At 64.7% G+C, this 57,671-nt stretch carries 44 protein-coding genes and 1 pseudogene (2 of these 45 cut by a window edge); 18 read left to right on the forward strand and 27 right to left on the reverse strand.

Going from position 1 to position 57,671, the window contains the following annotated elements:
* The 4 genes from AC07OJ_RS26810 to AC07OJ_RS26825 all read left to right on the forward strand — a co-directional run.
* A protein-coding gene (locus AC07OJ_RS26810) for a glutathione S-transferase family protein (protein ID WP_495095524.1) crosses the window boundary here: on the forward strand, positions 1 to 190 show its end. It extends 443 nt beyond the left edge of the window; only the last 190 of its 633 coding nucleotides appear in the window; the start codon falls outside the window, past its left edge; it ends in the stop codon at positions 188 to 190.
* Positions 191 to 208: 18 nt separating this feature from the next.
* Positions 209 to 1,129, forward strand: coding sequence for a LysR family transcriptional regulator (locus AC07OJ_RS26815; RefSeq protein ID WP_106803283.1), 921 nt, complete (start codon positions 209 to 211; stop codon positions 1,127 to 1,129).
* On the forward strand, positions 1,129 to 2,013 hold the full coding sequence (locus AC07OJ_RS26820; RefSeq protein WP_495095556.1) for a LysR family transcriptional regulator: 885 nt from the start codon (positions 1,129 to 1,131) through the stop codon (positions 2,011 to 2,013). The genes AC07OJ_RS26815 and AC07OJ_RS26820 overlap by 1 nt, the downstream gene beginning before the upstream one ends.
* A gap of 79 nt (positions 2,014 to 2,092) precedes the next feature.
* Entirely contained in the window at positions 2,093 to 3,025 is a 933-nt protein-coding gene (locus tag AC07OJ_RS26825) for a flavin-nucleotide-binding protein (protein WP_495095525.1), read from the forward strand.
* Positions 3,026 to 3,050: 25 nt separating this feature from the next.
* Here AC07OJ_RS26825 and AC07OJ_RS26830 read toward each other — a convergent pair.
* A pseudogene (locus AC07OJ_RS26830) lies at positions 3,051 to 3,476 on the reverse strand (Sbal_3080 family lipoprotein); the annotation flags it as partial.
* Positions 3,477 to 3,701: 225 nt separating this feature from the next.
* Here AC07OJ_RS26830 and AC07OJ_RS26835 point away from each other — a divergent pair.
* Entirely contained in the window at positions 3,702 to 5,042 is a 1,341-nt protein-coding gene (locus tag AC07OJ_RS26835) for a PQQ-dependent sugar dehydrogenase (protein WP_495095526.1), read from the forward strand.
* Positions 5,043 to 5,243: 201 nt separating this feature from the next.
* Here AC07OJ_RS26835 and AC07OJ_RS26840 read toward each other — a convergent pair whose 3' ends face one another.
* Together AC07OJ_RS26840 and AC07OJ_RS26845 are read right to left on the reverse strand one after the other, a co-directional pair.
* Positions 5,244 to 6,818, reverse strand: coding sequence for an efflux transporter outer membrane subunit (locus AC07OJ_RS26840; protein ID WP_495095527.1), 1,575 nt, complete (start codon positions 6,816 to 6,818; stop codon positions 5,244 to 5,246).
* Positions 6,818 to 7,612, reverse strand: coding sequence for a helix-turn-helix transcriptional regulator (locus tag AC07OJ_RS26845; RefSeq protein WP_495095528.1), 795 nt, complete (start codon positions 7,610 to 7,612; stop codon positions 6,818 to 6,820). Before AC07OJ_RS26845 ends, AC07OJ_RS26840 begins: the two co-directional genes overlap by 1 nt.
* A gap of 479 nt (positions 7,613 to 8,091) precedes the next feature.
* Here AC07OJ_RS26845 and AC07OJ_RS26850 point away from each other — a divergent pair, with 479 nt between their 5' ends.
* Entirely contained in the window at positions 8,092 to 14,349 is a 6,258-nt protein-coding gene (locus tag AC07OJ_RS26850; protein ID WP_495095529.1) for an amino acid adenylation domain-containing protein, read from the forward strand.
* 288 nt (positions 14,350 to 14,637) lie between these two features.
* A complete protein-coding gene (locus AC07OJ_RS26855) occupies positions 14,638 to 15,102 on the forward strand; it encodes a hypothetical protein (protein ID WP_495095530.1) in 465 nt (154 codons plus the stop codon).
* A gap of 7 nt (positions 15,103 to 15,109) precedes the next feature.
* Here AC07OJ_RS26855 and AC07OJ_RS26860 read toward each other — a convergent pair whose 3' ends face one another.
* From AC07OJ_RS26860 to AC07OJ_RS26890, 7 genes are read right to left on the reverse strand one after another with little or no spacing between them, the layout of a single operon-like run.
* On the reverse strand, positions 15,110 to 16,237 hold the full coding sequence (locus tag AC07OJ_RS26860) for an LLM class flavin-dependent oxidoreductase (protein ID WP_495095531.1): 1,128 nt from the start codon (positions 16,235 to 16,237) through the stop codon (positions 15,110 to 15,112).
* Entirely contained in the window at positions 16,234 to 17,187 is a 954-nt protein-coding gene (locus tag AC07OJ_RS26865) for an LLM class flavin-dependent oxidoreductase (protein ID WP_495095532.1), read from the reverse strand. Before AC07OJ_RS26865 ends, AC07OJ_RS26860 begins: the two co-directional genes overlap by 4 nt.
* A gap of 16 nt (positions 17,188 to 17,203) precedes the next feature.
* Positions 17,204 to 18,181 (reverse strand): LLM class flavin-dependent oxidoreductase, encoded by a 978-nt coding sequence (locus tag AC07OJ_RS26870; protein WP_065904114.1) that lies wholly within the window; start codon positions 18,179 to 18,181, stop codon positions 17,204 to 17,206.
* Entirely contained in the window at positions 18,178 to 19,158 is a 981-nt protein-coding gene (locus AC07OJ_RS26875) for an LLM class flavin-dependent oxidoreductase (RefSeq protein WP_201145345.1), read from the reverse strand. Before AC07OJ_RS26875 ends, AC07OJ_RS26870 begins: the two co-directional genes overlap by 4 nt.
* Complete coding sequence (locus AC07OJ_RS26880) at positions 19,155 to 20,069, reverse strand: 5'/3'-nucleotidase SurE (RefSeq protein ID WP_495095533.1); 915 nt, start codon at positions 20,067 to 20,069, stop codon at positions 19,155 to 19,157. The genes AC07OJ_RS26875 and AC07OJ_RS26880 overlap by 4 nt, the downstream gene beginning before the upstream one ends.
* Positions 20,066 to 21,403, reverse strand: a complete 1,338-nt coding sequence (locus AC07OJ_RS26885) for an LLM class flavin-dependent oxidoreductase (RefSeq protein WP_065904105.1) — start codon at positions 21,401 to 21,403, stop codon at positions 20,066 to 20,068. The genes AC07OJ_RS26880 and AC07OJ_RS26885 overlap by 4 nt, the downstream gene beginning before the upstream one ends.
* Positions 21,404 to 21,460: 57 nt before the next feature.
* Positions 21,461 to 23,896 (reverse strand): TonB-dependent receptor plug domain-containing protein, encoded by a 2,436-nt coding sequence (locus tag AC07OJ_RS26890; protein ID WP_065904104.1) that lies wholly within the window; start codon positions 23,894 to 23,896, stop codon positions 21,461 to 21,463.
* A 287-nt stretch (positions 23,897 to 24,183) separates the two neighbouring features.
* Here AC07OJ_RS26890 and AC07OJ_RS26895 point away from each other — a divergent pair, with 287 nt between their 5' ends.
* Entirely contained in the window at positions 24,184 to 25,179 is a 996-nt protein-coding gene (locus AC07OJ_RS26895) for a P1 family peptidase (protein ID WP_495095534.1), read from the forward strand.
* Between the two features lie 116 nt (positions 25,180 to 25,295).
* On the opposite strand, the gene AC07OJ_RS26900 is transcribed toward AC07OJ_RS26895, so the two are convergent.
* On the reverse strand, positions 25,296 to 26,642 hold the full coding sequence (locus AC07OJ_RS26900) for a tetratricopeptide repeat protein (RefSeq protein WP_495095535.1): 1,347 nt from the start codon (positions 26,640 to 26,642) through the stop codon (positions 25,296 to 25,298).
* Between the two features lie 305 nt (positions 26,643 to 26,947).
* Between AC07OJ_RS26900 and AC07OJ_RS26905 the strand changes: the two genes are divergently transcribed.
* From AC07OJ_RS26905 to AC07OJ_RS26930, 6 genes are all read left to right on the forward strand, one after another.
* Positions 26,948 to 28,531 carry an ABC transporter substrate-binding protein gene (locus AC07OJ_RS26905; protein WP_065904090.1) on the forward strand — a complete coding sequence of 528 codons (1,584 nt, stop codon included), beginning with the start codon at positions 26,948 to 26,950 and terminating at the stop codon, positions 28,529 to 28,531.
* On the forward strand, positions 28,528 to 29,505 hold the full coding sequence (locus tag AC07OJ_RS26910) for an ABC transporter permease (RefSeq protein WP_495095536.1): 978 nt from the start codon (positions 28,528 to 28,530) through the stop codon (positions 29,503 to 29,505). The genes AC07OJ_RS26905 and AC07OJ_RS26910 overlap by 4 nt, the downstream gene beginning before the upstream one ends.
* Complete coding sequence (locus AC07OJ_RS26915) at positions 29,505 to 30,332, forward strand: ABC transporter permease (RefSeq protein ID WP_282396963.1); 828 nt, start codon at positions 29,505 to 29,507, stop codon at positions 30,330 to 30,332. Before AC07OJ_RS26910 ends, AC07OJ_RS26915 begins: the two co-directional genes overlap by 1 nt.
* The gene (locus AC07OJ_RS26920; RefSeq protein WP_106803298.1) at positions 30,329 to 31,993 is read left to right on the forward strand and encodes an ABC transporter ATP-binding protein; all 1,665 of its coding nucleotides are present in this window, start codon (positions 30,329 to 30,331) and stop codon (positions 31,991 to 31,993) included. Before AC07OJ_RS26915 ends, AC07OJ_RS26920 begins: the two co-directional genes overlap by 4 nt.
* Complete coding sequence (locus AC07OJ_RS26925; protein ID WP_495095537.1) at positions 31,990 to 32,826, forward strand: alpha/beta fold hydrolase; 837 nt, start codon at positions 31,990 to 31,992, stop codon at positions 32,824 to 32,826. The genes AC07OJ_RS26920 and AC07OJ_RS26925 overlap by 4 nt, the downstream gene beginning before the upstream one ends.
* 145 nt (positions 32,827 to 32,971) lie before the next feature.
* Positions 32,972 to 33,892, forward strand: a complete 921-nt coding sequence (locus AC07OJ_RS26930; RefSeq protein ID WP_065904067.1) for an ATP-binding cassette domain-containing protein — start codon at positions 32,972 to 32,974, stop codon at positions 33,890 to 33,892.
* A 2-nt stretch (positions 33,893 to 33,894) separates the two neighbouring features.
* Here the strand turns inward: AC07OJ_RS26930 and arnT are convergent, their stop codons facing one another.
* Complete coding sequence (arnT, locus tag AC07OJ_RS26935) at positions 33,895 to 35,553, reverse strand: lipid IV(A) 4-amino-4-deoxy-L-arabinosyltransferase (RefSeq protein ID WP_495095538.1); 1,659 nt, start codon at positions 35,551 to 35,553, stop codon at positions 33,895 to 33,897.
* A gap of 185 nt (positions 35,554 to 35,738) precedes the next feature.
* Positions 35,739 to 36,419: a lipopolysaccharide core heptose(II)-phosphate phosphatase PmrG gene (gene pmrG, locus AC07OJ_RS26940; protein WP_262134143.1), complete on the reverse strand. Its 681-nt coding sequence runs from the start codon at positions 36,417 to 36,419 to the stop codon at positions 35,739 to 35,741.
* 271 nt (positions 36,420 to 36,690) lie between these two features.
* Here pmrG and AC07OJ_RS26945 point away from each other — a divergent pair, with 271 nt between their 5' ends.
* The 4 genes from AC07OJ_RS26945 (at position 36,691) to AC07OJ_RS26960 (ending at position 42,574) form a co-directional block, all read left to right on the forward strand.
* Positions 36,691 to 37,350, forward strand: coding sequence for an ABC transporter ATP-binding protein (locus AC07OJ_RS26945; RefSeq protein ID WP_495095539.1), 660 nt, complete (start codon positions 36,691 to 36,693; stop codon positions 37,348 to 37,350).
* Positions 37,347 to 39,809: an ABC transporter permease gene (locus tag AC07OJ_RS26950; RefSeq protein ID WP_495095540.1), complete on the forward strand. Its 2,463-nt coding sequence runs from the start codon at positions 37,347 to 37,349 to the stop codon at positions 39,807 to 39,809. Before AC07OJ_RS26945 ends, AC07OJ_RS26950 begins: the two co-directional genes overlap by 4 nt.
* On the forward strand, positions 39,799 to 40,863 hold the full coding sequence (locus AC07OJ_RS26955) for a lipocalin-like domain-containing protein (RefSeq protein WP_495095541.1): 1,065 nt from the start codon (positions 39,799 to 39,801) through the stop codon (positions 40,861 to 40,863). Before AC07OJ_RS26950 ends, AC07OJ_RS26955 begins: the two co-directional genes overlap by 11 nt.
* A 196-nt stretch (positions 40,864 to 41,059) precedes the next feature.
* On the forward strand, positions 41,060 to 42,574 hold the full coding sequence (locus AC07OJ_RS26960) for a hypothetical protein (RefSeq protein WP_106803305.1): 1,515 nt from the start codon (positions 41,060 to 41,062) through the stop codon (positions 42,572 to 42,574).
* 59 nt (positions 42,575 to 42,633) lie between these two features.
* Here AC07OJ_RS26960 and AC07OJ_RS26965 read toward each other — a convergent pair whose 3' ends face one another.
* The 14 genes from AC07OJ_RS26965 to AC07OJ_RS27030 all read right to left on the reverse strand — a co-directional run.
* A complete protein-coding gene (locus AC07OJ_RS26965; RefSeq protein ID WP_495095542.1) occupies positions 42,634 to 43,731 on the reverse strand; it encodes an SMP-30/gluconolactonase/LRE family protein in 1,098 nt (365 codons plus the stop codon).
* Complete coding sequence (locus tag AC07OJ_RS26970; protein WP_495095543.1) at positions 43,728 to 44,405, reverse strand: sterol desaturase family protein; 678 nt, start codon at positions 44,403 to 44,405, stop codon at positions 43,728 to 43,730. The genes AC07OJ_RS26965 and AC07OJ_RS26970 overlap by 4 nt, the downstream gene beginning before the upstream one ends.
* A gap of 82 nt (positions 44,406 to 44,487) precedes the next feature.
* Positions 44,488 to 45,351 carry a LysR family transcriptional regulator gene (locus AC07OJ_RS26975; RefSeq protein WP_495095544.1) on the reverse strand — a complete coding sequence of 288 codons (864 nt, stop codon included), beginning with the start codon at positions 45,349 to 45,351 and terminating at the stop codon, positions 44,488 to 44,490.
* A gap of 610 nt (positions 45,352 to 45,961) precedes the next feature.
* Complete coding sequence (locus tag AC07OJ_RS26980) at positions 45,962 to 47,359, reverse strand: amidase (RefSeq protein WP_495095545.1); 1,398 nt, start codon at positions 47,357 to 47,359, stop codon at positions 45,962 to 45,964.
* A complete protein-coding gene (locus AC07OJ_RS26985) occupies positions 47,356 to 48,624 on the reverse strand; it encodes a Zn-dependent hydrolase (RefSeq protein WP_262134150.1) in 1,269 nt (422 codons plus the stop codon). Before AC07OJ_RS26985 ends, AC07OJ_RS26980 begins: the two co-directional genes overlap by 4 nt.
* Positions 48,625 to 48,637: 13 nt before the next feature.
* Positions 48,638 to 49,333, reverse strand: a complete 696-nt coding sequence (locus AC07OJ_RS26990) for an ABC transporter ATP-binding protein (RefSeq protein WP_106803310.1) — start codon at positions 49,331 to 49,333, stop codon at positions 48,638 to 48,640.
* Complete coding sequence (locus tag AC07OJ_RS26995; RefSeq protein WP_015884778.1) at positions 49,333 to 50,082, reverse strand: ABC transporter ATP-binding protein; 750 nt, start codon at positions 50,080 to 50,082, stop codon at positions 49,333 to 49,335. The genes AC07OJ_RS26990 and AC07OJ_RS26995 overlap by 1 nt, the downstream gene beginning before the upstream one ends.
* Positions 50,079 to 51,089, reverse strand: a complete 1,011-nt coding sequence (locus tag AC07OJ_RS27000; RefSeq protein ID WP_065904023.1) for a branched-chain amino acid ABC transporter permease — start codon at positions 51,087 to 51,089, stop codon at positions 50,079 to 50,081. The genes AC07OJ_RS26995 and AC07OJ_RS27000 overlap by 4 nt, the downstream gene beginning before the upstream one ends.
* Before the next feature lies 1 nt (position 51,090).
* Positions 51,091 to 51,951, reverse strand: coding sequence for a branched-chain amino acid ABC transporter permease (locus AC07OJ_RS27005; protein WP_015884776.1), 861 nt, complete (start codon positions 51,949 to 51,951; stop codon positions 51,091 to 51,093).
* Between the two features lie 61 nt (positions 51,952 to 52,012).
* Entirely contained in the window at positions 52,013 to 53,215 is a 1,203-nt protein-coding gene (locus AC07OJ_RS27010; protein WP_065904020.1) for an ABC transporter substrate-binding protein, read from the reverse strand.
* Positions 53,216 to 53,425: 210 nt separating this feature from the next.
* Positions 53,426 to 54,193: a FadR/GntR family transcriptional regulator gene (locus tag AC07OJ_RS27015; protein ID WP_065904017.1), complete on the reverse strand. Its 768-nt coding sequence runs from the start codon at positions 54,191 to 54,193 to the stop codon at positions 53,426 to 53,428.
* Positions 54,194 to 54,300: 107 nt separating this feature from the next.
* Complete coding sequence (locus tag AC07OJ_RS27020) at positions 54,301 to 55,050, reverse strand: alpha/beta fold hydrolase (RefSeq protein ID WP_213551140.1); 750 nt, start codon at positions 55,048 to 55,050, stop codon at positions 54,301 to 54,303.
* Positions 55,051 to 55,153: 103 nt separating this feature from the next.
* Complete coding sequence (locus tag AC07OJ_RS27025) at positions 55,154 to 56,518, reverse strand: efflux transporter outer membrane subunit (RefSeq protein WP_495095557.1); 1,365 nt, start codon at positions 56,516 to 56,518, stop codon at positions 55,154 to 55,156.
* Between the two features lie 43 nt (positions 56,519 to 56,561).
* Positions 56,562 to 57,671: the 3' portion of a MacB family efflux pump subunit gene (locus AC07OJ_RS27030; RefSeq protein ID WP_065904006.1), read on the reverse strand. The gene runs 864 nt beyond the window's last position; the window shows 1,110 of its 1,974 coding nt (coding positions 865–1,974); the start codon falls outside the window, past its right edge; it ends in the stop codon at positions 56,562 to 56,564.

A 57,671-nucleotide genomic window follows, 5' to 3' on the forward strand; every position in this document is an offset into this window, starting at 1 on the left:
CAGCCGCTTCCTGGCCAGCGAACAGCCGAGCATTGCCGACGTGGCCTTCTACACCTACGTGGCCCACGCGCCGGAAGGCAATGTGTCGCTGGACGACTACCCTCATGTACGCGCCTGGCTCGCCAGCATTGAAGCGTTACCGGGGTTTGTCGGCATGCCGCGCACGGCGGTGGGGCTGCAATCACACTGATTTTCACGAGGCCTGTCGATGGATCGATTCCATGAAATGCAGGTGTTCCTGGCGGTGGCCGAGGAGGAGGGCTTTGCCGCCGCCGCGCGCCGCCTCAACACCTCGCCACCCAGCGTGACCCGCGCCATTGCCGCCATGGAAGCGCGGATCGGCACGCAGTTGCTCGCGCGCACTACCCGCAGCCTGCACCTGACGGAAGCCGGCCAGCGTTACCTGGAAGACTGTCGGCGCATCCTGGCTGAACTCGACGAGGCCGAGGAAGCGGCGGCGGGCAGTTATACGATTCCCTGCGGCCACCTGACGGTGACCGCGCCGGTGTTGTTCGGCGAGCTGTATGTCGCACCGGCGCTGGGGGAATATCTCGACCGTTTTGCGCAGGTGAGTATCAATGCGCTGCTGGTCGATCGCGTGGTCAACATGCTCGACGAAGGTGTCGACGTGGCCGTGCGCATCGGCCATCTGCAGGAGCCGGGGCAGCAGGCGATCAAGGTCGGTGAGGTGCGCCGCGTGGTGTGTGCGGCGCCGGCTTACCTGGAGCAGTACGGCCGGCCCCGGCACCCCTCGCAGTTGCGCGATGCGAAGATTGCGACCTCGTCCTCCAGTCAACTTGTCAGCGAATGGCGGTTTGTCGAGGATGGCCAGCCACTGACCGTGCCGATTGAGCCGCGTCTGGTGGTGACGGCGAACAATGCGGCGATCAACCTGGCGAGGCAGGGCTGGGGCATGACGCGGGTGCTGTCCTATCAAGTCGCCGCAGCGGTGGCGGCCGGTGAGCTGGAGATTGTCCTCGAGGCTTTCGAACCCGCGGCGCTGCCGATCCAGGTGGTGTTCCAGAAAAGCCCGCGAGTGCCGGCCAAGATCAACACTTTCGTGGATTTCCTCACCCACCGCCTGGGTCAGGACGCAGCCCTGAATCCGGCGATGAAGCGGCGCGGATGATGGAGCGATACCGCGATATGCAGCTGTTCGCCGCGCTGGCCGGGCACCCGAGCCTGGCCTCGGCGGCGCGCAGTGTCGCGGTGTCCGGCGCGACCCTGATGCGCGCGGTCGCCCGCCTGGAAGCCCGCCTGCGCGTGGTGTTGCTGGTGCGCAGTACACGCGGCGTCAGCCTGACCGAGGCAGGCCAGGCCTACCTGGCCGACTGCGTGCGCCTGCTTGCCGCCGTGGACGCTGCACAGGCTTCGGCCAAGGGCATGCACGATCAGGCCCAGGGTAATTTGCGCGTGTTCCTGCCGCTGCTCTTCAGCCGTTATGTGATGGCGCCCGTGTTGGCCGGTTATATGGATCGCTACCCCGACGTGCGCCTGGTGGCGCACTACCACGACTACTACCCCAACCTGCACGAAGAGGGGCTGGACGTGGCGATTTTGGTGGGCGAGCTGCCCAGTTCATCCCTGGTTGCGCGACCGGTCGGGCACGTGCGGCCGATCCTGTGTGCCAGCCCTGGCTATCTCGCTGCCCATGGCGAGCCGCGGCACCCGGACGCGCTGAAGCAGCATCGACTGGTCGCCAGCACCGACCCGGTCGATTGGGCCTTCAAAGGCGGCCCGCTCAAGGCGCGTGCGCGCTTGAGGTGCACCACGGTGCAAGGTGCGATCAATGCGGCCGTGCAGGGCGCGGGGCTGATTCGCTGCCTGAGCTATCCCGTGCATGAGCACCTCCTCAGCGGCGAGCTGTGTCGTGTGCTGCCGGACTATGAGCCGCCGCCGTTGCCGGTGCACGTGGTGTACCGCGACGGCCGCCATGCGCCGATGCGCGTGCGCAGTTTTGTCGACCATTGCGTGGCGGCGCTGCGGGATCATCCGGCATTTCAGTTGGTGTAACAGTCGATTGCCCGGCGTGGGCATTCTCGTGTGGGGTGCCAGCGCGCACCATTGGCCTATCCACTCGGAGGTGAGCAGCATGAATCCCATCGAACATTCCCCCTGGCATGCCGGCGAACGGTATCTCCAGCACAACTCCGGCGCCGCCGAGCGCATGGCCGTGGTCGGGCCCAAGGTGATCCGCGATCACTTGCCGGAGCAGCATCGGGACTTCTATCCCCTGTTGCCGTACCTGGTGCTCGGTGTGGTGGATGAACAAGGGCTGCCCTGGGCGACGATGATCGAAGCCGCGCCAGGGTTCGCGCATTCACCCGACCCGCAGACCTTGCAGATCGACAGCGTGCCGTCCGTGAGCGACCCCGCCCGTGCTGCGTTGCATCGCGGCGCCAGCGTGGGCGTGCTTGGCATCGACCTGAACACACGCCGACGCAACCGCCTGAATGGCCGGATCGGCAGCCTGGGGCACGAGGGTTTTTCGATCGAGGTGGTGCACACCTACGGCAACTGCCCCAAATACATCCAGCTACGGCCGGTGGTTGGCGTCGCACGTAGACCCGACACGCGGGTCGAGCGCCTCGACGGCCTGGATGCCGCGGCCCACGCAATGATCCGCAACGCCGATACGTTCTTCGTCGCCAGCTATGTCGATGTCGCCGGCGAACGCTCGGTGGACGTGTCCCATCGCGGCGGCTACCGCGGCTTTGTGCACGTGGAAGGTAATCTGCTGACCATCCCCGACTTCGCCGGCAACCTGTTCTTCAACACCCTGGGCAACCTGCACGTGAACCCGGTGGCGGGGTTGTTGTTCATCGATTTCGAATCGGGGGACGTCCTGCAGGTCACCGGGCGCACCTCGCTGATCCTCGACGGACCGCAAGTCGCCCGCTTCGAAGGCGCGCAACGCTTGTGGACCGTCACCGTGGAGCATCTGGTGCGGCGTCCGGCAGCCCTCGCGTTGAGGTGGCGCTTCGTGGAGTTCTCGCCGCACAGCCTGGCTATGGGAAATGGGTAGCCTGGGGATTGGCATAGGAGGCTGCAGGGAACAACTGGTTGGTCATCTCGATGATCTTGTTCTGTGCGCTGATGAACTTGTCCGGGCGCCCGCCACCCCAGGTCGCGTCATACAGCGCCTGGCCGACGCGGTGACCGTTTTCAAACACCTGGATGTCGGCAAAGGTCATGTACAGCGCAAAGTCCCAGCTCCAGGTGCCGATGTAGGTGGTCGACAGTGCACAGCTCGCGGGCGGACTGCCCGGCGGCAACTCGCGGGTCTGGAAACCCTTGCTGCGCAGCTGCGCGGTGTAGGTGCTGTTGAACCCGCTGCGCAGGCCTGCGGCGGGAATCATGCAGATTTCAGCGGACTGGGCGGGTGACAAGGCCACCGGGGTAACGGTCTGCGTAATGCTGCACCCCGAGAGGAGAAGGGCGGTCAGCACAACAGCGGAAGCAGATAGCGGGCGCATAGGGACTGTCCATGTCTTGAGTGGTGGCTTAATGATAGCTGATCCCTTGCAGGAGCCCGGCTTGCCGGTGAATGCATCAGGGTCGCTATCGCCAGCAAGCGCGATGGCCCTTCGTGGGCTCAAGGCATTCGTGCCCTGCGGTTAAAACTCAATTGCGCCATCGCCGGTGTTTACCCCCGGGTCATCAGGCAATACTGCGTCGGGATTTTTCCCGAGGTTTCAAGCATGAACAACCCGAGCCGACTGGCACTCCTGATCACTGCTGCGGCGGTTCTCACTGCCTGTGGCGAATCGTCCAAGCTGCCCTTCCAGGCCGGTGTCGGCCCCACGCCCCAACTGCCGGAGCCCAGCACTTCGTTGATGCCCACGCTCAAGGTGTCCAAGGCCGTGGGCTGGCCCGAGCAGGTGCAGCCGCGTGCCCCCGAAGGCTTCACCGTCACCGCCCTGGCCGACCATCTCGACCACCCGCGTTGGGTCTACACCTTGCCCAACGGTGATGTGCTGGTCGCTGAAAGCAATCACCCACCGATGCCAGAAGGCGCGACCGATGGAGGCACCGGCTTGATCGCCTGGGCCCGCCGCACCGCAATGGGCATCGTCATGGGCCGCGTCGGCGCGGATACGCCGAGCGCCAACCGCATCACCCTGCTGCGCGATGCCGATCACGATGGGCATGCCGAGGTGCGCAGCGAGTTCCTCACCGGCCTCGCGTCGCCCTTCGGCATGGCACTGGTGGGCGATGAGTTGTACATCGCCAATGCCGACGCGGTGGTCAAGGTGCCCTATACCCCCGGCCAGACGCACATCGACGCCACCCCGGTTCACGTCACTGACCTGCCGGCCGGCATCAACCACCACTGGACCAAAAACCTGCTGGCCAACCCGGAAGGCACGCGGCTGTACGTGACCGTGGGGTCCAACAGCAATGTCGGCGAAAACGGCCTCGACGCCGAGGCAGGCCGCGCGGCCATCTGGGAACTGGACATCGCCAGCGGCGCGAAACGCCTGTTTGCCAGCGGCCTGCGCAACCCCAACGGCCTGGCGTGGAAACCCGGCTCCACACAGCTGTGGACGGTGGTCAACGAACGCGACGAAATCGGCAGCGACCTCGTGCCCGACTACCTCACCTCGGTGCAGGACGGCGCCTTCTACGGCTGGCCGTGGAGCTACTACGGCGCCCACGTCGACATCCGCGTGCAGCCGCCACGCCCGGACAAAGTCGCCCAGGCCATCGCCCCCGACTACGCCCTCGGCACCCACGTCGCGCCGCTGGGCCTGACCTTTTCCGACGCCCGCAGCATGCCGGCGGCGTTTGCCGAAGGCGTGTTCGTCGGCGAGCACGGCTCGTGGAACCGCAACCCGCAGGCGGGCTACAAAGTGGTGTTTATCGCCTTCAAGGACGGCCAGCCGACGGGCACACCGGTGGACTTCCTCACTGGCTTCCTCAATGCCGAGGGCGAAGCCCAGGGCCGTCCGGTGGGCGTGACCCTGGACGCGCAAGGCGCATTGCTGGTGGCGGATGATGTGGGCAATACGGTGTGGCGGGTGGTGCGGGACAAGCCTTGAGGCTGGGGTAACTGGTGCTCTGAAATCCCCATGTTTGATGGCAAGTAGGCTTCCCGGGGCAAGGAGGGCCTTTTCTTGTGGCAAGTGGGCTTCCTGAGGCAAAGAGGGCCTTTTCTTGTGGCGAGCGGGCTTGCCCCGCGTTGGGCTGCGAAGCGGCCCCAAATCAGACGCCGCGGTTCCCCAGGAAACACCGCGTCGATCTTACTGGGGCTGCTGCGCAGCCCAACGCGGGGCAAGCCCGCTCGCCACAAAAAAGCCCGCGAAAACTGATCGAGGCTCACTACCTGGAGCATTGGCCGCTGGAGCGGGTGATGCAGAAGGCCAAGCGCCGGTTTTTCCTTCGCTATACGCAGCAGACGCCGGGGGAGTATCGGCTGCGGCAGTCGGAATTGCGCTGACGTCCCAAGCGCCGCCCAGTGCCGTGTACAGGTTCACTTCGGCCACCAACTGCGCGAGCCGATCGATGATCAGCGCCTGCTGCGAACTGAACAGCGAACGCTGGGCATCGAGGAACGTCAGGTTGCTGTCCACGCCACTGCGGTAACGGTGCTGGGCCAGGTCGTAATAGGCCTGGTTGGCCGCGACGAAGTCGCGTTGGGCCGCGAGCTGGTCGGTGAACGTCTGGCGGGCGGCGAGGCCATCGGCGACTTCCTGGAAGGCGCTCTGGATGGATTTTTCGTACTGCGCCACGCTGATGTCTTTTTGCAGCTTGGCGTAGTCGAGGCTGGCGCGCAGGCTGCCGGCGTTGAAGATCGGCAGGTTGACCTGCGGCTGGAACGTCCAGGTGCCCGAGCCGCCCTTGAACAGCCCCGACAGTTCGGTGCTGGTGCTGCCGGCGTTGGCCGTGAGGGTGACCGACGGAAAGAACGCCGCGCGGGCTGCGCCGATATTGGCGTTGGCCGCCTGCAGCTGGTATTCGGCCTGGAGGATATCCGGACGGCGTTGCAGCAGGTCGGACGGCAAGCCAGCGGGCAGGCGCGCCACCAGTTCGTCGGCGAGTGGGCGTGACGGCAGGTGTTCATCCACCGGGCTGCCCACCAGCAGCGTCAGGTTATTCAGGTCCTGGGCGACCTGGCGCGCGTAGCGGGCCACGCTGGCGCGGGTGCTGTCGACGCTGGTACGCGCCTGCACCACGTCCAGCGCCGAGGCCTTGCCGGCGATTTTGCTGCGCCGGGTCAACTGCCAACTGTGCTCGTCGGCGGCCAGGGTTTGCTGGGCCAGGGCCAACAGTTCCTGGTCGGCGCGCCAGGTCAGGTAGGCATTCGCGACATTGGCCACCAGGCTCAGCTGCGTGCTGCGCCGCGCCTCTTCGGTGCCCAGGTAAGTCAGCATCGCCTGTTCGCTGAGGCTGCGCACACGGCCGAACAGGTCCAGCTCGTAGGCGCTGAGGCCCAGGGTGGCGGAGTAGTTCGAGGTGATCGCGGACTTGCCCGTACCGGTCACATCCCCCGGCAGTTTCTGACGCTTGCCGGCACCGGTGGCGGACACGGCGGGGAACAGGTCGGCACGCTGGATGCGGTACTGCGCCTGGAAGGCTTCGACGTTCAGCGCGGCCACTCGCAGGTCGCGGTTATTGAGCAGCGCCGCGCCGATCAGTTGCTGCAGCGCCGGGTCGTGGAACATGCCGTGCCAGTCCGAGGTGGGCATGGCGCGGCAGACCCCACCCTGGGGGTACTGCGCCGGCACGGGAGACTCGGGCCGCTGGTACTCGGGGATCAGCGAGCAACCGCCCAGCATCCAGGCCAGCGCAAAGGGGATGAGCGCGGGTCGGTTCATCAGGCGCCGACCATCCATTTGGCCAGGCCGTGTCGGCCGCTCACACCAAGCTTGGCGGCGGCGCGCTTGAGGTAAGTTTCGATGGAGCTGTTTTTCACGCTGAGTTTTTCCGCCATCTGCGGCACGGTGCCGCCCGTCAACAGGCCGAGGCACACCTCTTGCTCGCGCGCCGACAGGGTGATGTCGCCCAGGGACAGGCGTTTGTAGAACGCGTGCTGCAACTGCGACTGCTCCAGCAGGGTGTGCGCCGGCTCCAGCGTGGGAGACGGCGCCTGGCGCAGGCTCTGGGCGTGGCACTCGATCAACGGCAGCAACGTGTCCGACAGGCACTTGAGAAACGACAGCTGCGCCAGGGAAAACCCGCGCTGGGTCGGCGGGCGGTAGAACGAAATCACGCAGCGCCGATTGCCCTGGCGTGACACCAGGTTGCACTGGTGGGAGGTGCCCCGTGGGTGCGCGCTGTCGGCCTTGGCCTTGAGCTGGATCAGTAGCGGGTCCTGCATGCCGAGCATGTCGCGCAGCAGCGGGTGGTCGTTGATCGAGTGCAGGGTCAGGGGCGGCGGCAGGTCCTGGTTCTGGCCGGCACTGCCGAGCAATTTGATATCGAGCACGCGGTCGCGCAACTCGTCCAGGGTCCATTCACTGAGGTCCACCAGGTGGATCGGTACCCATTTGTCCACCAGGTGCAGCATGTGGGCAGCAAAATCCGCGTGCCCACAGTTGGCAATCAACTCGCCCATTTCGGCATAAAAATGCGTGCTTTGCGTGTTGGCAAAACTGCTCGTCAAACTCATAGCCATCTCATCCTTGATGTCGAAAACCGTCACAAACTCCCTGGGCCTCTACGGGGCGATCCGTTCTTCATGAAGCAGAGTCGGCACTCGAGCGTGTAGTTAGCCTGGGGATTCGTCCTACGTATGTAGCAGAAACGAGGGACACAACGTGCCATAAAAACATCGTCATTAATTCGACGTTTCTGACGGTCCATTCCGGCCGAGATAAATCGAAAATGGTTTTTAGAGTGAATTAACTATTTGATAAATAAGATAAAAATAATCCTTGAAAATCATTCCTGAAAAAATGACATCGGCCGGATATAGCCAATTTCCTACAGCCCTTTAATCGTTTCAGCAGTGAGCCATCAGTCAAGCCCGTTTCGCGCCTTCCGGCTGTCCGGGTTTCGGGTGTCAGAGGGCCTGCGGACCCCATGCTCAAATCCGGCCATTTCGCCGTCCCCGAGTGGCCAGCGCCTGATACCCATGAGAAGGATCTTATGAAGCATTCTCCCAGCTTCCCCCTCACCGCCGCCCAGCAGGACATCTGGCTCGACCAACTGCGCGCGGGCGATTCGCCGCTGTACAACATCGGCGGCTATGTCGACTTCGCGGGTGCGGTGGACCCCGCGCTGATGCAGCGCGCCATCGAGCAATTGGTAGCGCTGCACGATGCCTTGCGCACCCAACTGCACAGCGACGCCGACGGCTTGCCGCGCCAGACCTTCGCCGCCACCTTGACGGTGCACGTGCCCTTGCACGACCTGTGCGCTCATGCCGATCCGCAGGCGGCGGCCCAGGCCTTGATGCAGGCGCACATGGCCCGGCCCTATGCCTTGGACGACGGGTCGCTGTGGCATTTTTTCCTGGTCAAGCTCGATGACCATCACTATCGCCTCGGTACCCAGGCCCACCACCTGATCCTCGACGGCTGGGGGTTCGGCCAGATGCTGCAATCGCTGGCGCAGCTGTACAGCGCGCTGGAGCAAGGCCGGCAGCCTGAGAGGCTGGCACCGTCCTATGGCGACTTTATCGAGGCCGACCAGCGCTACCACGCGTCCGCGCGCTACCTCCGCGACCGCGCCTATTGGCTCGACCGCTACCCGACCTTGCCCGAGCCATTGCTGGTGCCACGCCACGCCACGCCGATAGCCAGTCACACACTGGTCGAGCCGTTCCCGGTGGCGTTGCTGGGCCGCATGGAGGCGATGGCCAGCCGTTACCAGGCCTCGGCGTTCCATGTGCTGCTGGCGACGCTGTATGTGTATTTCACCCGCGCCTACCAGCGCGATGAGTGGGTGGTGGGACTGCCGATTCTCAACCGTTCCAACGCGGCTTTTCGCGCCACGGTCGGCTTGTTCACCCAGGTCAGCGCGGTGCGTTTCAGCTTCAGCGAACAGCTGACGTTCGGCGCGCTGGTGCGCGGTGTGCGGGATCAGCTCCAGCAGGATTTTCGCCACCAGCGTTTTCCCCTGAGCGAGATGAACCGCGAACTCGGCCTGCGCCGCAGCGATCGCGGCCAGCTGTTTGATCTGTCGGTATCGTTCGAACAGGACGACCACGATCTGCGCTTCGGCCAGGTCCAGGCGCGTGCCGTCAAAGTCTCCAACCACCATGAAGCGCTGCCCCTCGCCATCCACTTGCGCAGCAACCGCTGCCAGGCCACCGCGAGCCTGCATTGCGTGTACCACCAGGCGTATTTCCAGCACGACGAAGTGCAGGCGCTGGCACGACGGTTTAGCTGGCTGCTGGAACAAGGCCTGGCGGACACCGCGCAGCCGATCGGCGAGTTTTCCCTGGTCACGCCTGCCGAGCACGCCCAGTTGCAACGCTTCAATGCCACCGCGCAGCCCAGTGCCGAACCGTACACCCTGCACACCCGTATCGAAGCGCAGGCCGCGCGCGCACCGGACGCCGTCGCCGTGGTGCAGCAGGGCCGGCAACTGACCTACGCCCAGCTCGATCAACAGGCCAACGCCCTGGCCCATCAGTTGCTCGAACATGGGGTGCAGCCGGATGATCGCGTGGCGATCCTGGCGCGGCGCAGCCCGGACACGCTGGTGGCACTCCTGGCGATCCTCAAGTCCGGCGCCTGCTACGTGCCGGTCGACCCCGCGCATCCGGCGGAACGCCTGCATTACCTGCTGCACGACAGCGCGCCGGTGGTGGTGCTGACCCAGCACGCGCTGCTGGCGCGCCTGCCGGCGCTGGACATGCCGGTAGTCCTGCTGGATCGCCCGACCTCTCACCGGGCCGGCAATCCGCGCGTAGCGGTCAGCGCGGCGAACCTCGCCTATGTGATCTACACCTCCGGTTCCACCGGGTTGCCCAAGGGCGTGATGGTCGAGCACCGCACCGTGGCCAATCTGGTCGACTGGCACTGCCGGGCCTTCGACCTGCACGCCGGCAGCCACACCGCCAGCGTCGCTGGTTTCGGGTTTGATGCGATGGCCTGGGAAGTCTGGCCGGCCTTGTGCGTCGGCGCGACGCTGCACCTGCCACCGGCCCACGATGGCGCGGAGGACATCGACGCGCTGCTGCACTGGTGGCGCGCCCAGCCGTTGCAGGTGGGGTTTCTGCCGACGCCGGTGGCCGAATACGCCTTCAGCCAGCAGCAGGGCCATCCGACCCTGCGCACCTTGCTGGTCGGTGGCGACCGCCTGCGCAGCTTCAACCAGGCGCAGACCTTCGAGGTCATCAACAACTACGGCCCTACGGAAGCCACGGTGGTCGCGACGTCCGGCCGGGTGGAGGCGGGCCAGCCCGTGCATATCGGTGGGCCTGTCGCGAATGCCCGCGTCTACCTGCTGGACGCCCGGCAGCGCCCGGTGCCGATTGGCGCAGTGGGGGAGTTGTACGTCGGCGGCCGGGGCGTGGCGCGTGGTTACCTGAATCGGCCCGAACTGAACGCCGAGCGCTTTCTCGATGATCCTTTCAACGCTGGCCGGATGTACCGCACCGGTGACCTCGCGCGCTGGCTGCCCGACGGCAACCTTGAGTACCTGGGGCGCAATGACGACCAGGTGAAAATTCGCGGCGTGCGCATCGAACTGGGGGAAATCGAAGCGGCGCTGGTCACCCATCCGGCGGTCAAGGACGCGGTGGTGCAGTACCGTGAAGGGCAACTGCTGGCGTGGTTTATCCCGCAGCATGCGATTGCGCCCGAAGCCCTGCGCACCCATCTGCACGCCTCTCTGCCGGACTACATGTTGCCCGTGGCCTATGTGCAGTTGGACGCGTTGCCCCTGACCAGCAACGGCAAGCTGGATCGCAAGGCGCTGCCGACACCGACCCAGGCAGCCTTTGTCACGCGCCTGTTCGAGGCCCCGCGTGCAGGCGTGGAAACCACCCTGGCGCAGCTCTGGGCCGAGCTGTTGCAGGTGCAGCAGGTGGGTCGGCATGACCACTTTTTTGAACTTGGCGGGCACTCGTTGCTGGCGGTGCAACTGGTGCAACGCATGCGCCAGGCGGGGCTGCAGGCCGATGTACAGGTGCTGTTCGGCCAGCCGACCCTGGCCGCGCTGGCGGCCGTGAGTGAAGGTCGCGATGAGCCGGTACCGGCCAATCGGGTGCCGGCGGATTGCCTGCGGATCACCCCGCAGTTACTGGTCCTGGCCGAGCTGGATCCGCCGAGCATCGAGCGCATTGTCGCCGGCGTCCCCGGTGGCGCCGCCAATGTGCAGGAGATCTACCCGCTGGCGCCGTTGCAGGAAGGCTTGCTCTACCACCACCTCACCGACGAGCGCGATCCCTATCAGCAACACGCATTGTTCAGCTTCGCGTGCCGCGAGCAGTTGGACGCCTTCGCGCAGGCGCTGCAACAGGTGATCAACCGCCACGATATCCTGCGCACCAGCCTCGCGTGGGACGCCCTGGAGCAGCCGATGCAGGTGGTGTGGCGCCATGCGCAATTGCGCGTCGAACCGCTGCGCGAACTGGCTGAACCGCTCGACTTGCGCCAGGCCCCGCTGATGGCCCTGGACTACGCCGAAGAGCCCCAGCACCAGCGCTGGATCGCGCGCCTGCGGTTTCATCACCTGATCAACGACGCCACCTCGACCGCCGTGCTGGTGGATGAAATCCGCGCTCACTTGCTCGGTGAACAGGCCCAACTGCCGCCATCGGTGCCGTATCGCAACGTGGTGGCGCAGGCCCGCATGCCAGCGCGCCAGGCCGCCCACGAGGCGTTCTTTCGCGAGCGCCTGGCCGCTGTGGATGAACCCACCCTGGCCTTCGGTGTGCAGGCGCGCCAGGCGGATCGTACGCACATCGACGCCTTCGAACAGCCGGTCGGCGATGCCCTCAACCAGCGCCTCAGGGCCCAGGCGCGTGCGCTTGGGGTCAGCGCCGCCAGCCTGTTCCACCTGGCCTGGGCCCAGGTGCTCAGCCGCGTGGCCGGCCGCGAGGATGTGGTGTTCGGCACCGTCTTGCTCGGCCGCCTGCAAGCGGGCGAGGGCGCCGACCGCGCCCTGGGTATGTTCATCAATACCCTGCCGCTGCGCCTGCGCCTGGCTGGGCAGACAGTCATCGAGGCCGTGCACGACACCCATCGGCAACTCAGTGCCTTGCTGGCCCACGAACATGCCTCGCTCGCCCTGGCCCAGCGTTGCAGCGGTACGACACCGTTGTTCAACAGCTTGCTCAACTACCGCCACACCGGCGCCGACCCACAGCCGAAACTGATCCCCGGCATCGCCTTGCTCAGCAGCGAAGACATCCTCAGCTACCCGTTGATGCTCACCGTGGACGATACCGCCAGTGGCTTCCAACTCAAGGCCAAGGCGCCGCGCCAGGTCGGCGCCGAGCGCTTGCTGGGCTACCTCGACAGCGCATTGAACGGCTTGGCGGCGGCGTTGGAGCACGCCCCGCAAACGCCGTTGCGCGAGGTGCAAGTGGTGCCCGCCCACGAGTTGCAGACATTGCTGGTGGGCTTCAATGCCACCGCCAGCGACTACCCCGACACCCTTACCGTGCAAGCATTGTTTGAAGCCCACGCGCGGCAAATCCCGCATGCCATTGCGGTGCAGGCCGGCGAGCAGCACCTGACTTATCGACAGCTCAACGAACGCGCCAACCAGCTTGCCTACGCTCTGCGCGAGCGCGGCGTGCAGCCGGATTCGCGGGTGGCGCTGTGCGTCGAGCGCGGGCTGGACCTGGTGGTCGGCTTGCTGGCGATCCTCAAGGCCGGTGGCGCCTACGTGCCGCTGGATCCGGGCTACCCGCGCGAGCGCCTGGCCTACATGCTGCACGACAGCCAGCCAGTGGCGTTGCTGGTGCATGCCGCCACACGCGAGGTGATGGGTGACGTGACAATCCCGGTGATCGACTTCGACCGCTGCGCCTGGAGCCAGGCGCCGGACGGCAATCCACGGGTACCGGGCCTGAGTGTCGCCAACCTCGCGTATGTGATGTACACCTCGGGCTCCACCGGTACGCCCAAGGGGGTGATGATCGAACACCGTGGCCTGGGCAACCTGCTGCACTGGGGCTCGCAGCTGTGCCCGAATGCCGAGGGCGGCGCGGTGTTGCAGCGCGCGCCCTTCAGCTTCGATGGCTCGGTGTGGGAGCTGTTCTGGCCGCTGGCCAACGGCATGCGCCTGGTGCTGGCGCGGCCCGATGGGCATCGCGAGCCGGCGTACCTGGCGCAGGTGATTCGCGAGCAGCGGATCACCGTGATCAAGTTCGTGCCGGCGATGCTGCAGCAGTTCCTCGAACTGCAAGAATCCGCCCTGTGCACCAGCCTCACCGACGTGCTGTGTGGCGGCGGCGAACTCACTGAAGCCCTGGCGCGTGGCGTGCAGGCGCGTTTGCCCCAGGTGCGTTTGCATAACGTCTACGGCCCCACCGAAGCCACGGTGGACAGCAGCGCGTGGACCCTGGCCCCCGGCGCACCCGTGCCCGCGCGGCAACTGCCGATCGGCCGCGCGATCAGCAACACCCGCCTGTATGTGCTGGACGAGCACGATGCGCCGGTGCCGCTGGGCGTCAGTGGCCAGTTGCATATTGGCGGCGTCGGTGTTGCGCGCGGCTACCTGGGCCTGGAGCAAATGACCGCCGAGCGTTTTATCGACAGCCCGTTCGTGGCCGGTGACCGCTTGTATCGCACCGGCGACCTGGTGCGCTATTTGCCCGATGGCAACCTTGAATTCCTCGGGCGCAATGACTTCCAGGTCAAGCTGCGCGGCGTGCGCCTGGAGCTGGGGGAGATCGAATCGCGCCTGCTGGCGCACCCGGCGTTGCGCGAAGTGGCGGTGTTGATTCGGGATGAACGCTTGGTGGCGTACTTCACCGTGCGCGCCGAGCCGCCGAGCCTGGAGGCATTGCGCGCGCATATGCTGGAGCAATTGCCGGAGGTCATGGTGCCGGCTGCGTTTGTGCAACTCGACACCTTGCCACTCAATCCGGCCGGCAAACTCGACCGCAAGGCGCTGCCGGAGCCAGGGATGGAGGCGGTGGTCAGTCGCGCTTACGAGGCTCCACTGGGCGAGGTGGAAACCTTAATGTCGGGCATCTGGGCCGAGGTGTTGAAGCTGGAGCGGGTAGGGCGCCACGATCATTTCTTCGAACTGGGCGGGCATTCATTGCTGGCGGTGAACCTGGTGGCGCGCCTGCGCAAGGCCGGGTTGGCAGTCGATGCGCGGACGCTGTTCAGCCACCCAACCCTGGCGCAGCTGGCCGCCGCCACCGTGATCCCGGTGCAACGCGTGGAAGCGCCGCCCACGGCCATCCCCCACCTCAACCGCCGCCGTCGACTCTGACCCAACGACCTATGGGCGCCGGCTTGCCGGCGATGGCGGTCTATCAGCAACGAGTAAAGTCGATGACCCGCCGCCATCGCCAACCCGCCACCTCCGGCAGGTTGGCCACGGTCGAACGCACCAACACACGCGCCCTGCCTACAGGTCCTATACGTACGAGGATAACTGCCTACGGCGCGCTGAAAGAAATTCGCTTAAAGAACGACAGCTGTCTCACATTCCCGGGAACTATTTCGTCGCCGTCACCAATAACGTGAGCGTCCCTGATGCATTCAGGGGGACGTTCCAGTGCAATTGAACTTTGAAAACAAGGTAGCCATGAGCTTTTATATTAACGATAACCCTGCAATTTCCCCGCTTTCTCAAGTCGCCCAAAACACGCAACCCGGCATCACAAATAATCAGGATAATCCCGACGGTGAAGCGCGCTTGCAGCAGGTCCTCAAGGACAACCCTATTCTGAACCGGGGAATCCTGTCGAATGACGATGCTTTCAGGCCTGACAAGCAAAGGTTGTTTGAGGGTCTAAAAAAACACGTAGGTGATTTCACCGACGCCAATAAAGATCCAAGCAAGCGTGCCGATGCGTTGCAGAAGTTAGCCGATAAAGCCAATGAAATTGATAAAGACTCAAGTCTTTACAGGCATTCGGACAGCAAACCCGGCGATGGTTTTTTGGATCAGAAATCCGAGGTAGACGCACTGCGCAAGTACAGCGAAGAACCCGTGCCGGCCCAGAAACAGTCACAGTAACCCGGTTCTACTGGCGGTCGCCCTGACCGCCAGTGCTGCGCAGCAGCGGCAACACCTCCGCCCCCACATGAATCGCCTCTTCCAGGTGCGGAAAACCGGACAGGATAAAGCTGTCCACGCCCAACTGGTGATACTCCTCGATCCGCTCAGCCACCCGTGCATAACTGCCCACCAGCGCGGTGCCGGCGCCACCCCGCACCAGGCCGACCCCGGCCCACAGGTTGGCTGACACTTCCAGTTCCCGCGCCCCACGGCCACGCCCTTGCATCAACTGGGTCTGCCGGCTCTGGCCGACGGACTCATACGTCGCCATCTGCCGTTGCGCCTGGTCGATGGCATCCTTGGGGATTTCTTCCAGCAAACGCTCCACATGCGCCCATGCCGCCTCATCGGTAGGCGCGGCGAACACGTGCAGGCGCAGGCCGAAGCGCAGGGTACGGCCCTGGGCGGCAGCGAGGTCGCGCATGCGCTGGATGCGTTCGGCGATCATCGCAGGCGGCTCGCACCACATCAGGTAGGTTTGCCCATGGGCCGCGCCGACGCGTTCGGCGGCTTCGGACGCGCCGCCGAAGTAGATCGGCGGCGCAGTCGCCCCCGGCGCCATGGGCGTGTGGATGCCGCTGCGGTAATAACGGCCGGGGTGCGTCGGTGGCTGGCCGGCCCAGACGGCCTGGAATACTTGCAGGAATTCGGCGGTGCGCGCGTAGCGTTCGTCGTGCTCGAGAAAGTCGCCGAGGGAGCGCTGCTCGAAGCGGCTGGAACCGGTCACCACGTGCAATGCCAGGCGGTTTTCGCTGAGCAGTTGCAAGGTCGCCGCGCGGTGCGCGGTGTAGGCGGGCAGCTCCAGGCCAGGACGCAGGGTCAGCAGGAATTTCAGGCGACGCACTTCCTGGGCCAGCACGGCGGTGATCAGCCAGGGGTCTTCAAAGCCGCTGGCGGTCGGCACCATGATGCCGTCGAAGCCGGCCTGTTCGGTGGCGCGCACGATCTGGCGCAGGTAATCCAGGGTCGGCGCGCGTTCGCCTTGCTGGAACAGCCCGACCTTGGGCAAGCCGCTGCTGGTGAGGTGGCGCCCGTCGCCATTGGTGGGCAGGAACCAGTCCAGCTGGATCGGTGGACGAGCATCAGTGTTCATGAGCGCTCCTTGCGCAAGAGAGGGACAACCTGTTCGCCAAAGCGCAGCACTTCGCTGACCGCCGGGCCGCCTTCCAGGATCAATTGGCTCAAACCCAGCCCGTGCAGTTCCTGCAGGCGCGTAGCGATCTGTTGCGCCGTGCCGACCAGGATCAGCGGCTGGCCCGGCGCCAACTGCAGCAGGTTCGGGTGCACTTCCCATTGGCGCAGCGGGTGACGGGCGCGGGGCAGGGTGGCCAGCAGCTCGTCGGGCAACGCCGGCACCGGCAGCAGCGTGGCGGCGGTTTCCCAGGCGAGGTCTTCGCTGTCGCCGAGGATCAGGCCAAAGGTGCAGGCAAATTTGAGCGACGGTTGAATCGCGCGCCAGTGCTGGATTTCCTTGGCCAGCGCCTTGGGAGGGCCGGGCGCAAGCAGGCAGGTCTGGGCATGCGCGGCGAGCAGCGTGTGGCTCTGGCTGTCGTCCAGCACCAGCGCGGGCGCGGGCAACTCACGGCGGGCGACGCCGGCGTTTTCCAGCTGGAAGTAACGGCCTTGGTAGTCGAGGCCGGTGTCATTGGGCGCGAGCAGTTGCTGGAGGATGTCCAGGTATTCGCCGATGCGTTCGCTGCGCTGGTCGCGGTTGAGCCACTCGCCAAACGCGCTGCGCTCACTGTTGGGCAGGTGCAACTGCACACGGTGGTTGCTGATCGATTGCAGGCTTTGCAAGGTCGTGGCCAGCGCCGCCGGCAGCATCACCTCGGGCGGCACGCTCACCGACAATTGCACCCGCCGGGTGTGTGCGCACAACGCCGCCGCCACGCCCAGGCTGTCGGCACACAAGGCCCCGCCGGGGATCCACAGGCCGTCGAGGCCGGCGTATTCCACGGCTTGGGCCAGCTGAATCCACTGCCCCGGCCGTGCCGCCCAGTCAGGGGTACACAGGGGCATCAGCCAGCTGAATGCTAAGGGCATGCACACGCTCCACTCTTCATGGTCTTTTCCAACCCAAGGCCGGGGCAATGTCCCTGGCGAGGATTTCCAGGCGCTTGAGAATCTGCGCCTGGGTCGAACTTTCGGCCTGGACGACAGCGATCAGGTCATCAGCATAAGGCAGCAGCGAGGGATCGTGCTGCATGCTTTCAATCACTTCATCGGGATGGCCGTGGTGCACATTCATCAGGCGCAGGTGTTCCTGCAGGTCGACGGCCTGGTCGATCAGGCCTTCGCGTTGCAGGCGCGGGATGTGCCGCTCGATATCCACCGCCAGCTCCGCCTGGGCGCTGGCGCGGTCCGCCGCCGGGAACACCGCGCGGACCACGCCGATACGCGGCGCGCGGCCTGGATGTGACCAGGCCTTGAGGTACGCATCGGCCAAGGGCTTTTGCACGGTCAGCGGATCATGGGTCGCGGTGCCCAGCAACAGGCCGTTGCCCTGTTCGGCGGTGTAGGTGGCGCCGTCGATGCTGGCGTGGGAGTGCCACAGGCGCTGGCGCAAACCGCGCGCGGGTGGCTGCAGTGTGAGCCCACCCGTCAGTGGCTCGCCCTCCAGCAGCCGTTGAAGCGTTTGCTGGCGCTCGGCGAACTCCGCCTGGCGTCGACTCGGGTCGCGCTCGAACGCGCTGAAATTGTCCAGGTTGGCGCCGCCGCTGCCCAGGCCCAGTTGCACACGGCCGCCGCTCAAGGCGTCGAGCACGCTGGCGTCCTCGGCCAGGCGGATCGGGTCTTCGAACGGCAATACGATCACGCCGGTACCCAGCTCGATACGCTGCGTGCGCTCGGCCACCGCCGCCAGCAACACCAAGGGTGACGGCAGGCGCCCAAAGCCGTTGCTGAGGTGGTGCTGGGCAATCCAGCCGCTGTCGAAACCGAGGGCTTCGGCCACTTCGAATTGTTCGATCAGGTCGCGGTAGACCTGCTGTGGATCATCGCCAAAAGCGTGGCTGAGAAAGCCCAGTTTGAACGTCATGACGGGGTTCCTGTGGGCTGCCAGCCCAGGGCTGGGGCAATGTGTTCGCGGATGATCTCCAGCGCGCGAATGGCATCGCGCAACGGCGTGCTGACGGTCTGCACCTGCAGGATCAACTGGTCGTGGGCGGTCAGCGCCGGACCTTGCTGCAACTGCTCGATCATCTGCTGTACCGGGCCGTGCAGGACGCCGAGGCGCTTGAGGGTCGTGTCGAAATCGTCATCGATCGCGCCCTTGAACACGCCAATGCGTTGCTGGCGCTGCACATAGGCGCGGATGTCGTTGCGGGTGGCGTCGTCCGGTGCCGGGAACAGCGCCTGCACCCGCGCGACCCGCGCCGGGGTGCCGTTGTCGCCGGTCCAGGCGTTGCGGTAGCGGTTCACCAGGTCTGTGCCGGCGTCGGCGGGCTGGTGCGGGTTGGGCGCCATGATCAGGCCGTGGCCGCGTTCGGCGACAAGCTCCACGCGGGAGGTCGCCTCCCATAACCGATGGCTCAAGCCGTTGGCGCGTGGCAGCAGGCGCGAGCCGCTGTCGGTCAAGGGCGCGTTGCCGAGTGCGTTGAGCAACTGGTGCAGGTGTTGTTCGTAGTCACGGTGGCGCGCGTCATGTTCGCGGCCGAAGGCGAGGAACGTCTCGGGGTCGAAACCTGCGCCGAGGCCCAACTCCAGGCGGCCATTGCTCAGCAGGTCGAGCACCGCCGCGTCTTCCGCCAGGCGCAGCGGGGGTTCCTGGGGCAGCACGATAATCCCGGTGCCGAGGCTGATGTGCCGCGTGCGCTGGGCCACGGCGGCAAGCAATACCAGCGGCGCGGGCAGGCGTCCGTGCTCACTGGCGAAGTGGTGCTGCGCCACCCAGCCGCTGTCGAAGCCCAGCGCCTCGGCGACCTTGAACAGTTCCAGGGTGTCGCGGTAGACCTTGGGGTCATCGCTGGGGCTGTAGACCCGGCTGAGGAACCCCAGGGAAAAGCCGCCACTCATGGTTTCACCTCCTGCGCCAATTGCTTTTGCAGCGCCGGGCCGGCGCTGACCGATTCCGGCAGGCCACTGAACGGGCTGATGGTCAGGTAACCCTTGTTCAGCCAAACCGCTTCGTCGTTCTGTTGCGCAGCCGTCGCGGCGGGGCTGTACTGGAAACCGATACCCGGCTTGCCCGGCAGGTTGAACTGCTTGAGGTCGTCGGTGTAGAGCGCCTCGAAACCCACATAGCTGCCGACCCGGGTGAGTTTCACGCCTTTGATCTGCGCGTCCTTGGGCAAGTTGATGTTCAGGCCCAGGCCCGGCGGCAACAGCGCGCCGTTGGGCTGGCGATGTTGATCGAGGGCCTTGACCAGTTTCGCCACCAGCAGGGCGGCGCGTTGCGGGTCTTTTTCCTTCAGGTCGGTACTCACCGCCAACGCCGGGATCCCGGCCTGCAACGCCACGCTGGCAGCATTGAAGGTGCCGGAGGCCATATTGATCGCGCCCAGGTTGTTGCCGGGGTTGGGACCGACGATCACCAGGTCGGGGTGCGGCAGGATTTTATTCAAGCCCATCAGCAGCGCCATCACTGGCGTGCCACTGATTTCGATCTGCACCTCCTTGCCGGCGCAGTCGGCGCTCTGGCACACGCCTTTTTCAAGGGTGCTGAGGTAATAGCTGTCCGGATAGGCCGGGTCGCTGTCGTGGCCAACGGTCACTTCGCGGCCGAAAAAGAACGCGCCGCCACGTGCACTCTGGTCACTTTGCGGCGCGGCAATCTTGACGTTGTGGCCCTGGGCCTTGAGCTCGGTGTACAGGGCGCGAATATTGGGGTGTTGATAACCGTCGTCGTTGCTCAGCAAAATGTTCAAGGCAAACGCCTTGGAGGCGATCAGGCTGCCAAAGGCGAGCATCCATGCGCTGCGTTTCATGCGGTGGCTCCTTGGGTGAAACGGTTGGGCGGGCGCGGCAGGCCGAGGTTGTCGCGCAGGGTGGTGCCTTCGTACTCGAGACGGAACAAACCACGCGCCTGCAGCAGCGGGATCACCTGCTCGACGAACAGGTCGATGGCGCCGGGAAAGTATGGGAAGAACACATTGAAGCCATCGCAGGCTCGAGCCTGGAACCAGCGCTCGAAGTAATCGGCGACATCCTCGGCGGTCCCGATCACCGGGTTGCCGCCAGCCAGGCGCAGGTACAACTGGCGGATGCTGAGGTTTTCACTGCGCGCCAGTTCCAGCACTTTGTCGCGACGGCTGCCACGCTGGCCCACCGGGGTGTCCGGCAGCGGGCCGTCGAGGTCATGGCCGGACAGGTCGATGTCATCGCCCAGGGTGTCGGCCAGCAGGCGCAGGCCCAGCACCGGGTCGATCAGCGCCTGGAATTCCTCGAACAGCGCCTGGGCCTGCTCGCGGGTGTCGGCGATGAACGGGGTGACACCGGGCAGGATTTTGACGTGGTCCGGGTCGCGTCCGAGGGCGGCGGCGCGTTGCTTGATGTCCTGGTAGAACGCCTGGGCGCTTTCAAGGCTATGGGCGTGGGCAAAGATCAGTTCGGCGACGCGCGCGGCCAGCTGCTTGCCCGGCTCCGAAGCACCGGCCTGCACCAGCACCGGGTGGCCCTGGGGCGGACGTGCCACGTTGAGCGGCCCCCGGACGGCAAAGTGTTCGCCCCGGTGATTGAGGGTGTGCAACTTGGCCGGGTCGAAGTATTCGCCGCTGGCCTTGTCGCGGGTGAAGGCGTCGTCGTCCCAGCTGTCCCACAGGTCCTTGACCACGTCGTGGAATTCTTCGGCGCGCTGGTAGCGGTCGCCATGGTCCACATGGTTTTCCCGGCCGAAATTCCAGGCTTCGTCGGAGACCACCGAGGTCACCAGGTTCCAGGCGGCACGGCCCTTGGACAGGTGGTCGAGGGAGGCGAACTTGCGCGCGATATGGTACGGCTCGTTGTAGGTGGTGGTGGCGGTGGCGATCAGGCCGATATTGCGGGTCACAGCGGCCAGGGCCGACATCAGCGTCAGCGGCTCGAAGTGTTCGGCGCGGGCGGTGCGGCTGAGGGCGTCGTGGTGATGGCCCCACAGCGCGACCACATCGGCGATGAACAGCGCGTCGAACTTGCCGCGTTCGGCGGTCTGCGCGATGTGCTTGAAATGCTCGAAATCCAGGCTCGCATCCGCCTGGGCGAGAGGGTGACGCCAGGCAGCCACGTGGTGGCCGCTGTTGGCGAGGAAGGCCCCCAGTTTGAGTTGATCGGTGCGGCGGGTCATGAACAGGCTCCCATCGAGGTCAGGCACGGAGCCGGCGAACCGGCCCCGTGGGCTGGGTCAGAAGTTGTAGGTCACGCCGGTGTACCAGTAGCCGCCGGTGGTGCCGTAGGGCGAGAAGTTGCCGTAGGGGAAGCCGCCCGAGCTGCTGGCCAGGTCGGTGCGTTCCGGGTACTTGTTGAACAGGTTGTTGGCGCCGGCATTCAGGGTGATTGCCGGGGTCAGGTGGTAGTCGATATTGAGGTCGGTGATCCACGCCGGCGAGAAGGTGCGGTCGTAGATTTCAGCCGTACCGTACTGGGTGTATTCGCCGTAGCGGGTCAGGTTGAGGCCGACTTCCAGCTTGTCGTAGGTCCAGGTGGTGCCCAGCAGCAGCTTGGATTGCGGCAGGCCGTACTTGAGGTTGCCCTGGCGCTGACGGTCGTAGCCACCGTCCGGGCCAAGGGCCTGGGCGGCGACGGCGGACGCGTGGATGTCGTCGATCTGCGTGGTGTTCCAGTTGAAGCCCGCAGAGTATTTCAGGCTGCCCCAGGCGCCGATGTCCTGGCGATAGTCGCCGACCAGGTCGATACCTCGGGTGGTGGTGTCCAGGGCGTTGGTGAAGTAGGTGACGGCCTGGTTCGGGTTGAGCCCGGCGGCGGCGAGAATCGCGCTGATCTGCGGGGTGCCGCCGAGGTAGCCGGTCTGGGCGATGCGGTCCTTGATTTTGATCTGGTACGCATCGAGGGTGATGTTGGTGGCGTCCGTGGGTTGCAGCGTGATGCCAAGGCTGAAGTTGGTGGATTTTTCCGGCTTGAGCTTGCTCGCGCCCAGTGCTTTGGCCACGTCAGAGTCGACCGCCACGTTGCGGTAGTCGAACAACTGGCCATTCACGCTGGTCTGCGAGGTGGCGCTGTAGATCTGCTGGGCCAGCGATGGTGCGCGAAAGCCGGTGCTGACGGTGCCGCGCACGGCCAGGATCGGGGTCAACTGGTAGCGCGTGGAGAGCTTGCCGTTGGTGGTGTTGCCGGAGCCGTCGTCGTAATGCTCGTAGCGCCCGGCCAGGTCGACGTGCCATTTATCGGTGAAGTCCTGGCCGATTTCGCCGTAGGCGGCCAGGCTGTCGCGGCTTTTCTCGGCGGCGTCGGCGGGCGTGGTGCCAGCTCCGGAAATGGTCCCAGGCGGGATCAGCGCGCCGTTGGCACCGGTGCTGAACGGCCCGCTGGCGTAGGAGGCTACGTCACCCTTGCCGATCTTGTAATCCTCGTAGCGATGTTCCAGGCCCCAGGAAATCTGCGTGGGCTTGTACAGGCCGAGGTCGAAGGCGCGGGTCAGGTCGAGGTTGTTGGTCCACTGGCTGAAGGTTTTTACCCCGGTGTCCACCGAGGTCGGCGACGTCGGGCCGTAGCTCAGGTTGTAGGTGTCGGTGAGGGTGGCGCGCGCGTGATCCTGGCCGAACGTGCTGGACAGGTCATAGTCCCAGCCGGCGGCCTTGCCCTTGCCGCCGAACGCGACCTGGAAGTCTTCTTCGATAAAGCGCAGGTTGTCTTCAATCCCTTCCGGATAGGGCGTCTGGATGCCGTTGAAGCTCGACGGCTGGTGGAACGCCAGGGGCTTTTCCGAGTTGCGGTGGGTGTAGGTGGAGAACGAATACAAGGTCAGCGCATCGTCCACCGGCAGCTCGGCGTTGTAGCCCAGGCTGAAGTTCTTCGCCTCGGGCAGGCCGGTGCCGTAGTAGGTGTGCTGCAGACTGGTGTTGCCGGCAGAGTCGGTGTACGGCGCGTTGTCGGAACGGTCGGAGATGTTTTGTTTTTTCACGTCCAGCGCCAGGTTGATAAACCCGTCGTTGGGCAGGGCCAGGCCGATATTGCCGGTCTGGCGCGCGGTTTCGCCGTCGCCGTTTTCATAGTTCTGGCCGTAGCTGGTGGACAGGCTGCCGCCGTGGTCGGTCTGCTTGAGTACCACGTTGACCACGCCGCCGATCGCATCCGAGCCGTACTGGGCCGAGGCGCCATCGCGCAGCACTTCCACGTGATCCACCAGGGCGGTGGGGATCATGTCCAGGTCCACCGGTTGCGAGCCGGAATTGAGGTAAGTGCCGTTGTTGAGCAGCGCGCTGTTGTGGCGGCGCTTGCCGTTGACCAGCACCAGCACCTGGTCGCCGTTGAGGCCGCGCAGGCTGATCGGGCGGACCACCGAGGTGGAACCGAAGCCGGAGGACGCCGGCTGATTGAGCGACGGCAGCACCTTGCTCAAGGCGCGGGTCAGGTCGCCCTGGCCGGTGGCGAGCAGTTGCTTGGAGGAGATCACATCCACCGGCGCCGGGCTTTCGGCGAGGGTGCGCGCCTGGCCACGGTTGCCGATCACCACCACGGTGTCCAGGGGGTTGTCGCTGGCCGGGGCGTCGGCGGCGAGGGTCAGGCTGCTGTAACTGGCGGCCTCGCACAGGGCGAGGAATAACAGCGTGTGGGCGAAGGCCTTGCGGGGCCTGCGGCCGGCGGCGCGGGATGCATTCATGATGGGCAACACTCCAATGGGTAGGGTGGCTTGTTGAGTTCAAGCTCTGGTGGGAGGCTTGAGAGCAAGGCCTGTGCCATGTGGAAAAATCGTTAAAAAACAATGATTTGATGATCTGTTGAGCAGGGTGCTGGTGTTTTTCTAACAGGCGCGAAGGCAGGGTGTTGGTTTTTGTGCAGGGGTTTTTCCGGGCCATCCGGTTTTGCCTCGCGAGACCGGGGCGCCGATGCTTGGCACACCCCTTGCTCTCCCCACGCCATACCTAAACCCAAGGAAGCTTTTTCTGTATGCCTAGACCCGGCCCGCGCAACGCCCTCACTGATATCCCAGGCCTTACGGTCGGCCACGCCACGGACCTGCACGTCGACACCGGCGTCACGGTGATCCGCCCCGATGGTTTCTGGACCGCCAGTATCGACATCCGCGGCGGCGGCCCCGGCGGGCGCGAGACGGCCGCCCTGGAGCCGGAAAACATGGTCGGCCAGCTGCATGCCCTGGTCTTCGCCGGCGGCTCGGTGTTTGGCCTCGGCGCCGCGGATGCCGTGGCCGCGAAGCTGTCCCAGGACCAGGTCGGGTTGCACCTGAAACCGGGCGCACCGGCGATCCCCATCGTGCCCGCTGCGGTGTTGCATGACCTGGCCAATGGCGGCGACAAAGCCTGGGGCCTGGAACCGCCTTATCGGCGCCTGGGCTTTGAAGCGCTGGCAAATGCCGCCGAGGACTTCGAGCTGGGCTCGGTCGGCGCTGGCCGTGGCGCCATGGCCGGGGTATTGAAGGGCGGGCTGGGCACGGCCTCGCTGGACCTGGGCGACGGGCTGATCGTCGCGGCCCTGGTGGTCGCCAACCCGATCGGCTCGGTGTACATGCCCGACGGCAAGACTTTCTGGGCCTGGCCCTGGGAAGTCGCCGGTGAGTTCGGCGGCCAGCGGCCCGAGGGCGTGATGGACTGCAGCGACCCGATCCCCGAGCTGTCGCGCCTGGATTCCATGGGCCGCCTGCAGGCCGGGGCGAACACCACGTTGGTGGTGGTCGCCAGCACTGCGCGGCTCAGTGTTGCCGAGTGCAAGCGCGTGGCGATCATGGCCCAGGACGGCATCGCCCGCGCCGTGCGCCCGGCACATTTGCCGTTCGATGGCGACACGGTCTTTGCGCTGGCGTCGGCGGCAGTGGAGCTGACCGACGGACCACGGCGGCAGGTGGAGATTGGCTGTATTGGTTCGGCGGCGGCCGATTGTGTGGCGCGGGCGATTGCCCGGGGGGTGTATGCCGCGCGAAGCCAATGAGCAGCACGGATTCCTGTAGGGGCTGGCTTGCCGGCGATGGCAATCTGTCAGTTGGGCCACATGCCGCTGACCGCTATCGCAGGCAAGCCAGCGCCTACTGTTTGGATCTGTGAACATCAGGTAAAGCGTGCAAGCCGCTCCTGGGCTTTTGCTGCCTGCTCCGGCAACCCCAGCGCCTCATATACCCGCACCAGGCTGCGATTGGTCGGCACGTCCCAGCCGTCATACCGGCGGCGCAACTCCAATGCCTGCTGGGCGCTGGACCAATCCCCGGCTTGCAAGCGCGCATCCAGCTCGACCTGGGCGAACAAGTCGCGCTGGGCGTGGCTGCCGCCAATTTCGTTCAGGCGCGGCAGGGCAATGCCCAGTTGTTCAAGCGCGACGTGGGCATCGCCGCGTGCATGGGCGAGCAGGCCGCGTGCCAACGGCAGCGTCACTTCGCCCCACACCGGCCGTGCGTGAAGGCTGTGGTGCTGCAGCGCCGCCAGCAGGGTGTCTGCTTCCGGCTGGCCCGCGCGAGCCAGTCCATACAGGTACTGCACGCTCAAAAACGGTTGCACGGTGTCTGCGGTGCGGCGTTGCAGGTAGGGCGCCAAGGCCTGCCAGCGCTGGCCCACGTCGATGCCGGCCAATTCCAGGCGCGCCAGCAGGGACACGGCGCCGACCTGGTCCTGGGAGTACTCCGGGAGGATGCCCCACACATGCTGGTCGTAAATCGCCAATACGCGTTGATCCTCGCCCCGGGCCAGGTAAAACAGCGCGAGGTGCCACCAGTTGTGGGTGTACATGAACGAGTTCAGGCCGTCCCAGTGGTGCTTGACGCTTTCCAGGAACGCGGTGCCTTCCTCGATGCGCCCGTGGGTCAGCAACACGTGGGCGAGGGCGTGTTGAGCCCAGGGCTCCGACGGTTGCAGGCGCAGGGCTTCGCGGGCGCTGGCTTCGGCTTCTTCGAGCAGGTGGCACTGCTCGTAGGCGAAGGCGAGCAGGCCGTGGCTGTGGGCGAAGTCGGGCGCGCCGGCACGGGCCTTGAGCCCGATGCGCAACAGCGCCGGCCAGTTGCCGCGGTTGAACTCCAGGTACTGGTTGAGCTTGGCGGCGAACAGGTCGCGAGGGTAGCGGTCGAGCAGGTTTTCGCTCAACTGCAGGACCTGATCGAGGTCGTCCTTGATCCAGGCATGCAGCGCGTCAAGGTACAACTGGGCGCGCGGGTGGTCGGTGTTCACGGCTACGCCGCGCTGGCGGTATTTTTCCGCCAGCGCCGGGCCTTGCGGAGACTCGATGAACATCAGCAGCAAGCCGGCAAACGCATTGGCCAGCGCCGAGTCCGGGTTGGCATCGGCGGCGGCAAGGATGCCTTCGGCGCGGGGCTGGTAGCCGAGGAAGCCGCCGATGAAATCGTCCAACCCTTGGCGGGTGATGGGGTCGGTGGTGTCGATGGGGTTGCCCAGGTAATCCAGTGGCATGGTGAAGATGCTCTTGGTTTCAGATGGGTTTGGAGGGGCAAACCTTGTGCCAGCTGACACCGTGGCGCTCATGTGGGCGCTGGCGCCTGCGAGAGCGGTGGGTCGGCGATGGATTTGTTGGCTGAGACACCGCCATCGCCGGCAAGCTGGCTCCTGCAGGGGCTGTTGCTTTTTGCACACTCACGCAGGCCGCTGTGGTTTTTTCATCACCTTGCCGGGCCTTTGGCTCAGCAATCCCCCGTCAATACCCCCATGGCACAGCCCTTGCAAAATCCCTCGCCTGTCTTTCCAGTCGAGGAGCCTTCATGCGCCCATTTTCTTTCCGCCGTGCCCTCACCTCCGTGGCACTGTGCACCGCGTTGCTGGCCGGCCAGGCACTGGCGCAACCCCAGGACGGCGGGGTGCTGAACCTGGTGGCCCAGCCGGAGCCGCCATCGCTGATGCACGGCGTGGTCAGCCACGTGTCCACCCAATACGTGAGCGGCAAGGTGCTGCAGGGCCTGTTGACCTTCGACACCGACCTCAACCCCAAGCCGGTACTGGCCAAGGCCTGGACGATTTCCCCCGACGGCCTCACCTACACCTTCGACCTGCAGGACGGCGTGCATTGGCACGACGGCCCGGCGTTGACCGCCGATGATGTGGTGTTCAGCTTCCAGACCTTCTACCCCGAGGTCGACAAGCGCCTCGGCGGGATCATCACCGAATACGTCGACAGCATCACCGCCAAGGGCCCGCTGCAAGTGGTCTTCCACCTGAAGAAACCCTTCGCGCCATTGCTCTCGGCCCTCGGCAGCGGCCTGCGCCCGGTGGTGCCCAAGCACCTCTATGAGCACACCGATTTTCGCAACAACCCCTACAACCTCAAGCCGGTGGGCACCGGGCCGTTTGTATTCGTGGAGTGGAAACGCGGCGCCTACATCAAGCTGGCCAAGAACCCCAATTACTGGAAAAAAGGCCTGCCGCACCTCGACAGCATCATCTTTCACGTGATCCCCGATGGCTCTTCGCGCGCCGCCGCGTTCGAGCGCAATGACGTGCAAGTGCTGCGCAGCGGTGATGCGGATTACGCCGACCTCAAGCGGCTCAGCGCCTTGCCGAATGTGCAGTCCTCGGAGAAAGGCTGGGAGCTGTATGCCGGCCTGGCCTTCCTGCAGATCAACACACGCAAGCCACCGCTGAACAACCCCAAGGTGCGCCAGGCGATCCTGTACGCGCTGAATCGCCAGTTCATCGTCGACAACATCTTCTTCGGTTCGGGCAAGGTCGCCCAGGGTGAGTTTGTCTCGACCACGCCGTACCACGACCCGCAGTTGCCGCAGTACACCTATGACGTGAAAAAGGCCAAGGCGCTGATTGCCGAGTCCGGCGTGGACGTCGGCGCGGTGCGCATCCGCCTGCTCAATGGCGAGAAGGGCGGTGCCTGGGAGCGCCTGGCCGAATACACCAAGCAGGCCCTGCAGCCGTTGGGCTTCAAGGTGCAGGTGGTGACGTCCGATGCGGCGACCTGGTTCCAGCGCGTGAGTGATTGGGACTTTGACCTGACCTACAACTTTATCTTCCAGATCGGCGACCCGTACCTGACCAGTGCCTACCTGTTCCGCTCCGACTACATCCTCAAGACCTCGCCGTTCGCCAACGTCAGCGGCTACAACAGCCCCGAGGCGGATGCGCTGTGGAGCAAAATCGCGGATACCCCGGAAGGCCCCGAGCGCAAGCAACTCTTCAGCCAACTGGAAAACGTGCTGAACACCGACCTGCCCATCGCGCCGATCTTCGAAATGCGCTACCCGACGCTGTTCCACACCCAGGTGAAAAACCTGCTGCAGACCGCCACCAGCCTTAACGAAGACTACGAAAGCGTGTACCTCGAGGCGCCGGCACCATGAATGGCGTGCTGTATATTGGTGGGCGCCTGGGCAAGGCGCTGCTGATGGTGGTGGCCGTGCTGGTGTTGAGCTTTTTGTTGATTCACCTCGCGCCGGGTGACCCGGCGCTGCTGCTGGCCGGCGAGGCCGGGGTGGATGATGTGCAGTTCATCGCGCAATTGCGCCAGACCATGGGTTTGGACAAACCGCTGCTCCAGCAACTGCTGATTTACCTGGGCAATATCGCGCACCTCGACCTCGGTTACTCCTACCGCAACCAGACCGCGGTGTGGTCGCTGATCGCCGAGCGCTTGCCGGCGACCCTGGCGTTGATGGGCTCGGCGTTCGTGCTGTCGTCGGTGCTGGGGGTGACCCTTGGCGTGCTGGCGGCGCGCGCGCGGCAGAAGCGCCATTGGCTCGATGGCCTGATTTCCCACGGCGCCTTGCTGCTGTATGCGATGCCGTCGTTCTGGCTGGCGATGCTGCTGATCCTGCTGTTCTCGGTGAGCCTGGACTGGTTGCCGGCATTTGGCATGGAGACTGTGGGCCGCGACTTTTCGCTGCTTGATCGCCTGCAGCACTTGCTGTTGCCGTGCCTGTCGCTGAGCGTGATGTTCCTCGCGTTGTACATCCACCTGACCCGCGCCGCCGTGCTCGATGCCCTTGCCCAGGAGTACGTGCGCACCGCGCACGCCAAGGGCTTGCACCCACGGCGGATTCTCTGGGTGCATGTGCTGCGCAACGCGTTGTTGCCGGTGGTGACCTTTGCCGGCTTGCAACTCGGCCAGCTGGCCAGCGTCGCCTTGCTGGTGGAGGTGGTCTATTCCTGGCCCGGCATCGGGCGCTTGATGTATGACTCGCTGGCCCAGCGCGACTATGGCGTGTTGATGGGCGGCTTCCTGGTGATCTCGATGCTGGTGGTCGGTTTTAACGTGTTGACGGACGTGCTCTGCCGCGTGCTCGACCCGCGTATTGGCGCTGGAGGGCAGGGCTGATGCGGTTGTTGAAGCGCTTTGTGCGCCAACCCTCGGCGCTGATCGGCGCGGTGTTTTTGCTGGTGCTGGCCGCCTTGGCGATTGCTGCACCGTGGCTGACCAGCAGCTCGCCGTGGGAAATGAACGGCCAGCCGATGCTGGCGCCGTTCCATGATCCGGCCCATTGGCTGGGCAGTGACCTGCTTGGCCGCGACCTCGGTGTCGGCTTGCTGTATGGCGCGCGAGTGTCACTGGCCGTGGGCGTGCTGACCAGCCTGGCGACTTTGCTGATGGGCCTGCTCGTGGGCGCCATCGCCGGCTACTTCGGCGGTTGGGTCGACGGCGTGCTGATGCGCATCGCCGAGTTCTTCCAGATCATCCCGCAACTGGTGCTGGCGGTGATCCTGGTGGCGGTGCTGGAACCGTCCCTGGGCACCATCGTGCTGGCGATTGCACTGGTGGCGTGGCCGGCCGTCGCGCGGTTGGTGCGCAGTGAATTCCTCACCCTGCGCCAACGCGAATTCGTGCAGGCGGCGCGGGTGTTGGGCCAGTCGCCGTGGGGGATCATCAGCCAACAGATCCTGCCGAATGCGCTGGCGCCGTTGCTGGTGGTCATGACCTTTGTGATGGCCACGGCAATCCTCACCGAATCCGCCCTGGCATTCCTCGGCCTCAGCGACCCCGAGGCGATGAGCTGGGGCTACATGATCAACGCCTCCCGTGGCCTGCTGCGCGATGCGTGGTGGATGAGCTTCCTGCCGGGGCTGGCAATTGCATTGTGCGTGCTGGCGGTAAATCAGGTCGGCGAAGGCCTGCGCGTGGCATTTGAACCAGAGAGGTCGCTATGACGTTATTGAGTGTCGAGCACCTGCGCATCGCCTTGCCGCCGGGAGCCGACCGCAGCCATGCGCTGTATGACCTGTCGCTGCAGGTGCGCAGCGGCGAATGCCTGTGTGTGGTGGGCGAGTCCGGGTCGGGAAAGTCGATGTTGGCCAAGGCGCTGTTGCGCCAGTTGCCGCGCCCGTTGAGCGTGCAAAGCGGGCGACTCCTGTTTCGCGGCGAAGACCTGGCGGCGCGCAGCGAAGCGGCCATGCGCGAACTGCGCGGGCGCCACATCAGCATGGTCTTTCAGGAGCCGATGAGCGCGCTGAACCCGCTGTTGCGGGTGGGCGAGCAGATCGATGAAACCCTGCGCGCCCACGGGGTGAAATCCGCCAGTGCACGGCGCGCCCGGGTGGTGGAGTTGCTCGGCTATGTCGGCTTGCCGGACCCTGAGCGCCTGCGCCTGGCCTATCCGTTCGAGCTTTCCGGTGGCCAGCGCCAGCGCGTGGTGATCGCCATGGCCCTGGCATTCGATCCGGCGCTGTTGATTGCCGATGAACCGACCTCGGCCCTGGACGTGACCACCCAGGCGCAGATCCTCGAGCTGTTGCGCCGCATCCAGCAGGACAAGGGCATGGCGCTGCTGTTTATCACGCATGATTTTGCCGTGGTCGAGGCGATTGCCGACCGCGTGCTGGTGCTGGAAAAGGGCCAGGTGGTGGAGCAGGGCAGCGCCCGGCAGGTATTGCGCGAGCCGCAGGCCGCCTACACGCGGCAATTGCTTGCGGCAGTGTCGGCCCAACCCTTGGCACCGCGCACCACGGTGGACGGTGCGGTGGTGCTCAAGGCCGAGCGACTGGGCAAGGTGTTCAGTCGCCGCACGGGCTGGTGGAGCAAGCACACCACGCGGGCGCTGGACGCCGTGGGGTTGCAGGTCCGTGAAGGCGAGACCCTCGGCATTGTCGGTGAGTCGGGCTCGGGCAAATCCACCCTGGGCCGCTGCCTGGTGCGCTTGCTGCGCGCCGACAGCGGCCAGATCGAATGGCTGGGCCAGGACGTTGCAGGGTTGTCCGAAGCCCGCCTGCGCCCGTTGCGCAGCGAAGTGCAGATGATCTTCCAGGACCCGTTTGCCTCGCTCAACCCACGCCAGACCGTCGGGCGCATCATCATGACCGGGCCGTTGGTGCAGGGGCGCACCCGCGCCGACGCCGAACAGCGGGCGCGGGCCTTGCTGGAACTGGTAGGCCTGCCCGCCACGGCGTTCGAACGCTACCCCCATGAGTTCTCCGGTGGCCAGCGCCAGCGTATCGGCATCGCCCGCGCCTTGGCGGTGGAGCCCAAGGTGCTGATCGCCGATGAGTGCGTTTCGGCCCTGGATGCGTTGATCCAGGTGCAGATCCTGGAACTGCTGGAGTCGCTGCAACGGCGGCTGAAATTAAGCATCATTTTTATCACCCATGACCTGCGTGTCGCGGCGCGTCTGTGCGACCGCATTGCGGTGATGCAGAACGGCCGGGTGGTCGAGCAGGGCGACACGGCGACGCTGTTTGCCGATGCGCGCCATCCCTATACCCGGACCTTGTTGCACTGTGGCGGTCGGCTTGCCGGCGATAGCGCCCTGTCGAGCGCTGCCACGTCCGAATCTTTCATCGCCGGCACACCGGCGCCTACCCAAGGCTGTGTATGACGTTCTCTTTTGCCGATCTACCCGTGGTGCGCGGCGAGTTGCTGGAAATCCGCCCCAATCGCACCTTGAGCATTGCCCACCACGTGGGCACCACCCAGGCCGACACCGTGGTGTTTTTCTGCCATGGCGCCGGCGGCAACAAGGACCAATGGCGTCTGCAATGGCCGGCGCTCAAGGCCGCAGGCTACAGCCTGGTGGCCTGGGACCTGCTGGGCCATGGCGACAGTGGTCGGCCACGCAATGCCCAGGCCTACGCCTGGTCCGAGCTGGTGGCCGACTACCTGGCGATCCTGCAGCGCTACGCCGGCACGCGTAACCTGCTTGTCGCGCACTCCTTCGGCACCGGCCTGAGCCTCAGCGCGTTGCTGGCCAAGCCCACCGCGCGCTTCGACGCGGCATTGCTGTTGGGTGCGCGCCTTCACCGCCCTGTGGTCAACGGCGGGTTGATGGCCTTGCCGGCGTGGCTCCTGGAATGGCTGCGCCCGGTCTTGGCCAAGGGCTTTCGCAAGCATGCCTGGCATGCCTCGGTCGACCCGGCGCTGGTGGCTTACGAAGAGAAACTCACCGAGCGCAACCGCCTGCACATGTTCAAGGCCCTGACCAGTAAGGCCCAATGGCCGGATGCGCAACAGATCCCCAGCCTGACATTACCGGTCAGTGTGCTGGCCGGTGACAGCGATGGCCTGACCCCTGCCAGCGGTGGCCAGGCGCTGGCTGAACAATTGCCGAATGCTGACTTCCAGCTGCTGGAGGCCTGTGGTCATCAATTGATGCTGGAGAAGCCTGCCTTGGTGCTGAAAGCATTCAACAAACTGCTGGCAAGGGGCTTATAACTCAAAATCTTTTTGCTATGCGATTCAGCTATTGGATTGTTCATAAGGTAATGCATTTAATCCGAGGCCTAACTCATTGTTGTGCTGAATAAATCAGCGCCCTCGTGCGTTGCAATGAGCCATCGTTTCGCCTTAGAGATTCGCCATGAGCAACCTCGTTGCCCCCGTGCCCCTGGTCCGCCTGCTGGACCTGAGCAAGTCCTTTGGTGCCCAGCGGGCGCTGGATCAGGTCAATCTGGATATTTATCCGGGGGAAGGGGTGGCAGTGTTGGGGGCCAGCGGCGCGGGCAAGTCGACCCTGGTGAAAATCCTCAGCGGCAGCCTCGCGCCGGACACTGGCGAAGTGTGGGTGGCGGGGCAGCGCCAACGTTTCACTTCGCCGTTATCGGCGCGCCGCGTTGGCATTGTGGCGGTGCACCAATGTCCCGATGATGCCATCGCGCCGGGGCTGAGCGTGGCCGAAAACCTGTTGCTCGACGAACTGGGCCAGCCTGACGCCGACTTCCTGCTCAACCGCAAAAGCCTGTTGCAACGTGCCGAAGCCATCGCCGCCGGGCTGGGCCTGGAGCTGCCGTTGCAACTCCCGGTAGAGCGCCTGGGCCAGGCCGACCGCCAACTGCTGGTGCTGGCGCGCGCGTTTGCCCTGCACCCCAAGCTGCTGATTCTCGACGAACCCACCGCTGCCCTCTCGGCCGCCGACGCCGAACGCCTGCTCGGGCTGATCGACAGCCAGCGCGCGCGTGGCGTGGCGATCCTGTGCATCTCGCAACGCTTGTCCGACCTGCAACGGGTGACCAACCGCGCGATTGTGCTGCAGCAAGGGCGCCTCACCGGCGACCTCAATACCCGGCATCTGCCGAGTGCGGCTTACACCCTGTTTGGCGACACGGCCGAACATCCACCCATCACTGCGGACAAAGCCTTGCCGGTGCCATTCCTGGAACGCTTTACCCGCGCCGGGTTTATCCGCAACCGGGCGGAGGGGCGGGCGGTGCAGGAGCAGGTGCTGGGAAGCGGCGTCGCACCGACCGAAGAGGTCAGCCCTGCAACGTCCAAACCGCGCTGACCTCACTGCAACGGCGGATACACAATCAATTCCAGATAGCCTTTGTGATAACGCTTGCCGCCTGGCGGCAGTTGCCCGGCCTCGCGCATTTCACTGGTGCTGTTGACGCGCATCAGCACGGCGACCGAACCGTGCTGGCGGGCCTCGCTGATCCAGGCCTGGACCTGTTCCAGTTCCACCTTGCGGTGCATCGAGCCCGCGTACTGCAAGCCGTAGCGCAGTTCACCTTCGGTGTCGTACAGCGACACTTGCGTGCGCTTGAGACGCCAGGCCAGGGCGCTGGCGTTTTCCAGGGAGTTGGCCAGCAACGCCTGGGTTTGCTGCAGTTCGTTCATATGCTCCAGCACGAACTGGTCGGGCATTTCGTTATCGGCGATCTGTGCCGGCATGCTCGCCGGCAACAGGATCACCAGCAAGCCAATGCCCAGGGTCGGCATCGCCCACAGCGTCAACGGACGGAAGGCTTGCAGCAGGTTGCTGAGGATCCACACCAGCAGCACGATAAAGGCCAGGGACAGGCCGAACATTTCGGCATGGCTGTGGCCATACAGCGGCCGGGCGATTTGCAGGTAGATCAGGCCGATCATCGCGGCCATGCCGATTGCGAAGTTGAGCAGGCCATTGAGGCTGATCGTGCGTGCGCGGCCGTTGTCGAGCAGGTCGACCAGCGTGTGCCCCATCAACAGCGCCAGGGGCAGCAGGCACGGCATGATATAGGTCGGCAGCTTGCCGTTGCTCAGGCTGAAGAACCCCAGCGGCAACAGCAGCCACAGGGCCAGGAAGGCGATCGCCGGCTGGCGCTTTTCGCGCCAGGTGGTGCGCAGGGTCGAGGGCAGCAGGCCGGCCCAGGGCAGGCAGGACACGGCGATGATCGGCAGGAAAAACCACCACGGGCGTACGTGCTGCGCATCGTCGGCGCTGAAGCGGCGAATGTGTTCATTCCAGAAAAAGAAGCGCCAGAAGTCCGGTTCCTGCAGATGGATCGCCACCACCCAAGGCAAGCACACCAGGACCGCCACGCCCACGGCCAACGGGCCATAGCGCAGCAATTCGCCCAGGCGCCGTTGCCAGAGCATGTAGGGCACGGCAATCAGCACCGGCAACGCCCAAGCGAGGAACCCCTTGGTCATGAAGCCCATCGCGCAGGCCAGGCCCACCACGGCCCAGGCTAGCAGGCGTCCACGGGTGCTGGTGCTGTCGAGGGCAAACCACAGGGCAACCAGGCTGAGGTTGACCCACAGGGTAAATTGCGGATCGAGGTTGGAATACCCGGCTTGCCCGGCCACCAGGCCAAAGCTCAGGTACAGCAGGGCGCAGGTGAAAGACTTGCGCGGGGTGTTCCACAGGCGGCGGGCGATCACATAAGCCAGCAGCACACTCAAGCCGGTGGTCAGGGCCGAGGCGATGCGCACACCGAACAGGTTCTGGCCGAACACGGCCTGGCCCAGGGCGATCAGCCAATAGCCGCCGGCGGGTTTTTCGAAATAGCGAATGCCCATGTAATGCGGCGCGACCCAGTTGCCGCTCAGCAGCATTTCCTGGCTGACCTGGGCGTAGCGGGTTTCGTCCGGGGTCCACAGGCCGTGCAGGCCCAGCGGCAACAGGTAAAAGGCGGCGAAGGCCAATAACAACAACGGCAGGGGTTTGAATCGGATCGTCACAACGTCGCTCCTTGACGTGTACTGGCAAACATTTGCAGTAAGAAAGTAATAGCGGAAAACATCAAAACGTTCACTGAGTGACAGAAGATATTCATGACGTCCTTAATTAAAAGGCGCAACTAAACATGCCAGAACATGGCTGTCTTTTTGCTGAACATAGAGGGTGGCGGCGGGCAGGAAAGTACTTACAGTTGTTTTAACGCGGCTGGCCAGTCCTGATTATTGACCAGGCCCAGGGTCTTGAATTTGCCGTTGGGCAAGACCTGCACGAACAGCGCGCTGCCGTACTCGGGGAAGGTGGCGTGGGGGAAACCCAGGGTGCTTTCGAAGTCGGCGATGCAGCCGCTGTGGGTGACGAACACCAGGTTGCGCCCCGGGGTCTTGTGGCTGAGCAACTCTTCGCCCATGGCCGCACCGCAGACGGCTTGCTGGCCGGAGGTCAGCTCGTTTTTACCGAACATGAACCGCAGGGTCTGGGCGGTCCGAATGGCCGGGCTGGCAAGCACATCGCTGCCGTCCATGCCCAGTGCCTTGAAGGCCTTGCCGAGGTTTTCGGCTTGTTGGCTGCCTTTGATCGTCAGGCCTTCCACCGGCCCCAGGCAAGCATTCGACGAGCGGTCGCAGCGCTCTTCATGACGCACCAGCACGATCAGGTCACCGTCGCGCCACAGCGGCAGTACCTGGGAGGTCAGCAGGCGGTTGCCCACCCCCAGGTCACGCGGTGACGCCGGCCACAGCAGGCTGGCGGTGAGCAACAGGCTGATCACTACAATCCCCAGCCACAGCGGTTGCAGCCGCTTGATGACGGCCCTGCGCGAGCGTGGTTTGGTCAGGGTCAGGTCAACCACTTCATTCACCTTGGGCACTGTTGGCAGTGTTGTATTAGTTAGCTGACGCAACGTGTTGGCGAATGCCCGCAGTATGACTTGAGGCTGGCACAGGACGGCTGTCTTTTCGCTGAACACGTGGCGGGTAAAAGTTGTCAGGCGTGGCAACTAACAAGTTGCCGATACCTGACGCTTGGCCGGTAATTTAAAGTGCGGTGGGTGGGCAACCGGTGAAATCCATGTGAAAAATTTGCGTGGCCGCCATCACCAGCCGTTATTCTCGATGGCCACCCCTCACACGAGTGTTCCCATGCTGCAGGTGCAAGGTATTTTCAAAAGCTATGCCACGCCCCAAGGCCCGTTGGCGGTGTTGGCCGGTGTCGACCTGCACCTGGCCGCGCGCAGCAGCCTGGCGCTGATGGGCGAATCCGGCAGCGGCAAGAGCACGCTTCTGCACCTGGTGGCCGGGCTCGATCGGGTGGACGGCGGCAGCATCCAGGTGGGCGAGCAGCGTCTCGACCAACTCGGCGAAGCGCAACTGGCGCATTGGCGACGCACTGAAATCGGCCTGGTGTTCCAGCAGTTCAACCTGATCGGCAGTTTGCGCGTCGACGACAACCTGGCATTCCAGGCGCGCCTGGCGGGGCGCTTCGATGCCCGGTGGCAGGCGCAACTGGTGGAGCGCCTGGGCCTGGGTGACTTGCTCAAGCGTTATCCGGAACAACTCTCGGGTGGCCAACAGCAACGGGTGGCGGTGGGGCGCGCACTGGCTTCGCGCCCGGGGTTGCTGTTGGCCGACGAGCCCACCGGCAACCTCGACGAAGCCACCAGCGACGAAGTCCTGCAACTGTTGCTGGACCTGCTGCGTGACAGCCCCACCAGCCTGTTGATGGTCACCCACAGCCCGCGGATCGCTGCGCGACTGGACCGCCAGGTGGTGTTGCATCGCGGACAGGTGGTGCCGACGTGAGTGTGTTTTATTGGACGGTGCGCGCCTTGCTCAGCCATTGGCGGCGCCATCCGGTGCAGTTCTTCAGCGTGCTCACCGGCTTGTGGCTGGCCACCGCCCTGTTGACCGGCGTGCAGGCCCTCAACAGCCAGGCGCGCGACAGTTATGCGCGCGCCAGCCAGTTGATCGGCGGCGAGCCCCAGGCCAGCCTCAGTACGCCGGACGGCGCGAGTTTCCCGCAGTTGCTGTTTGCCCAATTGCGCCGCGCCGGGTGGCCGGTGTCGCCGGTGGTACAGGGGCGGGTGCAGCTCCAGGGCCACGAGGACATGCGCCTGCAACTGATGGGCATCGACCCGGTGTCGCTGCCCGGCAGTGGCGCAGTGGCGGGGCAGCGTCTGAACCAGGCGCAAATGCTGGCGTTCTTCGATCCGCCCGGGCGTACCTGGATCGCGCCGCAGACCTTGCAGGCCCTGGGGCTGCGCGCCGGTGAGCAGCCGCTCACGCTGAACGGGCAGCGCCTGCCACCGTTGCAAGTCCAGCCGGACATGGCGCCGGGGCTGTTGCTTACCGATATCGGCTTCGCCCAGCCGCTCCTGGCGATGCCCGACCGACTGTCACGACTGCTGGTAGACAAGGCGTTTGCCGCCGGCCATCCCACGCCACCTGTCGAACTGCAACTCAAGCAGGGCGAGGACAACAACCTCGCGCGCCTCACCGAGAGCTTTCACCTGAACCTCGACGCGCTGGGCTTCCTGTCCTTCGTGGTCGGGCTGTTTATCGTGCACGCGGCCATCGGCCTGGCCCTTGAGCAACGGCGCGGGCTGCTGCGCACCCTGCGTGCCTGTGGGGTGAGCGCACGCATGTTGATCCTCGGCCTGGGGGTCGAGCTGGGCGCCTTGTCGTTGCTTGGCGGTGTGCTCGGCGTCGCCAGTGGCTACCTGCTCGCGAGCTTGCTGCTGCCGGACGTGGCGGCCAGCCTGCGCGGCCTGTATGGCGCCGAGGTGCCAGGGCAATTGAGCTTGAGCCCAGGGTGGTGGCTGGCGGGACTCGGCTTGAGCCTGCTCGGTGCCTTGCTCGCGGGTGCCAGCAGCCTGTGGCGGGCGGCGCGCCTGCCGTTGCTGGCGCTGGCCAATGCCCAGGCCTGGCACGAGGCCCACGGGCGCTGGTTGCGACGCCAGGGTTGGGTCGCGGGCACGGCCTTGCTGATCGCGGTGCTGGCGCTGTGGCTGGGCGATAGCCTGGCGGCCGGCTTTGTGCTGATGGCCGCGCTGCTGCTCGGCGCCGCCCTGGGGTTGCCGGTACTGCTCAATACCTTGCTCAAAGCGGTACTCGGACGCAGCCGCTCGGTGCTCGGCCAATGGTTTCTCGCCGACTGTCGCCAGCAATTGCCGGCCTTGAGCCTGGCGCTGATGGCCCTGCTGTTGGCGCTGGCAGCGAATATCGGCGCGGGCTCGATGACCTCGGGTTTTCGTCACACCTTCAATAACTGGCTGGAGCAGCGCCTCACCGCCGAGCTGTACCTCAATCCCCAGACCCCGGCCCAGGCCGAACAACTCAACACTTGGCTCAAGCAACAACCGCTGGTGCAGACCGTGCTGCCGACCTGGCAGGTCGCGGTGCAATTGCAGGGCTGGCCGGCGGATCTGTTTGGCGTGGTCGATGACCCGACCTATCGCCAGCACTGGCCATTGCTGGAGGCGGTGAGTGAGCCGTGGGATCAGTTGCAGCACCACGACACGTTGATGCTCAGCGAGCAATTGGCGCGGCGGCTGGCGATCAAGCTGGGCGACACGCTGAGCATTCCCACGCCGCAGGGCGTGTGGTCACCGACGCTGGTGGGGATCTACGCCGATTATGGCAATCCCAAGGGTCACATGCTGGTCAATGCCGCACACCTGCTGGCCCACTGGCCGACCCTATCACCGGCGCGGTTCAACCTGCGGGTGTTGCCGGCGGATGTGCCGCCGCTGGTCCAGGCGGTGCAACGGGCCTTTGCCCTGGAAGACAGCCGCATCGTCGATCAACAGCAGCTCAAGGGCTGGTCGAGCCAGGTGTTCGAGCGCACCTTTGCCGCCACCGCGGCGCTTAACAGCCTCACCCTCGGCGTGGCCGGGGTGGCACTGTTCATCAGCCTGCTGACCCAGAGTCAAAGCCGCCTGGGCCAACTCGCACCGCTATGGGCGCTGGGCGTGACGCGCCGCCAATTGATGCTGCTGAACCTGGGCCAGACCTGGCTGTTGGCGGTGCTCACGCTGATCCTGGCATTGCCCCTGGGCTTGCTGCTGGCGTGGTGCCTGGATGCGGTGATCAACGTGCAAGCGTTTGGCTGGCGCCTGCCCCTGCAGGTGTTTCCTTGGCAACTGGCGCAATTGCTCGGGCTGGCATTGCTCGCCACGTTGCTGGCCTCGGCCTGGCCGTTGTGGCAGTTGTACCGCAGCCGTCCGGCGGACCTGTTGAGGACGTTTGCGCATGAAGATTAAATCCTTGCTGTGGCTGGCGCTGTTACTGGTGAGCGCGTGCGACCAGGCGCCCGCACCACCGGAAAGTTTCGCCGGCCTGGGCAGCGATGCGGCGGACTTCAGCCAGGTAGTGCCGGGCAAGGTCTTCAGTTTTCCCGAGGACCATGGGCCGCATGCTGGCTTTCGCATTGAATGGTGGTACGTCACCGCCAACCTCAAGGATGCGCAGGGCAACGTGTTTGGCGTGCAATGGACGCTGTTTCGCAACGCCCTCAAGGCCGGGCCGACGCAAACCGGCTGGCAGGACGCGACAGTCTGGCTCGGCCACGCCGCCGTCACCTCAGCCACCCGCCATTACGCCGCCGAACGCTATGCCCGCGGCGGCGTCGGCCAGGCTGGCGCCCAGGCCGTGCCGTTCAACGCCTGGATCGACGACTGGAACTTCGCCAGCCGCCCCGGTGCCTTGAGCCCCTTGGCCGATATGCAACTCAAGGCCAGCGGCGCGCACTTTGCCTATGACCTGCACCTGACTTCCAGCCGCCCGCTGGTGCTGCAGGGTAATAACGGCTACAGCCGCAAATCCGACCAGGGCCAGGCCTCGTACTACTACAGCCAGCCGTTTTTCAGTGCCAGCGGCAGCGTGAGCATCGACGGCCAGGTGTACCAAGTCACGGGCCCTGCGTGGCTGGATCGCGAATGGAGCAGTCAACCCCTGAGCGCGAGCCAGACCGGCTGGGACTGGTTCTCCCTGCACCTGGACCGTGGCGAGCAGTTGATGCTGTTTCGCGTGCGGCAAACCGATGGCGGGTCCTACCTGACCGGCACCTGGATCGACCACGAAGGCCACACGCAAACCCTGCACAACGTCGATATCCAACTGACCCCGTTGGACACCACGACGCTCGACGGGCGCAAACTGCCTACGCGCTGGTCCCTGAAAATTCCCGGCAAACACCTCGACATCACCCCTGAAGCCGTCAACCCCAACGCCTGGATGAACCTGAGCATTCCGTACTGGGAAGGACCCGTGCGGTTCGACGGTGGGGTGGGTTACCTGGAAATGACCGGTTATTAGGGTATTTCTGTAGGGGCTGTTTCTTCTTCAGGTAGGCAGCTTCCTAAATGCAATTCGATCGCCCTGGGCTGGTGTCCGGGACGGGGTCGTTTTTTTTCGAAAAAATACTGTACATCCATCCAGTCATATCCTACATTCCATTCCAGGTGACCGGATGTCACCTGAGCTTCACTTTTTAACTATGGATGGATAAAAAATGAAATCGAAAAAAGCTCTCATGCTGGGCGCGGCCATGGCGGCCACCTGCTTTGTCTCGGCCTTTGCCCTCGCTGAACAATACCCTCACCTGGCTGCGCAAGCGGCTTCTCCCACGGTCAAGCACGGCTTGAAAAGCGCTGTGAAGATCAACGCCAACAAGGCGACGGCTGCCCTCAAGCAGCAACTGCTGGCGGGGGCCCAGCAGAAGAAACCATTGTTTGCCGCCAAGGCGAAAGCCGACTCGGTGGTCGAAGACAACACCGCGCCGGCCAGGGTGACCAAGGTACAAAAAGCCACGGCCCAGTCGGCGCCCGCCGTACAGGCCGCGCTGGTCCAGGGTTGTGAACAGACGCTGGATATCAACTCTCTCTATACGATCAATGGCGTACAAACCGGCGACCTGCTGTGCTACCACTTCAACCTGCCGCAGAAAGCGCGGATCAACGTTCTGCTGGTCAACCAGACCGCAGGCACCGATATGTCGTTGTCGCTGTTCCAGGACGATGGCCAGGGCAATCCGCTGCCCCTGGGCACTTCCAATAACCCCGGCACCGGCGATGAAAGCCTTGGCGGCGTGGTGCCGGCCGGTGACTACTACTGGTTCATGGAGGCCAACGCGGCGGTCCAGGGGTCGAGCTTTCAGTTCGGGGTTGCGGTCGATACCAACCTCGACGCCTATGAGCCCAATGACACCCCGGACACGGCCTTCCAACTGCCGGACACTCTCAACTACATCAACGGCAATGCCGACAGCCTGGATGACGTCGATTACTTCGATTTCACCGCCGTCCGTGGGCAGAGTGTCGGTATTGCGCTGACGGCCGATGCGGCCAGTGGCAGCACGCGTAACAAGTGGATCCTCGAGCGTTTCGATGGCGGCCAGTGGGTCACCGTGGGTGCCAACGTCGTGTCGACCTCGATCCCCAGCCCGGGCGTCGGTGGCGTAGTCAAGGTGCGTGTGCGGCCGAACCAGCACCCCAATGAGCCGTGGAGCGCGACGGGCAAGTACAACCTGTCGTTTGGTTCCAACCCGCGGGTCAACAGCCCGGATGTGAAGGGCGAGGCGAACGTGTTGCGCATCCCGTATTCAGCTTCCAACGTGGGCTATGGCTACATGACCACCCAAGCCTATCGGGACCTGACCTGGACCATGGGCCTGTCGGACAGCACCGGTGCACCGCTGGTGGGCCTGCACCCGATCGTCTATCTCGACCAGCGGATCGACCCGGCCAACGGCGACATCGTCTACAAGGCGTATTCGGCAGCGACCGACAGCTCGGGGCAAGCCTCTGGCACGATCAATGTGGGCGCGTGCAGCGGCGGTGATTTCCAGACCACCTTTGTCGATTACTCCCAGGGCTACAACAACACCTGGCGTACCGACTTCAACTACGGCGTGTGGCGCATGGAAGTGCTGGAATACCCGGGCATCGGTGTCGGTGGCGAGAATACCCAGTTCGTCAGTTTTGGCCACCTGTGCAAGCAGACCCTGCTGAGCAGCACCAAGAGCTGACATGATTGACCCGTAGTACCCAGGGCATACAGGCCAGGCGCCTGTATGCCCTTTTTGCGTCATGGCGCCAACGCCAGCTTCAACGGCAGGCGCGCCATGCTCGTGCTCTTCAGCGAACCCAGGTACAGCCACTCGCCATACTCCCGGGCGGTGGTGATCGGCGAGTAATTGCCGGTGCTACCATCCTGCAGGTTGGCGATGACCTTACCGTCGGTGTTCAGTCCCAGTACGAAGGCTTTGCGCTCGATCGGCTTGGGCACCACCATCAGCGCCCGCACCATGACTTTGCGCAGCAGTGGGTAGCCGGCAAAACTGTCCAGCAGTGGGTTGCGCGGCGAGTAAAGTGCCACCCAGAAGCGGTCCTGGCCGTTGAAGCTGAGGTTGTCCGGCAGACCGGGCAGGTTGTCGATAAACAGGTCGTGCTGCCCCGCGCGCTCGCCCTTGAGCCAATAACGGCTGATGCGATAGGCACCGGTTTCATTCACCAGTACATAGTTTTCCTCCGGCCCCAGGGCCACGCCGTTGGCGAATTGCAACTGGTCGAGCAATACCTCGGTGTTGCCGTTGCTGAAGTCATAGCGCAGCAGCCGGCCGTCGCCGCCGTGCTCGATCACTGCCTCGCCGTCCTGGCCATAACCCCAGCGGCTTGAAGCATCGCTGAAGTAGGCATAGCGCCCGCTGGCATCCACCGTGACGTCATCGGTAAAGCCAAAGGGCACGCCATTGGCGGCGGTGCTCAGCGACGTCAGTTGGCGATGGGCGTCGAGTGCGAGCAAGCCCTTGATCCCGTCGGCAATGATCAAGCGCCCATCCGGGTGCAGCGCCATGCCCAGCGGGCGCCCGCCGGTATTGGCCAGCACTTCCAGGCTGCGGCTGTCGGGCGAGGTACGGATGATGCGCCCGTCGTGCAGCCCGCTGATCAGCAATCCCTGGGCATCCATCAGCAACGCCTCGGGCCCGTCGATGCCCTGGGCACCGATTTTCTGCACGCCCTTGAGGCGTTGGTTTTCCGCGTAGGCGCCGTCCTGCAGGGAGGGCGCCTTGGGCGGTGTCCAGTTCACCGGTTGCACCTTGGTGGGCATCAGCAGCAGAAACGCGATCACGACCAGCAGCAACACAAACAACAGATGACGCAGTTTTCTGGGACGGGTACTCATGACGATTCCTGGTTGTCGTGGGGGCCGGGCTCCCAGTACAGGGTGCCGAACAGGTAATCCATCAGCGGCATGACGATATTGAAGTTGCGCCCCTGCATCAGCTCGCGGCGGTGATGCAGCGCGTGCAGGCGGTGCATCTGGCGAATCCACGGCAGGCGCGCGAGCGGGTGCTCGACAGGCAAGTGCTCGCAGGCGTGGAACACTTCGTACAGCAAGTAGCCGAGAATCATGCAGCCGGCAAACAGCCCGGCGACGTTGGGACTCAGTTGCTTGAGCAGCCACCAGGCGGGCAGCGTGATTGCCAGGCTGTGCAGCACGATCAGCCAGGCCGGGAACAGGATTACGCGCCAGTCCCTGGGGCTGTCGTAGGTCATGTGCCCGGGGGTGAAGAAACTGTGGTGATCGCCGGTGTGGCGGGCGTAGAGCAAGCGGGCGAGGGCGTGTTTGTGGTGGCCGAGGTGACGGTGCACGAGGTAGATACACAGGTTGAAAAACACCAGGGTCAGGGGAATAGTCAGCCACTGGAGCGCGGTGATGTTGTCCGTGGAGGACCAGGCCAGGGTGATGCACAACGCCCCATAACCGAGGACGAAGCTGGCGTGCAGCCAGGGGTTGTAGAGGGGGCTGACGGCCGCGCGGTAACGTGCGCGGAAGGTCTCGGTGGGATGGGGCATGGCGGGCAGCTCAGGGTTTTTTTATTGGAAACTGAGCTTAGTTGGTGCGCGCAATTGTGCGAGTTTTTGCCCCGTGCGCGGGTTAAATCAAGGGGTCCCAGCGTTGCGACCAGTCACTCTCGGCCTTGACCACGTCACGCAGCAACGCCAGGGCCTGTTGCAGCACTGCCGAGTCGCGCGCCCGCGAATACACCACGAAGGTCGGGAAGTTGAATTCCGGGGCCTTGGGCACGCGCTGCATCACGCCGCTGTCCAGGTAGCTTTGCACCACCCGCGTGCGGAAGTAGCCGGCGCCGCCATTTTCCAGGATGTACTGCAACGCCAGCGGCCCGAGGTTGAAACTCAGCGCGGCACGGGCCCGGTCGGGCAGGGCGGCGTCATGCTGCTGGCGAAAGCCCGGGCCCCAGTCGATGTACACGTACGGGTCCGGCTTGCTCACCAACTGCACCAGGATGAGTTTTTCTTCCAGCACCTGCTCGACCTGCAGCCCAGGCCAATATTGGGGTTGGAACACCAGCGCGGCATCGAGCACACCGAGTTCGAGTTGGCGCAGCAGGTATTCGCCCTCACGCACTTCGGTGCGCAGCGCGTGCCCAGGGATCTGTTCGCGCAGGGCCTGGGCCCAACCGAGCATCAATGGGTTGCACAGGCTCACTTCACCGCCGATATGCAGCACGTTGCGATAGCCATCGGGCAACGGCAGGTCACGCCGCGCGGCTTCCCAGGTTTGCAGCAGTTGGTTGGCGTACACCACAAAGGCCTCGCCGTCGGCGGTCAGGCGCGCACCGGCGCGGTTGCGGATAAACAGCGTGCTGCCCAACTGCCTTTCCAGGCTCTTGACCCGCGCGGTGATGGCGGTCTGGGTAACGTGCAGCTTCTCGGCCGCGGCGGCGAGGCTGCCGCAGCGGGTGATTTCGAGGAAAGTGCGTGCCAGTTCGATGTCCATGAAACCCCCGGGAATGAATGGGCACAGTGTAATGGAATGCGATCAAGACCGGGGGCGGGTGCCCACTACAGCTCCCGCAGGGGATTGGCGGTGTCGGCCTGATTTCAATCCCTTGTGTGATCGCAGTAGTCGGCGCGACGCAGCCCAAGTGTGGGAGTTGTCGAGCCCCAGCGAGGCTGCGAAGGCGGCGGTATTGCTGGCATTTTCTGCGCCTGAGACACCGCTTTCGCAGCCTCGCTAAAGCTCGACAACTCCCACAGGGGGTTGGCGGTGTCGGCCTGATTTCAATCCCTTGTGTGATCGCAGTAGCCGGCGCGATGAAGCTCAAGTGTGGGAGTTGTCGAGCCTTGGCGAGGCTGCGAAGGCGACGGTCTTGCTGGCATTTTCTGCGCCTGAGACACCGCTTTCGCAGCCTCGCTAAAGCTCGACAACTCCCACAGGGGATTGGCGGTGTCGGCCTGATTTCAATCCCTTGTGTAATCGCCATGTAAGACGCGACGAAGCCCAAGTGTGGGAGTTGTCGAGCCTTGGCGAGGCTACGAAGGCGGCGGCATGGGCGATAGGGGGGGCTGACCTGCCACCCCCGAAAGCCCCCCCAGTTGAGCCCACTTCAGGTCTGCGGCGCTTGCAAGTGCGGTGTGGGGAACGCTTTGGCGTACACCTGGCAGACCTTCAGCACCTGTTCATCGGCAAACCGCGCGCCCACCACATGCAACCCTACCGGCAGACCATTCGCCGCCAGCCCGCATGGCACCGATGCCGCCGGTTGCTGGGTCAGGTTGAACGGGTAGGTAAACGGCGTCCACTCCATCCATGCCTGCATCCCGGAACCCGGCGGCACGTTGTGCCCGGCGTCGAACGCGGTGATCGGCAGCATCGGCGACACTAATATGTCGTAATGCTCATGGAACGCGGCCATCTTCGCCACCAGCGCCGCGCGGGCTTCGAGGGCGTCGTTGAAGTCGCCAAGGGTGAGCTGTTCACCGCGTTGTGCGATGCGCAACAGACCGGGGTCCAGCAGCTGTTTTTGCGCATCACTCATGGCGCCGGTCAGGCGTGCGGCACCGGCGGCCCACAGGGTATTGAACACTTCCAGTGGGTCGCTGAAGCCTGGATCGATCTGCTCGACATGGGCGCCCAATTGCACCAATCCCTCTACTGCCTGGGCCACGACCCTGGCAACCTGCGGATCGACCTTCACATAGCCGAACGTCGGGCTATAGGCCACGCGCAACCCTTTGAGGTCCGCAGCGCCCGTCAACCAGGGCGTGGTCCGCGGCGCGCCGATCAGGCCGTCCCGCGCGTCCGGCTGGGCGATGGTCTGCAGCATCAACACGCTGTCTTCCACGGTGCGGGTCATCGGCCCCAGGTGCGACAGAATCGTCATGGAACTGGCCGGCCACTGCGGCACATAACCGAACGTCGGCTTGATCCCGAAAGTGCCGGTAAACGCGCACGGAATCCGGATCGAGCCGCCGGCATCGCTGCCCTGGTGCAATACGCCGAGGTTCAACGCCGCCGCTGCACCGGCGCCGCCGGACGAACCGCCCGCCGTGGTGCGTGTGTCCCACGGGTTGCGCGTGATGCCGTACAGCGGGTTGTCGGTCACGCCTTTCCAGCCGAACTCCGGGGTGGTGGTCTTGCCCAGCAGCACGGCGCCGGCCTTGCGCATCAAGGCGGAAAACGGCGCGTCGACGTCCCACGGCCCTTCGGCGGATGAGGTGCGCGAGCCCTTGCGGGTGGGCATGCCGATTGTCAGCGTGAGGTCCTTGATCGACGCCGGTACACCGTCCAGCGCGCCGCAGGGCTGGCCCTTCAACCAACGCTGCTCCGAGGCTCGCGCAGCCTGCAGCGCGCCTTCGGGGTCGACGTGGCAGTAGGCGTTCACCACCGGGTTGTAGCGTTCGATACGCAGCAGGGCGTCCTCGGTGACGTCCACCGGTGACAAGGTCTTGTCGCGAAAATGCTGCAGCAGTTGCACCGCCGTCAGTTGGCCCATCTCACTCATGCCCGGTCCCCCTGCGCCGCATTGACCATGGCGCGCAACAGCACCGCGCAGCCTGCCGCGAGGTCATCCGGCGCGGCGTTTTCGATTTCGTTGTGGCTGATGCCGCCTTCGCACGGTACGAAAATCATCCCGGCCGGGCCGAGTTCGGCGACGAAAATCGCGTCATGCCCGGCACCGCTGACGATGTCCATATGGCTCAAACCCAGCGCGCCTGCCGCGTCGCGCACGGCGTTGACGCACGCCGGGGCGAAGTCCAGGGGCGGGAAGTCGGCGGTCGGCGTCAGCTCGAACGTCAACCCATGCCGGGCCGCGCTGGCTTCGATCACGCTGCGCACTTCATCGACCATCGCTTGCAGCTTGTCCGCATGCAGGTGGCGCAAGTCGAGGGTCATGTGCACCTGGCCGGGAATCACATTGCGCGAGCCGGGGTGCAGGCTGAGGCAGCCGACGGTGCCACAGGCGTGAGGTTGTTGCTGGTGAGCGATGCGATTGACCGCGCTGACTACCTCGGCGGCGCCGACCAGGGCGTCCTTGCGCAGGTGCATCGGCGTCGGGCCGGCGTGGGCTTCGACGCCGGTGAGGGTCAGGTCGAACCACTTCTGGCCCAGGCAACCCATCACCACGCCAATCGTGGTGGCCTGGTCTTCCAGCACCGGGCCCTGTTCGATATGCGCCTCGAAATACGCCCCCACGGGATGGCCGAGCACCGCACGGGAACCGGCATAGCCGATGCGCTGCAGCTCGGCGCCCACCGACAGGCCCTGGTCGTCGAGCTTGTCGAGCGTGTCCTGCAGGTCGAATTTCCCGGCAAACACCCCGGAGCCCATCATGCAGGGCGGAAAGCGCGAGCCTTCCTCGTTGGTCCAGACCACCACCTCGATCGGCGCCTGGGTTTCGATGTTGAGGTCATTGAGGGTGCGGATCACTTCCAGCCCGGCCATCACCCCGTAGCAGCCGTCGAACTTGCCGCCGGTGGGCTGGGTGTCGATATGGCTGCCGGTCATCACCGGCGCCAGGGCCGGGTTGCGCCCAGGGCGACGCGCAAAAATATTGCCGATGGCGTCGACACTCACGCTGCACCCAGCGGCCTCGCACCACTGCACGAACAAGTCGCGGGCCTGGCGATCGAGATCGGTGAGGGCCAAGCGGCACACGCCGCCCTTGACCGTGGCGCCGAGCTGGGCGAGGTCCATCAGCGATTGCCACAGGCGGTCGCGATTGATCAGTGGGGCATTGCTCTGGAGCGGTTGCGCAAAGCTATTCATCAGTGTTCTCCGGTCAGGCGCTCAGGGCCAGGTAGCGGTTCTTGATGGTCGGGTCGGCGCGGAAGGCGGCGGCGCTGCCCTCGTAGACCACGCGGCCCTGTTCGAGCACGTAATGGCGGTCGGCGAGCTTGTCGCAGACCATCAGGTTCTGTTCCACCAGCAGCACGGGGAGGCCGTCGTCCTTGACCTTGCGCAGGATCTTCACCAACTCGTCGACGATCACCGGGGCGAGGCCTTCGGTGGGTTCGTCGAGGATCAGCAGCTTGGGATCGTTGAGCAGGGCGCGGGCGATGGCGAGCATCTGCTGCTCGCCGCCGGACAGCGCGTGGCCGGCGTTTTTGCGCCGCTCCTTGAGGCGCGGGAACATGCCGTAGACGTCTTCCAGCTGCCAGCGGCTGGTCTTGCGCGCGGCGATGCGCAGGTTTTCCTCGACGGTGAGCAGGCGGAAAATCCCGCGGTTCTCCGGCACCAGTGCCAAGCCCTGGCGCGCGATTTCAAAGATCTTCTGGCCCACCAGTGCCTGGCCGTTGAAGTGAATCTGGCCCTGGCGTGGGCAGATGATCCCGAGAATGCTGCGCAGCGTGGTGGTCTTGCCGGCGCCGTTGCGCCCCAGCAGCGTCACCAGCTCGCCGGGGTTGACGGTCAGCGACACGCCTTCGAGCACGTGGCTCTTGTCGTAGTAGGAATGGATATTGTCGACGATCAGCATCAGGCAGCCTCCCCAAGATAAGCCGTGCGCACACGTTCATCGGCCCGCACGAATTCCGGCGTGCCTTCCACCAGGATCTGCCCGTGGCTCATCACCGTGATGCGTTGGCTGATCGACATGACGATGCTCATGTTGTGTTCGATCAGCAGCACCGTATGGTCGCGGCCGAGGTCGCTGATCAGCTGGGTCATGATCGGAATGTCATCGATGCCCATGCCCGAGGTGGGCTCGTCGAGCATCAACAGTTTCGGTTTCGAGCAGATCGACATGCCCACCTCCAACACGCGTTGCTGGCCGTGGGAAAGCTCGCCGGCCAAGGTGTCGGCACGCGCGCTGAGCTGCAGGCGTTCGAGCACCTGGTCGGCCATCTCCAGGTGTTCGCGCTTGCTGTCGACCCGGCGCCAGAAGTTCAGCGCGCGGGCACCGTCGCGACCTTGGGCGGCCAGGCGCAGGTTCTCGCGCACGCTGAGGTTCTGGAACAGGCTGGTGAGCTGGAACGAGCGCGCCATGCCCAGGCCGACGCGGCCGTGGGCGGGCTTGCGCATCAGGTTCTTGCCGTCGAAATGGATCGCCCCGGCAGTGGCCTGACGCTCACCGGTCAGGCAATGAAACAGGCTGGTCTTGCCCGCGCCATTGGGGCCGATGATGGTGTGGATGGTGCCGGCTTCGACCTTGAGGTTCACGCCATTCACCGCATGGAACGCGCCGTAGGCCAGTTCCAGGTCTTTGGTTTCCAGCAGGATGCTCATAGCACTTCCTCCTTGGTGATGACAGCGGCCTTGCGCGGGCCTCGCACCTTCTCGAACAGCGACGCCAGGCCTCCCCACAACCCTCCGCGCATGAAGATCACCACCAGGATCAGGATCACCCCCAGCAGCATCAGCCAGCGAGGCCACAGGTCGGAGAGAAAATCCCCCAGCAGCACGATGGAACCGGCCCCCAGCAATGAGCCGAACAGCGAGCCGGTGCCGCCGACGATGGTCATGATCAGGATGTTCTCGGACATCGCCAGGTCGATATTCGACAGCGGCACGAAGTGCAGCAGCATCGCGTACAGCGCGCCGGCGATGCCGGTGACCGCGCCGGACAGCACGAACACCAGGATCTTGAAGTGACGGGTGTCGTAGCCGATGGCCGAGGCGCGGGTTTCGTTTTCGCGGATCGCCATCAGCGTGCTGCCGAATGGCGAAGCGATCACCCGGCGTGCGCCGATGAAGATCAGCAGGAACAGCACCGCGACAAACCCATAGAACGCACGGGCGTCGGCCAGCGACAGCAGCACGGTGTCGCCGAGGCGGATTTCCGGGCGCGGCACGCTGAGCAGGCCGTTGTCGCCACCGGTCCAGTCGCTCAAGGTGTAGGCCACGAAGTAGGCCATCTGGCTGAACGCCAAGGTCAGCATCACGAAGTAGATGCCAGTGCGCCGGATCGCCAGGGCGCCCACCAGCAAGGCCAGGAAGCCACCGGCCACGGCAGCGCCGAGCAACGCGGTGAATAGGCCCAGTTGCAGATGAATCATCAGCAGCGCCGCGCAATAGGCGCCGGCGCCGAAGAAGATGCCTTGGCCGAACGACAGCAGCCCGGTGTAGCCGAGCAACAGGTTGCAGGCGAGGGCGGCCATGGCAAAGATCAGGATCTCGGTGGCCAGGGTCGCCGAGGGCAGCACCAAGGGCAGGCCGATCAGCACCGCGAGTACCCACAGCAACATGGCTTTGGATTGGGTCTTGGCAAACGGCAGCGGATTTTTCTCGCTCATGTCAGGCTCTCCCGAACAGGCCGTAAGGGCGCACCAGAATCACCACGGCCATTGCGCCGTAGATCATCAGGCTCGCGCCTTGGGGCCAGAGTGTGGTCATCAGGCTCTGCACCACGCCCACCAGCAAACCGCCGACCAGCGCACCGCTGAACGAGCCCATGCCGCCGATCACCACGACCACGAAGGCCACGCCGAGGATCTCCGGGCCGACAAAGGGCTGCGCGCCGCGCAACGGCGCAAACAGCACGCCGGCGACACCGGCCAGGGCCACGCCGAGGGCGAAGGTCATGGAAAACAGGCGGAAGATATTCGTGCCCAGCAGCGACACGGTTTCGGTGCTTTCACTGCCGGCGCGCACCAGTGCGCCGAAGCGCGTGCGTTCCAGCAGCAGCCACAGGCCCAGGCCGACCAGCCCGGAAAACACGATGAGGAACAGTCGGTAGTAGGGGTAGACAAAGTCGCCGACCACCAGCACCCCGCGCAGCAGTTCCGGCACGGCGACGCTCTTGCCCACCGGGCCCCAGATCATCACGCTGGCTTCCTGGATGATCAGCGCGATCCCCAGGGTGACGAGGATCTGGAACATGTGTGGCAGGTGGTAAATCCGTTGGATTAACAGGCGCTCGATCACCCACGCCAACGCAGCCACCACCAGCGGCGCGATCAGCAGGGCCAGCCAGAAGTTGCCGGTGAGGCTCACGGCGGTGTAGCAGATGTAGGCGCCCAGCAGGAAGAACGCACCGTGGGCGAAGTTGACGAAGTTGAGCAGGCCGAAAATGATCGTCAGCCCGACCGCGATCAGGAAGTAGATCATCCCCAATCCCAGGCCGTTGAGTATCTGGAACAGATAAAGATTAAGCATGCAGAAACCCTCGGACAGGCGGCCGCGAACGCGGCCCTGTCGTGTTTAGCGAGTCAGCGGGTCAGGCGAGCGTGCAGCCCGTGGCGTCCACCGGCGGGAAGGACTGGCCGGCGCTGAGCACCTTGGCCAGGTCGTCCTTGTCGGCCATGTCGCCGGCGGCCTTGCCGATCAGCAGGTAGTAGTCCTTGATCACCTGGTGGTCGCCGGCGCGGATCGATTCCTTGCCGGTCGGGCCTTCGTAGCTCAGGCCCTGCATGGCCTTGGCCACGGTCGGCCCGTCGAAGCTGCCGGTGGCGATGATGGTTTCGAGCATGACCTTGGTGCTGATGTAGTCAGCGGCCAGCGGGTAGGTGGGGTTGATGCCGTACTTGGCCTGGGTCAGCTTGACCAGCTCGCGGTTGAGCGGGGTGTCGACCTGGTGCCAGTACTGCGCGCCGAGGTACACGCCTTCGAGCACATCGCTGCCCAGTTCCTGGAATTGATCGAGACCGGCGGACCACACCAGCAGCACTTTCATGCGCTCCTTGATGCCGAAGTTCACCGCCTGGCGCAGGGTGTTGGACGACTGGCTGCCGAAATTCAGCAGCACCAGCACGTCGGGCTTGGTGGAGATGGCGTTGGTCAGGTAGCCGGAGAATTCCTGTTCCTGCAACGAGTGATAGCTGTTGCCCACGTGCTCCAGGCCGTGTTCCTTGAGGACATTTTTGGCGCCTTCGAGCAGGGCTTCACCGAACACGTATTGCGGGGTGATGGTGTACCAGCGCTTGGCGTCCGGCAGCAGCTTGATCAGCGGCACCATGGTTTCGCGGATCGCGCCGTAGGTCGGCACCGACCAGCGGAACGTCGCCTTGTTGCAGTCCTTGCCGGTGACTTCGTCGGCACCCACCGGGGTCATGAACACGCCGCCGACCTTGTCCACTTCCTTGGCCACGGCCAGCGCCGATGACGACAGCGTGCACCCCTGGAAGAACCGCGCGCCGTCCTGCTGGATGGCTTCCTGGACCTTGCGCACCGCCTTGCCGGCGTTGCCTTCGGTGTCGATCACCTTGTAGTTCAGCGGGCGACCGAGCACTTCGGGATGCTGTTCCACCGCCAGCCGCGAACCCATGTCGGCAAACTTGCCATAGCTGGCAAAGGCGCCGGACATGGACTTGAGGCCGTAAAAGGTAAAGGGCTCGGCGGCGAATGCCGAACGCACGCTCAGCGGAAGGCTGAGGGCGGCGGCGGCGGTGAGACTGGCTTTCAACAACGTACGACGCTGCATGGGGTGACTCCCTGGTTTAGTTATTGGCAGGAGTAGCAATGGCGATACGGTGGAGCAGGGCCTGTGGGCAGGCCTTTTTATTGAGGCGAAACGCGGTCAGGAAATGTGCGGGCGGGCTTGCTCGCGAATACGGTGCATCAGTCTCCGGATGCTTTGCTGACCCACCGCATTCGCGAGCAAGCCCGCTCCCGCACTGGGTCTGTGGTGTTGTTAAGAGTGATCGAACTCCAGTAGAAAATGCGGGCTGACCTGGCCTTCCAGCGCGGTCATGTGGTGTTCGGCGTCGCACATGTGTTCGTGCATCAGGCTGCGCACGGCTTTTTCATCGCCGGCGCGAAACGCGCTCAGCAACTGTTTGTGATAGTCGAGGTTGGCCGCGTCGAACTGCTTGCGCTTGGGCTTGTAGGCCTTTTTCAGCACCACCAGGTCACGCAGCAGGTCATTGAGGAACTGCGCCATGAAGCTCAGCAACGGGTTGGGGCATGCCTTGGCCAGCAGGTTGTGGAACTCCAGTTCCGCCAGGCGCTGTTCACGCTGGCCGGCCTCGCTGTCTTCCGGCGCGCTGCAGAAATCCACGTTGTCCTGCAGGGCCTGGTAGTCGTCTTCACTCAGGCGCCCGAGTACCGAGACGGCCAGTTCCACTTCGATGACCTTGCGCAACTGGTAGACCTGCTCGCCATCCAGATGCTGGAAGTGCAGGTAGTTGCGCAAGGCGCGGCTGGCCGGCTCGGTGCCCGCCTGGTTGAGGTAGGCGCCGCCGCTGGGGCCGGTGCGCGTGCTCACCAGGCCCTCGACTTCCAGCGCCTTGAGCGCCTCGCGGGCCGAGCCCTTGGAGCACTGGAAGCTTTCCATCAGCTCGCGCTCGGTGGGCAGGCGATCGCCGGGCTTGAGTGCATCGGTGACGATAGAGCGCTTGACCGACTCGACAATCACATCGGACAGCTTCTGGCGTTTGCGTCGTAGCGGGCGGCTTAGCATGGGTTCGATTTATCGTATTAATGCGGATAAATAGCACTTAATAACGATTGGGTCGCAGCGTCAACGCAGGGTGTCGTTTTCGGCCGCAACAGGTCGCAAACGGCGCGCTACTCCCAAACGCCTGAATCGAGGCAGCGCGTCGACGCCGGCGGCTGCTTGCCATAGGCAAGGAAGTCGCCCACCCATTGGTTGACGCAGCCGCTGGGGCCTGGCGTGGCGGTGTCTTTGAGGTGCAATTGTGCAACCCGGGGCGCGGCCTTTTCGCCGGGCGCGGCATTCACCAGCACCATGCGCGCGACGCGGTCGGGAAAGAGCGCGCCGTAGCGGCTGCCCAAGCGCGTGGCGCCGGCGTTACCGAGGTAGTGCAGCTGCGCGTCACCGAGTTGGGCTCGCACGAATTCCATGTCGCGCACGGCCTGCTCAAGACCATTCTTGTGCTTGAGGTCGCGCGGGCTGAGTTCGATCACGTCATAGCGATTGAGCAGCGTGCGATAAGCCTGGTTGGAATAGGCACCCCAGCGGCTGGCCAGTTGCACGGCGAAGGTGCCGCTGCGGTTGCGCCGGGTGGTGTCGCCAGCCTGGGCGAACACTACGCCTTCACGGCTCAGCGGATCGCGCGCGCCGACACGGGTGACGTACAGGCGCAGGTTGCCTTGGCGTGGCGCGGCGTAGTTGCGCGGGACACTGACGACGCCGCATTGGGTGCGCGCCAGCACTTCGGGGTCCAGGTGTTCGACCTGGGGGATGGGGCAGTCGAGCAGCCAGTCGATGGCACTTTCGGTGATCAGTGGCTGGGCCAGGGCGGTGCTTGCCATCAGCCAGATACCGCCACAAGCGAGGTGTTTTGCAACAGTCATCAGGAGGTCCCGGGCAGCCGTGTGATGGCGGCTTTTTTACCAAGGACCTGGGTTGAAGAATGTAGGTCGAGAAAACAGCTCGTGTACGAAAGTGGAGTTTTGTTTAGCGGATATCAGTCTCCCAGCCGCCCCCCAGCGCTTTGTACAAGGCGATGCTGGCCTGCAGGCGCGACAGCCGCAGTTGCACGTTCAAGTCCTGGGCCGCGTACAGCGTGCGTTGGGTCTCCAGCACTGTCAGCAAGTCCTCGGCGCCTGCCTGGTAGCGACTCTCGGCGATCTGGAAGGCGGTCTGCGCCTGTTGCAGCTCTTCACTTTGCCATTCGCGCTGCTGGTCGAGGCGGGTGATGCTGCTGAGGGCTTTTTCCACATCGGCAAAGCCGTTGATGATCGCGCCACGGTAGGTTTGCAGCAGCTCATCCTGGCGGGCGCGGGCCTTGTCGCGCTCGGCGCTTAAACGGCCGTTGTTGAAGATCGGCCCGACCAGCCCGGCGGTCAGCGTGTAGTACGGGCTGCGCAGCATTTCTGCGGCTTTGTAGGCGTCCGAGCCAAGGGTCGCACCGAGAGTCACGGCCGGTAGCATGGCCGCCCGCGCCACGGTGACGTCGGCTTGTGCCGCCGCCAGCTGCGCCTCGGCCTTGGCGATGTCGGGGCGCCGACTGAGCAATTGGCTGGGCAGGCCAGCGCCGATGGTCGGCCAGCTCAGCGCCTGGAATGGTTCGGCGCCCAGGTCGAGGGCCTGCACCGGTTGGCCGAGGAGCGCCGCGAGGGTGATCCGCGACTCTTCGGCCAATTGCTCGATCAGCGGCAATTGCCGTTGTTGGCTGGCCACCAGGCTTTTCTGCTGGGCCAGTTCCAGGGCCGTGGCGGAGCCGGCGTCGTAGCGCGTCTGCACCAGGTCGAGCACGTTGCGCGCGTTCGCCAGGTTGAGCTGGGCAATCTGTTCGCGCTCAACGGCCGCCAGGGTTTGCGCGTAGCGGTCGGCCACATTGGCGAGCAAGGTCAGTTCCACCGTCGCCTGGTCAAACTCGCTGGCCCGCAGGCTGTGCAGGGCGCTGTCGCGCGCAGCCGCGCGGCCACCCCAGAAATCCACTTCGTAACTGGCAGTGAGGTTGGCGCCGAAGTTGTCGACAACCTCATCGCTTTGCGACGCGTCCAGGCTCGGTCCGCCTTTGCCGCGCAGCAGTTTCTGGCGGCTGGTGTCGAGATTCAGCTTGACCTCGGGCAGCAGCGGCGCGCCGGCAATCACTGCGCTGGCCTGGGCCTGGCGGACCCTGGCCATGGCGGCGGCGACGTCGAAACTGTCACGCCGCGCCTGGTCGACCAGGCGATTGAGTTGCGGGCTGCCAAAGTGCGTCCACCAGCGCTGGTTGGTGGCCTGGGTCGCGTCGCGCTCGGCAAATTTCCAGGCGGCCGGCGGCGCAATACCGCTGTCGATGGCGCCAGGACTGCCGGTGCAGGCGCTCAACATCAGGCACAGGCTGAGCAGGGACAGGTGCGTGGGCAGGGATGGTTTATTCACTGGTCAATGCCTTAACCGGATCGAGCCGGGCAGCTTTACGGGCCGGCATAAAGCCGAATACGACGCCGGTGACCAGCGCGCAACCAAATGCGCCAAGGACCGCCACCAGGGAAAACTGGACCGCCACCTTGGCCAGCACCAGCACGCCGCCCACCAGCAAGGCCAGGGCGATGCCGCAGAGGCCGCCGACCACCGAGAGCATCACTGCCTCGGTGAGGAACTGGCGCAGGATGTCGCGCTGGCGCGCGCCGGTGGCCATGCGGATGCCGATTTCGCGGGTCCGCTCGCGCACCGTCATGAGCATGATGTTCATCACGCCGATGCCGCCGACCAACAGCGAAATCGCCGCAATCGAGCCGAGCATCAACGACAGCGTGTTTTGGGTGCGCGCCTCGGCCTGGATCATCGCGGCGTTGTTGGTCAACTCGTAGTCGCGCTTGCCGTTGTGCAGCTTTTGCATCAGTGCGTCGATGGCCACCTCGGCCTCGTGGACCTTGCGCGCATCGGCGGCGGCAATCACCACGTATTCGGGGTTGTAGCTGCCAAACAGGCGCACGCTGGCGGCGGTGTAGGGGATGGCGATGCGGTCGTCGCTGTCCTTGTTGCCGGAGCTGGCGCCTTTTTCCGCGAGCACGCCGATCACCTGGAACGGCACGTTCTCGATCAGGATGTACTGGCCGATCGGGTTGACCTGGCCCTTGAACAGCTTTTCGCGGATGCGGTGGCCAATCACCGCCACCGTGGCACCGGCGCGCTCATCGGCGGCGGTGAAATAACTGCCCTCAACCACCGGCCAGTTGAAAATGTCCGGGAAGTTGGTGTCATTGCCGCCCACATAGGCCATGTAGTCGACATTGCCAAAACGCACTCCGGCCTCGGTGCCGTTGACCGGCATGATGCGCTTGACCTGCGGCAGTGCCGCCAGCGCCGCGACGTCATTGAGGGTGACGATACCCAGCGGCGTGCGCGGGTTGGGCGACGAACCGCTGAGGTAAAGAATGTTGGAGCCGAACGCGCCCATCTGTGCCATGACCTGGCGCTTGCTGCCTTCACCGACCGCCAGCATCACCACCACCGACGCCACGCCGATGATGATGCCCAG

This window comes from Pseudomonas sp. GW821-FHT09C08 (assembly GCF_059418125.1).

Excerpts from the sequence above, each read along its gene's own strand:
- AC07OJ_RS26885 (WP_065904105.1), bottom strand. The coding sequence starts at position 21,403 with ATGACCCGCCGCACCGATCAACTCAAACTGGGGGCCTTCCTCGCCAAC.
- AC07OJ_RS26835 (WP_495095526.1), top strand. The coding sequence starts at position 3,702 with ATGAACAACCCGAGCCGACTGGCACTCCTGATCACTGCTGCGGCGGTT.
- AC07OJ_RS26845 (WP_495095528.1), bottom strand. The coding sequence starts at position 7,612 with ATGAGTTTGACGAGCAGTTTTGCCAACACGCAAAGCACGCATTTTTAT.
- AC07OJ_RS26965 (WP_495095542.1), bottom strand. The coding sequence starts at position 43,731 with ATGAGTACCCGTCCCAGAAAACTGCGTCATCTGTTGTTTGTGTTGCTG.
- AC07OJ_RS26895 (WP_495095534.1), top strand. The coding sequence starts at position 24,184 with ATGCCTAGACCCGGCCCGCGCAACGCCCTCACTGATATCCCAGGCCTT.
- AC07OJ_RS26840 (WP_495095527.1), bottom strand. The coding sequence starts at position 6,818 with ATGAACCGACCCGCGCTCATCCCCTTTGCGCTGGCCTGGATGCTGGGC.
- AC07OJ_RS26970 (WP_495095543.1), bottom strand. The coding sequence starts at position 44,405 with ATGCCCCATCCCACCGAGACCTTCCGCGCACGTTACCGCGCGGCCGTC.
- AC07OJ_RS26870 (WP_065904114.1), bottom strand. The coding sequence starts at position 18,181 with ATGACGTTCAAACTGGGCTTTCTCAGCCACGCTTTTGGCGATGATCCA.
- AC07OJ_RS26955 (WP_495095541.1), top strand. The coding sequence starts at position 39,799 with ATGAAGATTAAATCCTTGCTGTGGCTGGCGCTGTTACTGGTGAGCGCG.
- AC07OJ_RS26960 (WP_106803305.1), top strand. The coding sequence starts at position 41,060 with ATGAAATCGAAAAAAGCTCTCATGCTGGGCGCGGCCATGGCGGCCACC.
- AC07OJ_RS27025 (WP_495095557.1), bottom strand. The coding sequence starts at position 56,518 with ATGTTGAGCGCCTGCACCGGCAGTCCTGGCGCCATCGACAGCGGTATT.
- AC07OJ_RS26975 (WP_495095544.1), bottom strand. The coding sequence starts at position 45,351 with ATGGACATCGAACTGGCACGCACTTTCCTCGAAATCACCCGCTGCGGC.
- AC07OJ_RS26900 (WP_495095535.1), bottom strand. The coding sequence starts at position 26,642 with ATGCCACTGGATTACCTGGGCAACCCCATCGACACCACCGACCCCATC.
- AC07OJ_RS26910 (WP_495095536.1), top strand. The coding sequence starts at position 28,528 with ATGAATGGCGTGCTGTATATTGGTGGGCGCCTGGGCAAGGCGCTGCTG.
- AC07OJ_RS26890 (WP_065904104.1), bottom strand. The coding sequence starts at position 23,896 with ATGAATGCATCCCGCGCCGCCGGCCGCAGGCCCCGCAAGGCCTTCGCC.
- AC07OJ_RS26995 (WP_015884778.1), bottom strand. The coding sequence starts at position 50,082 with ATGAGCATCCTGCTGGAAACCAAAGACCTGGAACTGGCCTACGGCGCG.
- AC07OJ_RS27015 (WP_065904017.1), bottom strand. The coding sequence starts at position 54,193 with ATGCTAAGCCGCCCGCTACGACGCAAACGCCAGAAGCTGTCCGATGTG.
- AC07OJ_RS26820 (WP_495095556.1), top strand. The coding sequence starts at position 1,129 with ATGGAGCGATACCGCGATATGCAGCTGTTCGCCGCGCTGGCCGGGCAC.
- AC07OJ_RS26980 (WP_495095545.1), bottom strand. The coding sequence starts at position 47,359 with ATGAGTGAGATGGGCCAACTGACGGCGGTGCAACTGCTGCAGCATTTT.
- AC07OJ_RS26865 (WP_495095532.1), bottom strand. The coding sequence starts at position 17,187 with ATGCCCTTAGCATTCAGCTGGCTGATGCCCCTGTGTACCCCTGACTGG.
- AC07OJ_RS26990 (WP_106803310.1), bottom strand. The coding sequence starts at position 49,333 with ATGCTGATCGTCGACAATATCCATTCCTACTACGACAAGAGCCACGTG.
- AC07OJ_RS27020 (WP_213551140.1), bottom strand. The coding sequence starts at position 55,050 with ATGACTGTTGCAAAACACCTCGCTTGTGGCGGTATCTGGCTGATGGCA.
- AC07OJ_RS26945 (WP_495095539.1), top strand. The coding sequence starts at position 36,691 with ATGCTGCAGGTGCAAGGTATTTTCAAAAGCTATGCCACGCCCCAAGGC.
- AC07OJ_RS26920 (WP_106803298.1), top strand. The coding sequence starts at position 30,329 with ATGACGTTATTGAGTGTCGAGCACCTGCGCATCGCCTTGCCGCCGGGA.
- AC07OJ_RS26925 (WP_495095537.1), top strand. The coding sequence starts at position 31,990 with ATGACGTTCTCTTTTGCCGATCTACCCGTGGTGCGCGGCGAGTTGCTG.
- AC07OJ_RS26815 (WP_106803283.1), top strand. The coding sequence starts at position 209 with ATGGATCGATTCCATGAAATGCAGGTGTTCCTGGCGGTGGCCGAGGAG.
- AC07OJ_RS26825 (WP_495095525.1), top strand. The coding sequence starts at position 2,093 with ATGAATCCCATCGAACATTCCCCCTGGCATGCCGGCGAACGGTATCTC.
- AC07OJ_RS27000 (WP_065904023.1), bottom strand. The coding sequence starts at position 51,089 with ATGAGCGAGAAAAATCCGCTGCCGTTTGCCAAGACCCAATCCAAAGCC.
- AC07OJ_RS26875 (WP_201145345.1), bottom strand. The coding sequence starts at position 19,158 with ATGAGTGGCGGCTTTTCCCTGGGGTTCCTCAGCCGGGTCTACAGCCCC.
- AC07OJ_RS26905 (WP_065904090.1), top strand. The coding sequence starts at position 26,948 with ATGCGCCCATTTTCTTTCCGCCGTGCCCTCACCTCCGTGGCACTGTGC.
- AC07OJ_RS27010 (WP_065904020.1), bottom strand. The coding sequence starts at position 53,215 with ATGCAGCGTCGTACGTTGTTGAAAGCCAGTCTCACCGCCGCCGCCGCC.
- AC07OJ_RS26930 (WP_065904067.1), top strand. The coding sequence starts at position 32,972 with ATGAGCAACCTCGTTGCCCCCGTGCCCCTGGTCCGCCTGCTGGACCTG.
- AC07OJ_RS26880 (WP_495095533.1), bottom strand. The coding sequence starts at position 20,069 with ATGAAACGCAGCGCATGGATGCTCGCCTTTGGCAGCCTGATCGCCTCC.
- AC07OJ_RS26915 (WP_282396963.1), top strand. The coding sequence starts at position 29,505 with ATGCGGTTGTTGAAGCGCTTTGTGCGCCAACCCTCGGCGCTGATCGGC.
- AC07OJ_RS26860 (WP_495095531.1), bottom strand. The coding sequence starts at position 16,237 with ATGAACACTGATGCTCGTCCACCGATCCAGCTGGACTGGTTCCTGCCC.
- AC07OJ_RS26985 (WP_262134150.1), bottom strand. The coding sequence starts at position 48,624 with ATGAATAGCTTTGCGCAACCGCTCCAGAGCAATGCCCCACTGATCAAT.
- AC07OJ_RS26850 (WP_495095529.1), top strand. The coding sequence starts at position 8,092 with ATGAAGCATTCTCCCAGCTTCCCCCTCACCGCCGCCCAGCAGGACATC.
- AC07OJ_RS27005 (WP_015884776.1), bottom strand. The coding sequence starts at position 51,951 with ATGCTTAATCTTTATCTGTTCCAGATACTCAACGGCCTGGGATTGGGG.